The following is a 55,841-nucleotide window of genomic DNA, read 5'->3' as shown; positions in this document are numbered from 1 at the left end:
GTAGTTCTGCGAGGCGGCGATCGCGAGCAGGAAGCCGAGCACGACCGTGGCCGCCACGAGCATGATCCGGTGCCGGGAGCGGAGCGCCTTGGCGCCGTCCTTCGGGCGGGTCCGGGCGGCGACGGCGTACCCCTCATCGATCGGGTGTGCCATCAGGTTGTTGAGCAGCGACATCGACGCGTCGACGCGCCGGGGCTTCTGCACCGGTTGCTGGGGGGCTTGCTGTATCACGGGTCTACCCGGCCGCGTCCTTGATCGGCTTCACCGTCTGGACGAGGTGTCGCAGCTGCGCGAAGTACAGCGCGCCGGCCCAGTAGTACAGACCGGTTCCCCAGATCGCGAACGCCCAGCCGAACACGCGGGCGAGCAGGTTGAGGGTGGAATCGCCGTCGCCGAGCAGGAGCAGCGGGAACGCGTACAGCAGGCAGAACGTGGCGGACTTGCCGAGGAAGTGCACCGGCAGCGCGTTGAAGCCGCGGCGGTGGAGGGCCGGCAGGGTCAGCATCAGCAGCACGTCCCGCAGCGGCAGCGCGATCGCCAGCCACCACGGGATGATGTCGCGCAGCGCCAGGCCGACGACGGTCGCGAAGATGTACAGCCGGTCGGCCACCGGGTCGAGCATCTGGCCCAGCCGGCTGGTCTGGTTCATCCGGCGGGCGATCTGGCCGTCGGCCCAGTCGGTGAACCCGGAGATCGCCAGCACCAGCAGCGCCCAGCCGTCCTCCTTCGGGCCGAGCACCAGCCACAGGAAGAGCGGCACACCCAGCAACCTCAGGAAGCTGAGCGCGTTGGGGATCGTCAAAACCCGGTCGGACACTTCCAAGTCCGGCACGCGACCCCTCCCTCTCTCACCCGGATACCGCTCGTAACTCTACTGGGGCACCCTGACAGGTTTACGTCCGGCCATGCCGGGGCATGCCCCGACTTTCCCCTCATCACCAGAACGCGGCCGACCGGCTGCCGCTATGGCTGGTGCGAACCGGTGACCCGATCGATACCCGAGAGTGATCCTTGGAACGGGAGGGCTGACCATGAAGTTCTTGGTGCTGATCTATGGGAACCCGGAGTCGCGGGCCGTCTGGGACGCGCTGTCCGACGAGCAGAAGAAAGAAGGCATGGCGGGGTACGCCGGCCTGCACGAGGCGCTCGCGGCGAGCGGGGAGCTGATCGCGTCGGAGTCGCTGGACGACCCGGGGCTGACCAAGCAGGTGCTGGTTCGCGACGGCAAGCCGATGACGACCGACGGACCGTTCGCCGAGGTGAAGGAGCAGTTGGCCGGCTTCTACCTGCTGGACTGTGACTCGATGGACCGCGCGGTGGAGATCGTCGCGCAGATCCCGGAGGCTCCGTTCAGTGTCGTGGAGGTCCGTCCGGTCCGTGACCTCGGCGCGTTCATGTGATCGAGGAGCTGCTGCGGGAGCAGGCGCCGCAGGTGCTGGCCGCGCTGGTCCGCCGGTACGGCGACTTCGACGCGTGCGAGGACGCCGTACAAGAGGCTCTGCTCGCCGCGTCGCTGCAGTGGCCGGGTGAGGGTGTTCCGGCGAATCCGCGCAGCTGGCTGATCACGGTCGCGTCGCGGCGGCGGATCGAAGTACTGCGGAGTGAGGCGGCGCGGACGCGGCGGGAAGAGGCGGTCGCCGTCGCGCCGGACGCGGAGCCCTCCTCGTCGGTCGACGACTCGCTGACCCTGCTGATGCTGTGCTGCCACCCGGCGCTGACGTCGCAGTCGCAGGTCGCGCTCACGCTGCGCGCGGTCGGCGGGCTGACCACCGGCGAGATCGCCCGGGCGTTTCTGGTGCCGGAGGCAACGATCGGGCAGCGGATCAGTCGTGCGAAGGCGAAGCTCCAGGGCGCGCGGTTCGCGATGCCGCCGGCGTCGGAGCAGCCCGAGCGGCTGGCCGCCGTACTGCATGTGCTGTATCTGATCTTCAACGAGGGCTACACGGCGTCGTCCGGTCCGTCGCTGCACCGCGTCGAGCTGAGCGCCGAGGCGATCCGGCTGACCCGTCAGTTGCGGGCGCTGCTCGCGGCCGAGGGCGAGGTGGCCGGGCTGCTCGCGTTGATGTTGCTGACGGACGCGCGCCGGCCGGCGCGGACGACGGCGGACGGGGCGCTGGTACCGTTGCCGGAACAGGACCGGACGTTGTGGGATACCCAGGCGATTGCCGAGGGCACCGAGTTGATCACGTCGACGCTGCAGTCGGCGCCGGTCGGGCCATACCAGTTGCAGGCGGCGATCGCCGCGGTCCACGACTCGGCGGCACGCGCCGAGGACACGGACTGGCGCGAGATCCTGATGCTGTACGAACTCCTCGAGTCGACCGCGCCTGGCCCGATGGTGACACTGAACCGGATCGTCGCGGTTGCCATGGTGCACGGCCCGGCCGCCGGCTTGGCGCAGCTTGATGATGTGGATGCCGCTTTGCAGGGACATCATCGGCTGGATGCTGTTCGGGCTCACCTGCTGGAGCTGGCCGGCGATGAGGTTGCCGCGCGACAGGCGTATGAGCTTGCTGCGCGGCTCACGCAGAGTCTTCCCGAGCAGCGCTACCTGCAGGCGCGCGCCGCTAAGCTCTCGGCCGACCCCAGCTGAGCTCGGCCTCGATCTTCAGCTCCAGTACGCCGTCCTTCGCGTACGGGCGGACGGCTTCCTCGACGGCCGCGTCGAAATCGGCGGCTTCCTCGGGAGTCATCAGATCCCGCGCCAGACTCGACGTCGAGTGGAACTGCTCCACGTAGTCGGCGACCTTCTGGTGATAGGTGACGGGCGCCGTCCGCACCGTCCCGTTGAGCTCGAGCAGGTCGCGATCGCGGATCGCCTCGACGACGCTGTACTTCGGGTCGTGGTCCTTCTTCCGCGAGTGCCGCTGGATCGCGCGGACGACTCCGTCCCACCACGGCATCTCGACAGGCCCGTGCTCGATGACGACGAGCTGCGCGTTCGGGGTCAGATGCGGGACGATCCGCGCGAACGTGTCCTCCCACGGCATCCAGTGGATGCTCGCGCCGGCCGTCACCAGTGCGTACGGGCCGTCGAGCTCGGCGCTCTCGATCGCGTTGACCTGCCAGGTGATGTTCGGATGGTCGCCGCCGGAACGCTGCTTGCCGGCTTCGACCATCGGCGCGGAGAAGTCGATCGCGTCGACGTGCTCGACCCGCGGGGCGAGCGGCCGGGCGATCGCGCCCTCTCCGGCGCCGATGTCGAGCACGCGGCGCGGCTCGTCGGTGATCAGGGCCAGGAGCCGATCGAACACCTCGTCCGGGTACGGCGGCCGGTGCTGATAGGCCTCCGCTACCGCTTCCTGCTGGAACGTCGCCGCAAGCTCAGTCATGCGTCGGAGCCTAGTCCGGGCTGACAGGCGGCTCACCGGTTTCTGCTGCCAGCCGACGGGCCACCCGCTCGGGCGAGACAGGCTGTGCACGACCAGCCCGCTCGTAACCTGCCCGTTTCCTTCGAACACACCGCTGAAACATGCGCTTCCTACCTTGAGAGTCCACGTCAGCCGCGCGAGGCGGTGAGGCCCGATGTATGAGTACGTCGACCCGTTCATCGGGACCGGCGCCACCGACCTGCCCACGCCCAAGGGCCTGGCCGCGACCTGGTGGTGGCCCAAGCCGCAAGTCGGCAACACCCACCCGGGTGCCACGCACCCGTTCGGGATGGTGTCAGCCTGCCCGTACTCCGGGGCCTACCCGACCGGGTACGGCCTGTACGACTTCAACACCGAGGGCGTGCCCGACCTGTTGTACGACCGGCCGGTCGCGTCCGGCTTCACCCACTTCCAGCAGTCCGGCACCGGCGCGATCCGCAAGTACTACAACTACTTCCGGGTCACGCCGATGCTCGGCCCGCTCGATGACCTGGGCACGACGTGGGACCTGCTGGACGAGGTGGCCGAGCCCGGCTACTACGCGGCGACGCTGAGCTCGGGAGTGCGTTGCGAAGTCACGGTCGGCCCGAAGTCGGCCGTCCACCGGTACACCTTCCCGGCGCACGACGCCGCCCGGATCGTCATCGACGCCTCGACCGGCGGCCTCGCGATCCCGCACAGCCAGACCGTGCCGCTGAAGGCGCACCTGGCGATGCTGGAGCCGGGGGTCGCTCAGGGCGAGATCCATGTCGAGGGAGTGCCGCTGGCCGTGCACCTGGAGGTCGACGCCCCCGGCTGGCGGCAGTTGCTGTGGTACGACCGGCGCCTGATGCCCGGCGGCACCCGTCTCGACTTCGACTACATCCGGCCGACCACACTGCGGCCGTTCGGGCTGATCTTCATCGGCCCCTCGCGCGCCGAGCAGACCGTCGAGGTGCGCCTGGGGTTCTCCCTGCGGGGCTGTGAGACGGCCCGCGACAACCTGCACAGAGACATCAGCCGCACCCAGGCCACCTTCTCCGGGCGGCGCGACGACACGGCAGCTACCTGGCGCGACCACCTCGGCAAGATTGCGATCAACGCCGAGTCCGATGACCAGGCGACGGTTTTCGGCACCGCGCTCTACCACTCGCTGGTGAAGCCGTGTTTCGCCCCGGACGAGAGCCCGTGGACGACCGAGGGCCCGTACGCGTTCGACATCTGCACGATGTGGGACATCTACCGCACCCAACTGCCGCTGATGACCACGCTGTTCCCCGAGCGCTCGGTCGCGCTGGCCGGTGCACTGCTGTCGATCTGCGAGCAGGAGGGCAACCTGCCGATCGGCTACCGGATGGCCAAGGGCGCCGACCGGTTCTCCCGGCAGGGCAGCGCGCTCGCGCACACCTTCCTGGCCGACCTGTGCCACCTGGATCTGCCTGGTATCGACTGGGACTGGGCCATGGTGCACCTGGAGATGGACCTGCGCCGGACGTACGGCGAGGACTACCTGGTGCACGGCGTGGCACACCCGATCAGCCACACCCTCGACCTGGCGTACGCCTATCACTGCACCGCGGCGATCGCCCACAAGGTGCGTGACCGGCCGCTGGCCCGGCAGATGCGCGACCTCGCCCAAGGCTGGCGCGCGGCGTACGACCCGGGCACCGGACTGCTGCGCGACTCGACGTTCTACGAGGGCGGCCGGTGGAACTACTCCTTCCGGTTGCTGCACGACATGCGCGCCCGGATCGCGCTCGCCGGCGGCGACGAGGCGTTCATCGGACTGCTCGACCGGTTCTTCGGGTACGACGCCTCACCGGTCACCCAGCCGGGGGTGGCGCCGAGCGTGGCCGAGATGGAGGCCGGGTACGACCTGTGCCGGTTCGAGGGGTTGAACAACGAACCGGACTACGAGGCGCCATGGTCCTACCACTACGCCGGACGGCCAGACCGAACTGCTGAGGTGGTGCATGCCGCGATCGCCAACCAGTTCGGCATCGGCCGGGGCGGGCTGCCGGGTAACGACGACTCCGGCGGGCTGTCGGCGTGGTATGTGTGGGCGACGCTCGGTCTGTTCCCTGTGGCTGGGCAGAACCTGTTCCTGGTGAGCGCGCCGGCCGTGGCGGAGTCGACGACCCGGCTGCCGGAGGGCGAGCTGTCTATCACCACAACAGGATTCGAGCCGGTCGAGGCCGGCGGACCGGTCTCCTACGTCCAGTCCATCGCGGTGGACGGCAAGACCCTCGAACGCCCCTGGATCTCCGGCCGCGAGCTGCGGCACATCCGCAACCTGCACATCGAGCTCGGCCCGCAGCCGTCCGGCTGGGGCACTCGGATCAGGCCACCATCCACATCCGATCCGCTGCACGCCACTGGAGGTGAGACATGAGCATCGCCGACGACACGCTCGTCCCGTCCGCACCAACCCGTCGCCTGGTCATTGTCGTCCGCGCCGACCCGGTGATCTGCGGGCACTCCGGTGAGGCACGATGCCTCGCCGAGGTGGCCCTCACCCGCGGGTTCGACGACGTCCGGATCGTGACCTGGCCCCTGGACGCGCTGGAGGCGGCCGGGCTGCCGTTGAAGCCATTCGATCGCGTCCTTCCGTACAGCCCTGGCATCACCGTCGAGCGGCCCGATCCAGTGGGCGATTACCGGGTGCCGGACGGGCGCTACCTGTCCGGGCTCATCGGGCGGCTGGTCGAGCTGTTCAGCGACGGAGTGCCGACAGTGGCGATGTCGCTCTACCTGAGCCCGCACGCGATCGCCGTACACGAGGCAGTCCAGGTGGCGCGCCGGATCGGACCCGCACGCGTCATCACTGTGGCCGAGGCAGTGGGCTCCGATATCACCAACGTGGTGCGCGAGTGCGTGAACACCGGCCGGTTCGGGGCGGCCGCGCACATCCTCTCGGTCTACCTGGCGGCCGACCACTGCGTGGCGGTGTCGTCGTACACCAAGGAGCTGATCGTGGCCTCGGCGGCGACCATCGACGGCATGCACGGCACGACGTTCGCGCAGCAGTGCCGTGAGCGGATCGCCATCTCCTATCCGGCGGTCGACTCCTGGTCCTACCTTTCGCTCACCGATGACGGGATCGCCGAAACTCTTGGCCGGCGCGGACTTTCGCGAGACGGGTACGTGCTGTTCCTCTCCCGGATCGCTTCGGCGAAGGGGGTCGACGACCTGATCGCCGCCTACGCCGGGTCGCGGTCGGCCGAGCGGGTGCAGCTCGTCCTTGCCGGGCGCGGGCCGCAGGAGGACGAGGTGATGGCACAGGTGGCGGCAGCGGGGCTGGGCGATCGGGTGCGGGTGCTGACCGACGTGGACGACGCGGAGAAGCCGGCGCTGATGGCCGGGAGCGCGGCGTTCGTGCTGCCGACGCGTGAGCAGCCGGAGTTCGTGGAGACGTTCGGGATCGCTCTGGTCGAGAAGGCTCTCGCCGGCGGCGGGCCGATCATCACCTGCGCGACAGGCGGCGTACCCGAGGCGGTCGGTGATACGGCCCTGCTCGTGCCGCAACGTGACCCGGCCACACTGCGGCGCGTGCTTGACGAGGTCGTGTGCGACTGGACCCACGAGCAGCGGGCGGACGCCGAGCAGCGCGCGCGGGCGTACGCGTTGCAGTTCGACCGGGCAGCGGTGTTCGACCGCCTCTTCGCGCTCGCCGCGCCTCCAGCCGTCCCCGTCGCTTGAGCTGACCGCTTACTGCCTACCCCAAACAGTCGCGTGCTGCTCGAAGTACTCCGGATCGCTGTGCATCGGGATGACGCAGAACAGATGACCGCCGGGGGCTTTGAGCGTGTGACAGCCCTGCCAGCTGGCGATCTCCACCGCGCCGAGCTCGGTCAGCCGGGCGACCTCGGCGGGGACGTCGTCGGTCTCGATGTCGAGGTGGTACCGCGGCTCGTCGTCGACGGACTGGATTGCGGCGACGTACCCGGGGATCGCGTTGTGCAGGCTGATGAACTGCGGCTCCCCCTCCGGCGACGACGTCCGTACGCCGAGCGCCTCGGACCAGAACGTCGTGGCGGCGTCGACCTCATCCCGCCGTACGTCGATGAGGAACGTGGAGACTCGGCTGCGATGCATGCGGATCAATCTAGTTCCGGACGTGGGTCGTCCGGAACTCGCGTTAATCTGCTCGGCATGGTGATCGATGAGTCGCAGCTGACCGTCGTACCGGCGAACGAGGCGCCCTGGGAAGACCTTCAAACGATCTTCGGTACGACGGACGCCGGGCAGTGCCAATGCCAGCGGTTCAAGATCCGCGGGTGGATCTGGCGGGACTCGACGCTGGACGAGCGGATGACGCGACTACAGGACCAGACCGCCTGCGGTACGCCGGACGCGCCGTCGACGAGCGGGCTGATCGCGTACGTCGACGGCGAGCCGGCCGGCTGGGTCGCTGTCGAGCCGCGCACGGCGTACCCGAAGCTGCGAACATCGCGGGTGCCGTGGACGGACCGCTCCGAGGACAAGGACGACGAGAGCGTCTGGGCGGTCACGTGCATGACGGTCCGCAAAGGCTTCCGTGGCCGCGGCCTCACCTATCACCTGGCCCGCGCGACCATCCCGTACGCCCGCAGCCGCGGCGCCCGCGCGCTGGAGGCCTACCCGATGTTCACCCAACCCGGCAAAACCATCACCTGGGGCGAACTCCACGTCGGCCCCCACCAGGCCTTCGAGGAGGCCGGCTTCAAGCAACTCACCCACCCCACCCTCCGCCGGACCGTGATGCGGATCGACTTCACGTAATCAGTCGTAGGTGGCTTGGGCCTGCCAGGCTGCTTGGTGGAGGGTGAAGAGCCAGGCGCGGGTGTCGGCGGTCTGGAACTGGAAGCGTGCCTGGCGGGACTCGGTGGCGGGGTCCCACCAGCGTTCGGTGCTGAGCCAGGGGCCGGCCCAGGCCGTGATCGGGTGAAGTTTGTTGCTGTCGGCAACTTGAATGCCGGAGCCGCCGGTGGGCAGCAAGGAGAACGCGGCCGGTACGCCGGACAGCTCGCCGCGGGCACTGACCGACACCTGTGCGCCGTCCGCGGCGAACACCTTCGCGGGGATCGGCTCCGGGAAGATCGTGGTCGGCGCCGGCGTCGGCCAGCGCTCGGCCCCGGTGATCGCCCCGGGCCACGGCTGATCCGGCGGCCGCGCGGGCACCGGCGGATCGCCCCAGGGGATCAGCGTCTGCCGGTCGGCGAACCCTCGGCCGCCGCCGATCACCACCGACACGACCGCGCCGTGACCCAGCATGCTCTGCACCCGCGACAACGCCCGGTGGATCCGCTCGTCCGGGCCGCCGCCCCACAGCCCGTCGACATGCGCGCCGACCGGATCCGCCTGCTCCGGGATCAGCCGGATCCGCACGACGGGCGACGTCAGCTCACTGGTCGCCGTCCCGCTCCCCTGCAACTGCCAACGCACGCGGTCCACCACGTCCGCCGCGGTGAACCAGCGTGGATGCAGCCACTCGCGCTCGTGGATCCGCCCGGACTCGGTGCCGACCTCGACCCGCAGCGTCGTACACACCAGGCCGAGCTCGGTCAGCCGGACGATCAGCTCGTCGGCGATCGCACGGACCGCGAACGCGACCTGGTCGACCCGGTCGACGGCCGGCTCGAAGTCGAGAGCCCGGGTCAGCTCCGGCGGGACCTCCCGGCCGGTCACCGGGCGATCGTCGGAGCCGCTCGCCAGCCGATGGGCAAATGCGCCACTGGGACCGAACCGGGTCAGCACCTCCGTCCCGGACAGTTCGGCGAACGCACCCAGCGACCGCAACCCCAGCCGGCGCAGCAGATCCGTGAGCTCCGGCTGCTCGAGCAGATCGACCGACAACGGCGCGAGGAACTCCGGTGATCCGCCAGGCGGCACCACTTGCACCCTGGTCCGCGCGGAGCTCGCCCGCGCCGCCTGCTCGGCGGCGAACGGACCGTCGGCGATCCCGATCCGGCTGCCCGGCACGTCGAACGTCTCCAGCCGGTCGAGCAGCTTCTCCGCCGCCTTCTCCTCGCTGCCGTAGAACCGGGCCGGACCGCGCGCCTTCAACGCGCACATCCCCGGGCGGATCACCTGCACGCCCGGCGTGATCGCCTCCAGGCACGCGATCACCGGATCGAACGCGCGCGCGTCGATCACCGGGTCGTACTTCAGCACGACCAGCTCCGGGCACCGCGACTGCGCGTCCCGAGCCCGCTGCCCGCGCCGCACCCCCTCGGCCCGCGCGGCCGCCGAGGTGGCGAGCACCTTCCCCTTCTCCAGCACGACGATCGGTTCGTCCGGCGAGCGTCCGGTCGCCACCGCGGCCGCCGTCACCGGCCAGTCGGGCACCCAGATCACCATCGTGCGGGTGAGTCCGCGGCCGCCCATCAGCCCACCGCCCCGATCTGATCCGCCCACTCTTCCTGCCAGCCCGGGCCTTCCTGACGAAACAGGTCGGCCTCACGAGCCGGCTCGGCAGGCCGGACAGCACCGTCAGGGCCAGGAAGCCAGAGCTCATGACGACGAGCGCGCACGGCGGCCCGCCGACCGGTCACCGCCACCGTCGCCCGGCGGCCGGTGATCAGTCCCTCGCCGTCGCCGAGACCGGTCCAGGTGTTGCTCTCGATCTCGAACCGGGCCTCGCTGCCGGGCCACGACCCGTACGCGATCAGCATCGCGCCGCGGGTCCGGAGCCGGGCGGCGAGCCGGGACGCCTCCCCCGGGGTCACCTCCCCGGGCGGCCGGACGACCACCACTGTCAGCGCGTCCACCAACGCGGCGACGACGCTGAGCCACTCGCGGCCCGGATCCGGGACCAGCACGAGCCGCTCCAGATCGACGCCGAGCCCACGCGCCGCCTCGGCACCGAACGACGGCACCCCGACGACACCGCACCAGGCGCCCTCCGCGGACGGACCGGCCATCAGCGCCATCACCAGGGCGGCGCTGCCACGCACGGAGTACACCGAGCCGCCGCGCAGGCTCGCCCCCGCCAGCAACTCGCTCACCGCCGGATGCGTGGGCAACTCCCGATCGACTCCGGCCGTGTCCAACGCCTGCTGCACCCGCGCGACCGACGGCACCCGGCCGGTGACAGGAGCCGGTCGGGCACCCTCCTCCTCGTCGTCTTCAGCGGCCTTCCGCGCCTTGACCTGAGCGAGGAGCAGGCGTGCCTGGTCGAGCGCCGTGACCCGGCTCGTCGCTGCCTCGCTCCCCGTCATGAATCCATGTTCGAACACCTGTTCGAACATGTCAATCCGGCCGTCCACAGGCCCGGGATCTGGTGAGAGACCTCCAGCTTGACGCATAGGGTGGAGTCATGCCGAGGACTATTGCAACCAACACCAAGGTCGACCTCGAGGGGCTGCTGGAGTTCGTGCGGCCTCGTCATCACATGCTGCTGATCACGTACCGGGCGGACGGGACGGCGCAGGCGTCACCGGTGTCCGGAGGTGTGGATACCGAGGGCCGCATCGTCATCTCGTCGTACCCGGAGCGCGCCAAGAGCACCAACGTGAAGCGGACCGGCAAGGCCGGCGTGCTCGTGCTGTCGGACGACTGGAACGGCGCCTGGGTGCAGGTGGACGGCAGTGGCGAGGTGATCGAGCTGCCGGACGCGGTGGAGCCGCTGGTCGACTACTACCGCGCGATCTCCGGCGAGCACCCGGACTGGGACGAGTACCGCGAGGCGATGGTGAAGCAGGGCAAGTGCCTGATCCGCATCACCCCGGAGCGCTGGGGTCCGCTCGCCACCGGCGGCTTCCCGGCCCGCCTGGCCGACTGACCAGCTGGCTGACCGGCTGACCGGCTGACTGAGTGATGCCCACGGCGCTCGTCGTCCACGCGCACCCGGACGACGAGGTGTTCGCGACCGGCGTCGCGACCTCCGTGCTGCACGAGCAGGGCTGGCACGTCGTACTGCGTGTTGCCACCGCCGGGATGCACGGAGCCGCGGACCACCTCACCGACTCCTGCGCGCTGCTCGGGATAGACGAGTGGGACTGGCTCGGCGCAGCGGACCAGTGGATCGATGACGGTGGCTACAACGGCCCGCGGACGTTAGCCGCGGCGCCGCCGGCCGACGTGGCCGCGGAGGTTGAGAAGGCAGTCCGCGAGCTCGAACCAGAGCTCATCCTCACAGTGGGGCGTGACGGACTCACCGGGCATCCGGACCACATCGCCATCTCACAAGCAGTCCAGCGAGCACTCCAGCACGTCCAGTGCCGCACCCTGGGTGCCCGCGTTAGAGCCGAGGACGTGCGCGCGGGAGAGCGCCTGATCCAGCAGTTGGCTCCGGGACAACAGATCGGGTCAGGCCACGTCACCGGATGCGACGGACCGCTAGAGGAGCTCAGGGGAGGGTCCGAGCAGCGCAGGCGGCAAGCTCTGGACGAGTACTACGACGGCCTGGGCAGCAAGCCGCTTGAAGAGCTCATCGGCGTCCACCGCTCGAGCAGTGACGGCCTGCTGCTCCGAGCGGTCTTCGACGCGACCGGCTGGCAGCAAGACCGGTTCGAAGAGCTCAGGGCTTGCCAGTAGAACGAGCCGAGCGACGCTCCATCGTCTCGGTGATGCGCTGCATCGCGCCTTCCAGGTGTTCGCGCAGCGCGGCCTCGGCGCCTGCCTCGTCGTGCGCAACACAGGCGTCGAGGATCGCCTGGTGTTCCCGTCGGGTCTGCTCTATGCGGGCCTTGGTCTGCCGCGAGCCGAACCGGTAGCGCTCACTGTTCTGCCAGACCGGCTCGATCGCTCGCGGTAGCCACCGCGAACCGCCGGCCCGGTAGATGGCGAAGTGGAATTCGGTGTGCGCCTGCCGGGACGCGATGTTGTCGCCCAGCTTCGACAACCGGACGTGCTCGGCCAGTGCGTCGCGTGCGGTCGAGGCGTCCGAGTCGGAGAACCGCGTCGCGGCCGCACGCACCGCAAGAGACTCCAGCGCCAACCGGGTTGCGTGGGTGTCGCGCAGGTCCTCCATCGACAGCTCACGGACCCAGGCGCCCTTGTGCGGGACGATCTCGACCAGTCCGAGCGCAGCCATCCGGCGCAGCCCTTCGCGGATCGGCATCTGGCTCATGTCCAGCCGTTTGGCGAGCTCCTCGAGCCGCAGCGCCGTACCACTGGGGAGCTCGCCGGACAGGATGAGCTCGTGCAGCTCGGCGGCGGCTTCCTCGGCGAGCGTACGACGGCCGGTAGGCCCCCCAGGCGTGAGCTCGAGTCGTCGGATCATCAGTAGCGGGCTGCCTCTCTCCTATTCAGCTCTGGAGGTACCGTAGCCGCCGCTCGGGTATCTGCGGGCCTCCGACGGCGGATTGCCCAGTTCAGACCCCAGCAAACACAAGTGGTCTAGGCCGGCCGAAGAGTCAGCGCAATGCGGTCAGGTCCAGCAACACCCGCCCGGCCTGCCGATCCAGCGCGTCACCGGCCCGGTCCGCGGGCACCACGTCGTACTCCGCATGCCAGGACGCCGCTGCGATATCTGCGAGTGCCTGACCGACCGCATCCGGCGCCAGAGCAGTGCGTTGCAGGTTCACCGGCAGCACCCGGAGATCCCGGCCGATCAGCTGGTGCAGATCGATCGTGGTGAACTCACCGGCCTTGTAGCCCAGTACGGCGATCCGCCCGCCCGGAGTGATGTGCCCGAGGACCCCACCGGTCACCGGGCCACCCATGGTGTCGACAGCCGCGTCACACCACTGCAGCTCCCGTCCAACCTGTCCAAGTCCGTCGACGCGAACGATCTGGTCCACCAGTGCGGTCGTGGCATCGACAGACGCCTCCATCGCCACCAGACCGATCACCCGCGCCGCACCGGCCGACCGTGCGATCGCAGCGCACATCCTGCCGACCGCACCGTTCACGCCGGTGACGACAACTGTCTCGCCTTTCTGTACGTCGGCCACCCGTCGCACAGCGGTGTGTGCGGTCAACGCCTGCGTCAGCAACGTGAGTGCCGCTCCCGGCTCCAACGACGACGGCAGCCGATGTACGGCGGCATCCGGCACGACGGCGTACTGACCCCAGACACCCGCTCTCGTCACGCCGACGCCGTCGCCCCGGACGAGCACAGCTGTCCCGGCCCCGACGACATCCGAGCTGACGACCACACCCGTCCCCTCGGAGCCCGGCACGAACGGCACCGACGGCTGCTTGCCGGCCAGCGTCGACCGGTCCTGCGAAGTCACGGCAGCCAGCCGCATCTCCACCAACGTCTCACCCGGACCGGCTGTCAGCTCGACCTCTTCGGCCTTCAGCTGCTCCCCCGGCCCGTGACTGTGCAACACAGTCCCCCGTGTAGTCACGCCTCATCCCCGTTCACGATTTGATATCTGATCACAACCTCGACCAGACAGCACACTCGTCTCACCACGCGGCGACCTCCTTCGCCAGCGGCCGGGTCAGCACCTCGGCCGTCGCGGACCGCGCGGCGGACACCCCGTCGCTGCCCATCGGGAACGGCCAGTCACTCCCGGCCAGGACCCGCTCGGCACCGAACGTCGAAGTCAGCAGTTCCAGTACGGCGTCGTCGTGCACCAGATCGTCGACGTAGAACCGGCGCAGCGCCTCCGCGACCGGCAACGACACCGGCTCGATCCCGGGCCGTTCCGTGTCGATCCCGCGTTGCCACCGGCCGGCAACGGCCGCCGTCACACCACCCCCATGGCACAAGCAGAACCGGATCCCTGGAAACCGCCCCGGCACGTCGGCGAAGACGAGCGAAGCGGCGGCCACTCCGGTCTCGTACGGATTCCCTAACAGGTTCGACAAGTAGAACGAATCAAGCCGCTTGTCGTCACTGCTGCCGGGATGAATCAGGGTGAATGCCTCCAGCGCGTCCAGCACCCGCCAGACCGGATCCAGCCCGGCGTAGCTCGGCGTACCCAGTGCGAACCCGCCGAAGACGCCTTCACCGGCCAGACCGGCAGCCACTGCCGGCGCTGCCGGGTCCAGCAGCGGCAGATGCGCGAGGACACGCAGTTGCGGTGTGGCGAGCTCGCGGAGCCCCTGGTTGACCAGCTCGGACCACTCGACGCCGGCGTCGTACCGGAAGAGCGCGGGCGGCACGGAGACGACGGCGCCGTCCAGCGACTGCTCGGTGATCCACTGCAGCAGTGCGGCCGGGTCGGCGAGCCGACGCAGCGGCAGTCGCTGTCCGTCGACCACCAGCGAACCGCTGTCGACGGACAGCCCGAACTCACCCCGGTGCGCTGCCGACAGCACGGTCGGCGGGATCAGATGCGTGTGGACGTCCCAACCGGCCATGTCAGCGGGCGTCCTCGTCGTTGTCGTAGAAGTCCGGCCGCTCCGGGTAGTGCGGCCCGTCGTACACCTCCAGCAGGACAGAGGTCTCCTCTGCCCGCGTCGGTCCGTGCGTCACACCCTTGGGGTTCCAGTAGAAGCTGCCCTTGGTCAGCGTGGTCCCGGTCGGCAGGTACACGTACCGGCCGGACAGGCAGAACATGAACTGGTTCGAGGCGTGCTTGTGCTCGGACGGAATGCCGGAGCCCTTCTCGAAACGCACCAGTGCGATCGAGGCCTCGGTCTGCGGGTCCCGCCACAGCATCTTGTGGGACAGGCCGTCCAACGACTTCTCGACCCACTCCAGGTCGTCCGTCTGCAGCAGGATCTCCCGCAGCGGTTCGTCGAAACTCATGGAACCTCCTTACCGGTAATGCGGCTGTACAGCTCCTCCGCAACGCCAGTACTCATCGGAGCGACAGCAGCCACATGTCCGTCCGGCCGAAGCAGTACGACGGACTCCGGCGGTACGCCGTACCGCTTGGTGGCAACGCTTCCGGGGTCGAACAGCGCACGGTCCCGCAGACCGGAGTCGTGCGGCGCGTCCCACCGGGACACCGCGTAGTGCTGCAGCGCAGGCGATCCGTTCAGCGGGATCTCCGGGCGCCGGCGGACATCAGTGAAGTACAAGGCGACGAACGAGTCCCGGCACAGGTCGTGGATCGTCACCCGGCCTGTCGGGCTCTGCAGCACCAGGTCGGGCGCCCGGTCACCGGCCCGCACCGCAGGCGGTTCAGCCGCCGTGGCAACCATCGACCAGTCACCGGTGCCGTCCACGTCCAGCCGCACGCTCAGCAGAGTCCGCGTGTACGCCGTTGCCCAGTCGCTCGTTCCCGCTGTGACAGCGCCCTGCTGGAACGACATGTACTTCCGCGCAGCCTCGGCCATCTCGCCCGAGCCCTCGATCGCCACCGGACGCTGCTCCTGCTCGTACCCGTCCAGCAACGACGGATCGGCCCAGCCGCGCAGTACCCAGGCCAGCCGCCACGGCAGGTTCGACGCGTCCAGCGCACCGGTGTTCAGACCGAGCGCCCACATCGGGGTGATCAGGTGGGCCGCATCGCCCATCAGGAACACCCTGCGGTCCTTGGTCCACTGCTCCGCGACCCGGTGGTGCACGTTGTAGACCACCGAGCCCATCAGCTCGATGCGGTCCACCTCGCCGATGAACTGCTTCACCTTCACCAGCAGGTCCTCGTCACCCGGTGCGTCGGCGCCCGGTGCCAGCGGGAAGAGGAAGCGCCAGTTGTCGGGCTGCCGGATCAGCACCATCCACTCGGACTTGTCCGCGAAGTACGCGAGGTACGGGTAGTCCCTGGCGTTGTCGACGTCCAGGTCCACGACGACGTCGATCAACATGTACCGCTCCGGCAGGGTCTCCCCCACCACCTTCACGCCGAGCGCATCGCGGATCCGCGAACGCCCGCCGTCACAGGCCAGCAGGTACGACGCCTCCAGCTCCTGCGGACCGTCCGGTGTCTCCACCTGCAGCACCACGCGGTCGTCACGTACTTCGAACGACGTCATCCGGTGCTGCGTCCGCACCGGCGTGGACAGGGCCGCCGCGAGCAGCGGCTCCATCTTCTGCTGCGGCAGGTTGATGACGAACGGGAACTGCGTGTCGTTCGCCAGCTCGGCCAACTGCACCGAGGCCCGGGGCGTGTTGGTGGCCCGGTCGATGTCACCGATCTCGTCGATCCGCAGCGCAGCGCCGAGGATGCGGTCCACCGCGCCGTACCGGTTCCAGATCTCCAGCGTCCGGCTGAGCGTCGTACCGGCCTTGGTGTCGGAGGAGAGCGTGGCGTCCTCCTCCAGCAGCACGTACGGGATCCCGTAGTGCTCCAGGCCGAGGGCCGCGGTCAGACCGATGGGTCCGGCGCCGACCACGACAACGGGCAGCTGTTCAGTCAACTTGTCACTCCGTGGAACTCATGAAGCTCGTGAGCTTGGCAAAGGCACGTTCCCGGGCCAGCACCGACCCGGTCATCGCGGCCGCGTCGGACAGGAGGAACAGCAACGGCCCGACAACATCGTCGGGGTCGCCGATGCCTATGGTGTCGTGCCAGTGCTCCCGGTCCGCACCGCCGTTCGCAGTACGGAACTGGTCGGTGTCGATCACCCCTGGCGCGACCACGTTCACCCGGACCCGGTCGCCGGCCACCTCGACCGCCAGCGACTTGGCGAACGCCACCAGCGCGGCCTTGCTCGCGGCGTACGCCGATGCGCCTGCGTACCCGGTCGACGCCAGCCCCGACGTGAACACCACCACCGAGCCGGACTGCCGCTCCACCATCTGCGGTACGACGGCCTGACACGCCCACACCACACCGTCGAGGTTCACCTGCAGCGTGCGGGTCCACTCGGCCGCATCCATCTCCAGCACGGTCGACCGGGGCTGCACGGCCGCACCGGCGACCAGACCGTCGATCCGCCCGTGCCGCTCCAGCACACTGGCGACCGCAGCCTGTACGGCGGACCGGTCCGCTACGTCGACCTCGACGTACTCGACACCGTCAGCCGGCGGCGTGACGTCGAAGACGACCGCAGTACCGCCGGCGGCGTTGACTGCCTGTGCCAGCGCCGCACCGATGCCGCGCGCGCCGCCTGTGATCACCACGACCTCACCGGTCGCATCGAAGCTCGCCTTCATGACGTCTCCTTCTGCTTCGACGTCATCGTCTCGGTGATCCGCTGGAACGCGCCGGCCAGGTGACTGCGCAGCGCCAGCTCGGCCGCATCAGGGTCCTGCGCGACGCACGCGTCCAGGATCGCCTGATGTTCTTGCCGGCTCTTCTCGATCAGGAACGCCGTCTGCCGGCTCCCGAACCGGTAGCGCTCACTGTTCTGCCACACCGGCTCAATTGCTCGCGGCAACCACTGTGAACCGCTCGCCCGGTAGATCGCGAAGTGGAAGTCCGCATGGGCGTCGCGGGCGCCCGCGGAGTCCTCCGCCCGCGAGAGACGGAGATGCTCGGCCAGTGCGGCCGCTGCCTTCGTCAGGTCGTCCTCGGTGAACCGCGCCGCAGCCGCCCGTACGGCGAGACTCTCCAGAGCCAGCCTGGTCTCATGCGTGTCGCGCAGATCGGACAATGACAGGTCGCGCACCCACGCGCCGCGGTGCGGGATGATCTCGACCAGCCCGAGCGCCTCCAGCCGACGGAGTCCCTCGCGCACAGGCATCTGACTCATCTCGAGCCGGCTGGCCAGCTCCACGAGCCGCAACGGCGTACCGCTCGGCAGCTCGCCGGACAGGATCAGCTGGTGAAGCTCGGCAGCCGCGTGCTCGGCGAGGGTACGACGACCGCTCTTGCCGCCACCTGGCAGCAGTTCCAGAGGCCCGTTCATGCGCGTGTCACTCTGTTGCGCAGCTCGCCGAGTTTGTCGGAGCGGGTGACGACCACGTCGCCGTCCTTGAGGAACACCTGCGGATCGCGGGCGTTGCCGATGCCGGCCGGCGTACCGGTCAGCAGCAGGTCGCCCGGGCGCAGCGTCATACCGAACGAGAGCTCACTGATCACTGTGGCGACGTCGTACGCCATCTGCCGCGTGGACGCGTCCTGGCGTACCTCGCCGTTCACCATGCACTGCAGGTGGATGTCCTGCGGGTCGCCCACCTCGTCGGCGGTCACGATCCATGGACCCAGCGGCATGGTGTTGTCGATGCTCTTGCCCTTCAGCCACTGGCCGCCGTGCGCACGCTGCAGGTCGCGCTGCGACACGTCGTTGGCCAGCGTGTAGCCCCAGACGTGGTCCAGTGCGTCGGCGACAGCGATGTTCTTGCCGGTCTTGCCGATCACCAGCGCGACCTCGGCCTCGTAGTCCCACTTGGCAGAGATCGCCGGATCCCAGGCGATGTCGTCGTACGGACCGATCACCACGTCCGGGCCCTTGGTGAAGAACGTCGGGTGCTCGGGCCGGTCGACGTCCTGACCCTCGCGCTTGCCCTTGCTCTCCTCGAAGTGGTCCCAGTAGTTCCACCCGGTGCACAGGATGTCCCGCCGGAACCGCCGCAGCGGCGCGCGCAGGATCCCTTCGTCATAAGGAATCTTCTCGACCACCGACGCCTCACCAGAGATCACCTCGGTCAGGTCGGTTGCCGATAGCAACAGGACGGACTCCCCGTCGAGTACGCCGGGCACCTCGCGCCCGGCGTACTCCACCATCACGTACTTCATCTCAGGTCCACTCGACGCCACGCATACAACTCACCCCCGGGGTCATGCGATCACGGCGATCGCGTTGATCTCGATCAGGTAATCGGGATGTGCGAGCTTGCTGACCTCGACCATGGTCGACGCCGGCAGCGGCTCGGTGAAGTACTGCGCGCGGATCTCGTGGATCTTGGCGAAGTCCTCCATGTTGCGCACGTACACATCCACCCGGCAGACATCCGCCAGCGTGCCGCCGGCGGCCTCGACCGCCGCCTTCACGTTCTCGCACACCTGCCTGGTCTGTTCCCGGACGTCCCCGACCCCGGCGATCCCGCCGTCCGGCCGCCGGGCGGTCATCCCGGAAACGAACACCAGCCGCCCGGTCGCTTCGATCGTCGTGGCCTGCGAGAACACCCCATTCGGGCTCCGCAGCGCCTCGGTCGACACCTGGGTCTTTCCCATCAGCTCAACACCCCTCCCGCCGGTACGACGACGCCGGCCGCGCGCGCCGCCTCCAGCAGCCCGTCCAGTCCGGACCGCTCGATCAGCACACCGTGCCGGCGCTGGTACGCCGCACGCTCCGCCTCGATCTCACCCGGCAGATGCAGCCGGTTCACGCCCGGAGCCGTCGCGCTCCCCCGGACCCGCGCGGCCAGCCCGGACGAGCGCAGGCGGAAACTCTCTACGCCGCCCATCAACTCCGGGTCGATCGCCAGGAACAGGTGGGCGCAGTCGTTCGGCCGGTCCGGCTCCCGGTACAGCGGGCGGACCTGGTCGCCCCAGCCGCCACCGCTCAGCACACCCGTGAGTACGTCGATCATCAACGCCAGCCCGAAGCCCTTGTGACCGGCCGCCGGCAACAGCATGCCGAGCACGGCCTCCTCCGGGTCCGTGGTCGGCGTACCCGAGGAATCGGTCGCCCAGGTCTCGGGGATCGACCGCCCGGCCGAGGCCGCCAGCCGGATCTTGCCCAGGGCAACGGCCGACAACGCCATGTCCAGCACGATCTCCACGCCGGCCTTGGTCGGGACCGCGATCGCCAGCGGGTTGTTGCCGACGATCCGCTCGGCGCCGCCCGGAGCAGGCATCAACGGCGTGGTGTTCGACATCGCGATACCGATACACCCGGCCTGACCGGCTTGCATGGCCCAGCGGCTGGCCGCGCCGAAATGGTGCGCGTTGCGGACCGAGACCAGGCCGATGCCGTGCCGGCCGGCACGCTCGATCGCGTGGCCCATCGCCTGCGGGCTGGACAGCTGGCCCATCCCGCCGCGGGCATCCGCGACCATCGCGGCACCGGCGTCGAACAGGATGTCGAGCTCGCGCTCGCGGGTCACACCGCCGGCGTTCAGGCGTTCGACGTACATCGGAACCAGCATCACGCCGTGCGAACTCACACCGCGCAGATCCGCCTCGACCAGCGCAGCCGCAATCTTGTCCGCATCATCCGCCTCGAACCCGACCGCGCTGAACACCGCCGAAACCGTGCCCTGCAGCCACTCCGGCCGAACCAGCACCCGCCGATCCGCGTCAGACGCTTGCGCGGTCATCGCTTCTCCTGGGCCCAGGGGAGCAGCAGGTGCTCGAGTAGCACCAAGCCGTAGAACAGGATGATGCTCATCACGCTGAGGAGCATGATCGCGGCGAAGGCCAGGGTGGTGTCGGCGCTGGCGCCGGACTGCTGGATCACGTAGCCGAGTCCCTTGGTGGCGCCAACGAATTCGCCGATCACCGCGCCGATCACGGCCAGCGAGATCGCGACCTTGAACCCGGTGAAGATCTGCGGCATCGCGTACCGCAGCCGGAGCTTGAAGAACTCCTGTGCGCGCGTCGCGTTCAGCGACCGCATCAGCTCGACCAGCTCGGTCGGCGTCGACTTCATCCCCTGCGCGGTCGAGATGACGATCGGGAAGAAGCACATCAGCAGCACCATCACGACCTTCGGCCACTGACCGAAGCCCATCCACACCACCAGCAGCGGCGCGACCGCGACCTTGGGGATCGAGTTCACCATCAGCAGCAGCGGATAGACCAGCCGCTCGAGGATCACCGAGCGGACGATCAGCAGCGCGATCGGCACCCCGATGACGATCGCGAGCACGAAGCCCTCGAGCGTCTCGAGCAGCGACGTACCGGTCTCCGACAGCAGGACACCCGGCTGGTCGAAGAACTTGACCGCCACGTCCCACGGCGTCGGCAGCAGGTACGGCGCGATCGAGAACACGACCGTGGCGCCCCACCACAGCGCGATCGCTGCCGCCAGCCCGATGATCGGGAGGATGACGGCGGCCGCCGGCGAACTGGTCAGCCAGGAACGCTTGGTCATCGCCGGTCCTCGCTCTCCTTCTCCGAGAGCAGCGCGTGCAGCCGTGCGCTGATCGTGGCGACCTCGGTGACGTACGCGTTCTGGGCGAGGCTGCGCGGCCGCGGGATGTCGATGTCGACGACGTCGCGCATCCGGCCCGGACGCGGCGTCAGGACGACGACCCGGTCCGCGAGTACGACGGCTTCCTCGATCGAGTGCGTGACGAACACGATCGTGGTGGACAGCTCCATCTTGATCCGCTGCAACTCCTCGGACAGCTCGGTCCGGGTGAGCGCGTCGAGCGCGGAGAACGGCTCGTCCATAAGCATCACCTGCGGATCGCGGATCAACGACCGGCACAGCGACACCCGCTGCTGCATACCACCGGAGAGCTCGTGCGGCAGCCGCCGTTCGAACCCTTGCAGACCGACCAGCTCAAGCAACTGATGAGCCCGGTCCCGGTACGCCGCCTTGCTGCGGTCGCTGCCCTTGTCGATCTCGACCGGCAGCATCACGTTCGACAGCACCGACCGCCACGGCAGCAGGGCGGGCCGCTGGAACATGAACGACACGTCCCGGCGCGGTCCGGTGACGGGTTCATCCGCCACCGCGACCGAACCGGAAGTCGGCGGCAACAGTCCCGCGATCAGCCGGAGCAGAGTGGACTTGCCACATCCGGACCGGCCGATCAGCGTGACGAACTCACCGCCGCGGACGTGCAGGTCGATCTTCTCGAGGGCGGTCACCCGGCCCTCGCGTCCGTCGAAGACCTGCCCTACGCCGTCCAGGCGAATCATCAGTGCGCAGACACCCCTAGCTCTTCGGAGCCAAGCTCATCGTGACGACGTCGTCGGGCTTGACCGAACCCACCGGCATCGCCTTCGACTGCTCCAGCAGCGCGATGACCTTCTGCACCCGCTCGAGCGTGACCTCACCGAGCGGGCCGTCGAAGCCGTCCGGCTTGATGTACTTCTGCATGATCGTCAGCTCTTTGGTGGCGACGTCGACATCGGTGGCGGGCACGTACTTCTTCAGGGTCGCGGCCGCGGCGGCCGGGTCGTCGTAGGTGTCCTGCAGACCCTTGAGCAGCGCGCCGGTGAACTTCTTCACCTGGTCCGGGTGGTCCTTGGCCAGGTCCGACCGGGTGATGATCGCGTTGCCGTAGAGGTCCGGCAGCACGTCGCCGTACGGCAGCGTGATGACCTTGCGGCCCTTCTTGTCGGCCTTCGCGATCAGCGGTTCGCCGACCACGAACTGGCCGATGCCCTGGACCTTGCCGGCGGCCAGCAGGCTCGGCAGAGCCGGCGGCGGCGACGGGAGGAACGTGACCGACTTCGGGTCGATGTGCACCGCGTTGGCGTACACGGGGAACATGACGGTGTTGGTCGAGCCCGGCTGGTCGCCGATCGTCTTGTTGACCAGGTCGCTCGGCTTGTTGATCCCGAGGCCCTCGAGCGACATGATCGCGGCCATCGACCGCTGGTGGATCATGCCGACCGTGGTGACCGGCAGCTTCTGCTTGCCGAGGGTGATCACGGTCGCGGTGAAGTCGCCGATGCCGTAGTCGGCCTGACCGCCGGCCACCAGCTTCATCACGTCGACGGTGCCGGTCCCCGGGGTGATCTTGACGTCGAAGCCGGCGTCCTTGAAGTACCCCTTGTCCAGCGCGACGTACGCGTACGCCTCGCGGCCGAAGGTGTTGAACGACGTCAGGTAGTTGACCTTCTGCAGGCCGTTGTCGGCCTGACCGCCTTTGTCGTCACCATTACATGCACTGACCAGGGCGAGCCCCAGGACCGCCATCACCGCGATGACGGAACGCCTCAACCTCATATCGACCTCTCTCGTCCCGATATTTGATCAAACATCAAATATGGAAGGGTGGTCAATCCGCCCGCGGGGTCTTCACGGCGAATTGACGTCCGCCGTGCCGGGTCCTCGCAGAGCATGCTCGCCACCCGTCCTGGAGCCGTTCCCCATACCTGTCCGTAGCCGAACGGGCACCCGCCCCGACCACAGACCGTACCCGTCCGAGCAGCAGATCGCGACGCCCACAGCCGCAGAACCGGGCCCTGCAGCGTCAAATTTGCGTAAACCCTCAACTTCTTGGTGAGGCATCCCACTTCTCCTTGCGGGCGCACGGGTTTCCCCGCACTCACTCCGGCGAGGGAGGTGACACCGGCCCCGGCTTTGACACGATGTGACTGTGAAAGCAGTGGCACACGCGATCGGGAGCCTGTGGCGTCCGTCGACGTACCTGCGCTGGGTGTACCTGCTCCTCGGCTCGGCGCTGGTGCTGGCGTTCATCCTGGTGGACAGCGCGCTCGGCGCGGTGGTCACCGACCTCGGCCTGCCGAAAGTTGCCACCGGCATCATCTGGGTGCTGATGGGACTCGTGCCGCCGGTCGTGCTCGGTCTGCTGCCCGCCGTGCGCGAGGTGGAGGGCATCGCGGTCGAATCGCTGCTCGCGGTGCGCTTCGACGAGCGGCCGCTCGGTCCGGCGCGGACCTGGCCGCAGCGGCGGCGGACCGTCGTCTGGTTCTGCCTGCATCTGGTCGCCGGCGGGGTCATCGGAATTCTCAGCACGATCGTGTTCGGCGTCGGCGCGATCTGGCTGGCCGCGCCGTTCCGGTCGGCCGGATCGCGCGACATCGTGCCCGGCTGGTCGTACGACATCCACGGCAACTGGACCGACCTCTGGATGCCCGCGGCCGCGACCGCCGGTCTCGCCGGACTGTTCCTGCTGTCGGCCGCGGTCGGCGCATTGCTGGCGTATCTCGCGCCGCGCGTCCTCGGACCGACCGCGGCCGAGCGGATCGAGCTGCTCGAGCAACAGACCGCAACGCTTGCCGAGCGCAACCGTCTCGCCCGTGAACTGCACGACAGCGTCGGACACGCACTCAGCCTCGTCACCATCCAGGCCGCGGCGGCGCGTCGGGTCCTTGCCAGCGACCCCGACTTCGCCGAGACCGCACTGGCCGCGATGGAGACGTCCGCCCGGGCAGCTCTCGCGGATCTCGACCACGTGCTCGGCCTGCTCCGCGACGACCGCCGGCCGGGCTTGCGGACCACGCCGCAGGCCACGCTCGGTGGTCTGGACCGTCTCGTCGAGGCCACCCGGGCCGGCGGCATCACGATCGAGGTCGACCGGTCAGGCGATCTGGATCAACTACCGGCCGCGGTCTCCCGTGAGGCGTACAGAATCGTGCAGGAAGGCCTGACCAACGCGATCCGGCATGCCGGTCGTCCGGCCGGCGAGCTCGCCGTCGAGCTGTCGATCCGGCTGGACACGTCCGGGCTGCGGCTCGCGGTCACCAATCCGATGAACGGCAGGTCCGATCAGTCCGGCGGCGGCCGCGGCCTGGCCGGAATCCGTGAAAGAGTCGCCGTACTGCGCGGCACGGTGGACGCCGGTCCGGTCACGGAAACCGACACGGAGGACGATGGGCAGGCCTGGCGCCTCGCGGTCCGGTTGCCGGTCAGCATGACGACGAAGGGATGACATGAAGCTGTCGGTGGTCGTGGTCGACGACGAGCCGCTGATCCGGAGCGGGCTGCGCGCGATCATCAACGCCGAGCCCGACCTCACGGTGGTCGGCGAGGCCGGTGACGGCGCGGAGGTCCTGCCGGTGGTTCGCCGTACCGGCGCGGACGTCGTCCTGATGGATGTCCGGATGCCGGCGGTGGACGGCATCCAGGCGACCCGGTTGCTGCTCGAGAACCTGGACCCGGCGCCGCGCGTACTGGTGGTCACCACCTTCGAGAACGACGACTACGTGTACGACGCTTTGCGGGCCGGCGCGTCCGGGTTCTTGCTGAAGCGGACTCCCCCGGACGACATCATCGCGGCGATCCGGACCGTCGCGCGCAGCGAGTCACTGCTGTTCCCGGAGGCGATCCGCGCGTTGGCACTCGCCCATGCCGGTCCGCAGACTCCGAGCGGCCTGGAGGAGTACCAGCTGACCGAGCGGGAGCAGGAGGTGCTTCGGTTGATGGCGCGCGGCCTGTCGAACGCCGAGATCGCCGAAGAGCTGATCCTCGGTCTGCAGACGGTCAAGACCCACGTCGCCAACGTGCTGTCCAAGCTCAACGCCCGGGACCGCACGCAAGCGGTGATCCGCGCGTACGAGTCAGGTTTCGTGCCGCTGCACTAGCTCACGGGCCCCTAGGTGCTGGCGGGGTCGTCCGCTTCGGCCAGGGTGCACGCGTTGTGCAGGGGGTCGACGGCGTTGGCCTTCATCGCGACGCGCTGCAGGAGCATCCGGAAGCTGGCGCGCTCCGACTCTTCGAGGATGCCCAGCACCTCGTCCTCGGTGCTGCGCAGACGGCGCTCGAGGTCGCACAATGCCTCGATGCCCTCGTCGGTCGGCGCGATCAACCGCGCCCGGCGATCGGCGGGGTCGGGCCGGCGCTGCACGAGGCCCGCCTTCTCCAGGTCGTCGAGCAGATACGTCATCACGGTCCGGTCCACGCCGAGCTGTGCCGCCAAGTCGAGTTGCCGCTTCGGCCCCTCGGCGTTCGTCGTCGCGAGCACCTGGTAGCCGCGCGGCCCGCCGGGAAGACCCTCGAGCGCCGCCGCGGACGCCTTCGCGTATCGCCGGAAGACGACGCCCAGCGCCCAGCCGAGGTCGGCCTCCACCGGCGCGCCGCTGGCGACCGACGGCTCGACCCCGCGCGTACCGCGGGTCGCTACCTCAGGCGAAGTACTGGACATGTCCCCATCGTACGTGGTGTACGCCACCCGGAATACGATCTGACTTGAATATGTTCTGCTCCACAGATTATCTTCGAAGCAGCTCAACATGAGCACGCCCCCTCAACTCGATGGAGACAGAACCTATGAGCACCCTGCTACGCGTCGACGCCAGCATCCGGCTGGACGGTTCGGTGTCCCGCGCGCTGGCGGACAGCGCCGAGGCCGCCTGGAAGGCGGAGCACCCGGACGGTGTCGTGGTCCGGCGGGACCTCGGACAGCACCCGCTGCCCGCGACCGTGTGGCCGACGCTGGCCGCCGCCCAGGTGGGCCAGGAGCCGGTCGCCGACGCCGACCGGATGCCGCTCGCCGAGGCGCAGGCCATCGCCGCCGAGCTGGCGGCCGAGGCTCGCAACGCCGACGCGATCCTGCTCGCCGTGCCGCTCTACAACTACGGCATCGCACAGAACGCGAAGACCTGGATCGACCTGCTGCTGATGGACCGGGACCTTGCCTTCGGCTCCCGCCCGCTCGCCGGCCGGCCCGCGATCTTCGCCCTGGCCCGTGGCGGCGGCTACGCCCCGGGTACGCCGAAGCACGGCTGGGACCACGCCACGCCGTACCTCGAGCGGGTGTTCGCCGACCTGCTCGGCATGAACGTCCGCACTGCCGCCGCCGAGCTCACCCTGGCCCCGGTCACCCCGGGTATGGAGGAGCTGATCGACGCCTCCAAGGTCTCGGAGTCCGAGGCCCACGTCGACGCCGAGAACCACGGCACCGTCGTCGCCCGCGAACTGATCGGCCACGCGGCCTGATCAGCTGCTGATGCGGTCAGTGATGCCGAGCTCGAGCCGGCATCACGATGACCGATAGCGTGGCTGCCAGATCGACAGCGTGACCGACAGAGTCACGATCGCGGGCTCCGGGAGTACTGCGATCCGTTGCAGGAGCTCGCGGTAGTTCACGTGCCGCGCGCTCGGCGTCATCAGCACCAACTGCTCGACGGCCGTCCGGTCGAGCCGCATCGATTCCTCGATCGCCTCGCTGCCGATCCGGACGAACTCCCCCGACAGCGACTCCTGCAGCCGTCGGTCCTTCTCCTCGTCCACACTGACCAGTCCGAGGACGTCAACCAGCTCGGCGAGATGCTGCTGGTTCGGTGTGACCACGAGCAGACGGCCGGTAGGTGCAAGGACCCGGGCCATCTCGGCCGCGTTGCGCGGTGCGAACACGTTCAGCATCAGTTGCGCCGACCTGTCGAGCAGCGGCAGTTCCTGCCACGCGTCGCACACGACGGAGGCGATCCGCGGATCTACCTTCGCCACGCGGCGGGCGGCGAACTTCGACACATCCAGGGCGATTCCGCGTCGTTGCGGAGCCAGGCCCAGGACGCCTGCCAGGTAGTAGCCGGTGCCGGCGCCGACCTCCACGACCAGGTCGTCGGGCCCGAGTTCGGTGGCGATGATCAGCGCGTCCCGGATCGCCGCGTAGTGGCCGGTGCCGAGGAAGACCGTACGGGCGCCGACCATCTCCGCCGAGTCGCCCTCGATGCCGTTAGATGCCGCAGGCAACAGATTCAGGTAGCCCTGTTTGGCGAGGTCGTACGCGTGCCCGCGCGGGCACCGCGCCGTACGACCGACCAGCGTCAGCCCGTCGGCACAGACCGGGCAGCGCAGGGCGGCGACGAGATCGGCTCTCACCCTGCCTAGGTTATGTCGCGGCTCGTAATGCGAGCCCAGGCGGCGGTGTAGAACACGGCGACGTACCCGGCCTGGAGGAGCAGGTTGCGGCCGATCTCGTGCCAGTACGGCGGGTCGCGGAGCACGTCGGCGAACGACTGCCAGCGATACATCAGCAACCACGGGTGGATCGCGTGCAGTTGCGGGATCGCGGTCATGATGCCGAGCACGATGAACGTGCCGAACGTGGCCGCCATCGCCGCCAGCGGGGTTGATGTCAGCGACGAGACGAAAAGACCGATCGCGGCCAGCCCGAGCAGCGACAGCGAGATCACCAACGCGATCACGAGTGCCCGGAGCAGCCCCTCGCCGAGGGAGACGGTCGAGCCGGAGAGCAGGAGTACGTCGCCGACCGGGAACAGGATGAAGCCGACGATCAGCCCCGAGACCCAGATCGTCATCGTCGCGACCAGGCAGAAGACCGTGAGCGCGACCATCTTCGCCGCGAGCAGCCGGGACCGGCCGGCCGGTGCGGTCAGCAGGTTGCGCAGCGTGCCGAGGCTGGCCTCGCCGGCCAGCGACTCCCCCGAGATGACGGTGACCGCGGTCGGCAGGAAGAACGGCAGCGACAGGCCGAGGCTGGCCACGATCAGGAACAGGCCGTTGCCGGCGACCTGGCCGATGAATCCCTCGGCACCCCCGCTGTTGCCGGAGAGCTTGATCGCGATCCCGATCAGCAGCGGGACGGCGGCCAGCACCCCGAGACCCACCTGCGTCCGGGCGCGGCCGAACACCAGCCTGAGCTCGGAGATGAACAACGCCACGGTGTGCCGCCCGGCACTCGGCCTGGTGGCTGTGACCCTTGTGACCTCCGTGACCTCTGTGGCCTCCGCGGGTGCTTCACTCGGCGACATCGAAGCCCTCCCCGGTCAGCGCGACGAAGGTGTCCTCCAGGCTCGGGCGTTCCAGCCCGAAGCCGTGGATGCGTACGTCGGCCGCGACCAGCGCAGCCGCGAACTTCTCGATCGGCAGCTCGCCGGGATCGCCCTCGACGGTCTCCTCGGTGGTCTTCAGCTCGGTCACGCCCAGACCTTGCAGCGTTTCGGCCGCCGCGCCGAGGTCCGGCGTACGGACGACCAGGCGGGGGCGGAGCTCGGCGCGGAGATCCGCCACCGTGGACTGCCTGAGCAGCTTGCCGCGGTTCATGATCGCGGCGTGCGTGCAGACCTGCCCGACCTCGGCGAGCAGGTGGGTCGACGTGAAGACCGTCGTGCCGTCACCGGCCAGGTCGCGGATGAGGTGGCGCACCTCGCGGGTGCCCTGCGGGTCGAGACCGTTGGTCGGCTCGTCCAGCACGAGCAGCTCGCGCCGTTGCATGAGAGCGACCGCGATCGCGAGCCGCTGGCGCATACCCAGCGAGTACGCGCGGACCTTCTTGCCGGCCGCGTTGGAGAGACCGACGCGCTCCAGCGCCTCGCCGGCACGGGCCTTGCGGGTCTTCGGATCGGCGGTGCGGTCGGCGGCGTCGAAGCGCAGCAGGTTCGCCTGGCCGGTCCAGAACGGGTAGAACGCCGGTCCTTCGACCAGCGCGCCGACCCTTGGGAGGACTCGCAGGTGTGCCTTCGGCATCGGTTCGCCGAGCAGTTCGACCTCACCGGACGTCGGTGCGATCAGGCCGAGCAGCATCCGGATCGTCGTCGTCTTCCCCGACCCGTTCGGGCCGAGGAAGCCGTACACGCTGCCGGCCGGCACCTCGAGGTCGACCGCGTCCACCGCCACCTGCCCGCCGTGGAACCGTTTGGTCAGCCCGCGGGTGACGACCGGCGCGCTCACAGTCAGCGAGGTGCCTTCGCTGCGGCGGCCTGCAGGGTGTCCAGGGTGACCAGGCCGACGAAGACCCGGCCGTCGTCGGTGATCAGTGCGCTCACCATCTTGGTGGTCAGCACCTTGCCCCTACCCCACGAGCCCTGCACGGTTGGAGCCTTCGCCAGCAGTTGGGCGAGCGGACCGGCCGCCGGGTTCGACGCCAGGCCGGCGGCGTTGGCTCCGCGGATCATCGCGACGCTGTCCCAGCCGGTGCCGATAACGGTCGGCTTGTCCGGCCGCTCCGCACCGGGCTTGCCCGGCTTGACCGGCTTGCCCCGGTTCGGCGGCGCGCTCTCCGGGTGCTCGCGGGCGGCCGGCACCTTCTGGTCGGTGACCTTCACGCCCTTCGGCGGGGTGAAGGTGAAGGAGCTCGCCGCCGGTACGTCGAAGGACACCGAGGTGAAGCCCAGCTCGACCGCCGGGTCGTTGCCGGTCCGCGGCATCACGGTCACGTCCAGCGGGACCCAGGTCTTGGAGTCGATCGCGAGGGTGACCGAACCGACGGTGGTCTTGTCGGTCTTCGGCACCAGGCGCAGCTTGTAGGCGTCGCGGCCGGCGACCTTCTCGGTGCCGCTGACCTGGACCTTGGTGGTCGGGTCGATCGCGTCGAGGAACTGCTTGGCGACCGCCTGCGGGTCGTAGGCCTTCGGCAACGCCTTTTCGGGCTTGGCCGTCTTGTGCGCCGGCAGGGTCAGCTTCGTGGCCTCACGCTTGGACGAGTCGTACGCCCACGCCGACGTGCCGTCGGTGGTCCAGAGCTGCTCGGCCTGATTGTCGATCAGCGAGACCCGGGCCTTGTCCGGGCTGGCGAACGCGACCCGCGCGGTGTGCTGCCCGCTCAGCAGGTCGGTGAGCTCCCGGCTGCCGGGCGCCATGCCGGGGATCGCGGGCAGGCCGAGGTCCGCCTCCGAGCGGACGGTGCCGCTCAGGCCGTCCACCTTCGCGGTCTGCACCTTGGCCAGCAGATCCTGCGCGGTGATGCTCGGCAGCTTCGGCGACGCATCCGCGACCACTGGCCCGAGTGTCCCCACACCTGCCACCACTGCGACCGTCGCCACCGGAACCAACCACCGTCGACTGCGCTGCGCTACACCCATGTGTACAGCCTCGCACCGCACGGGGACGGAACCAAGTGCCCTCAGGGTAGGTTCACCCGAAAGAGTGAGTCCGGCGTACGACCGTGGTCGTACGCCGGACTCAGCCAGGGCTCGCCAAACACTCAGCCAAGACTCAGCGTGACTGCAGGGCGTCGAGCGCCACGGTCATCGCGGCCGCGACGCGGAAGTCGAGGCGCTGGTCCTGGACGGTGATCCGGTAGCGGTCCCGGACCGTCATCCTGCGCTCCACCGACAGCACAGGCCGGCCGGAGCCGGCCTCGGTGAAGTCGAAATGGAAGATGAACGGCAGCGGGAGATCGCCCACGAACGGGACGAAGTCCCAGACCCGCCGGAGGATCGCGATGGTCGGGTTCCGCTCGGTGCCGTGCGCGTCGACGCCGGGCCCACTGAGCTGCCAGCTCGACCGGAGCAGGCTCTTGCCGAACTCCTTCTTGAACCAGCCGATGGTCTGCCCGTTCGCGTCGAACACGTCGTACCCGGAACCCAGGTCGATCGTCTTGCGCGCCTTGAACGAGAACACCGGCTGGGTCTTGGTGTCGTCGGTGTAGAACGTGACCTGTTCCTTGAACGCCATCCGCTTCTGCTGCGCGAACGCGAGCAGCGCCCCGTCACTCCCGTCCGGATTGGTGGCGATCAACTCGTACTTGTTCGCCATCAGTGTCCCGCGTTGTTTCATCGAGAACGCGGGCACGTACATGGGCGAGTCAGCTGTCATGCGGAGGAGTGTGTCAGACCGCAGGCCGACGCACCGACCTTCAGACCGCGAGCCAATGCCTCGGCACGCTCCGAGGATTCTTCGAGCTGTACGACGAGGTGGCCGACGCGCTGGAGTGCCAGGTCGCGAGCGATCTCGACACCGAACTCGACGGCCTCGGCCGGCGTCCGCGCGGGCCTCCACAACACGCCGAAGTCGGCCTGCGGTCTCTCCGGACCGAGGTCAACGACCAGTGCATCTGCCTCATGCAGATCTGCGGTGTCACCGCCGACGATCACCCGTACGCGCTGACCGGTCGCCGGTACTGCGTTCTGCCCGGCGTAGATCGCATCGTCGACGATCGACGCGTCGCGGCGGCCCCATTCCTCGTGGTGGATCGCCCACTCGAGCGGCCGGCGCTTGGCCCATCCCGAGCGCACCAGCTCCGGCGCGGCGGCGAACTCCTCGACGTACCCGACACAGAGATAACCGACAAGCTCGATGTGCGCGGGCAGATCGAGGACGTTGGCGACGTCGGCCGGTTCGAAGAACGAGACCCAGCCCACGCCGAGTCCTTCGGCGCGGGCGGCCAGCCAGAGGTTCTGGATCGCGATCGCGGCGGAGAACCAGGTCGTCCGCGGATCCGCGTGCCGCCCGAGGACGTGCCGTCCGCCCCGACCGGGGTCGCAGGTCACCGCGATGTTCACCGGCGTGTCGAGGATGGCCTCGATCTTCAGCCCGTCGAACCTCGCTCGCCGGTCCTCCGGCAGAGAGGCGGCGAACGCGTCGCGCTGAGCGGTGGCGAGATCGTGCACCTTCCGCCGGGTCGCGAGGTCGCGGATCACCAGGAAGTCCCATGGCTGGCTCAGTCCGACACTCGGCGCTCGGTGCGCCGATTCCAGCACTCTGGTGAGCAGCTCGCCGTCGATCGGGAGGTTCAGGAAACCTCGTCGTACGTCGCGGCGCTCGGCGATCACGCGGTTCACGACGTCGCGGTCCGCCGGTTGGTAGCCGGGTGCGGGGAGGCGGCCGACGGCTGCGGTCGCGTTGGCGGAGCGGCGTTTGGGGACGACGAGCTCGGCGCCGGCGGCGAGTACGGCTGCCTCCGCGACGCTCGGCGTACCTGCCACGTGCTCGACGTACCGGCTCGGGTTGGGCGCCGGCTGCTCGGCCAGCTCGCTGGGCGGGATCGCTCGGAGCTCGGCCTTCAGGTCGTCGGCCAGACGGTGCAGCTGGGCTTCTTTGTCGGTGACCGTGACGATCAGTTGCACCGCGCCGGGACCGGCTTCCTCCAGGGCACTGTCCACCAGGGCGCGGAGTTCGGCGTACGGCGTGTTTGCGCGGAGGCCGACTCCTACGACGAGGTTCATCGCCGGTATGCCCGGGCTGCGGCGACCAGGCGCGCTGGTACGTCGGGAGTGGCGGTCCAGTGGAGGTGCAGGTACGACGCGTGCACGTGCGGGAGCGTGATGCCTTCGACACCGCCCGGGAGATGCCAGGCGGGGTGTACGTCGGCGTCGAGGTCGACCGTGGTGCGGTGGAACTCGTGACCGCGCACACGCCGCCCTTCGTCGAAGAAGTCGGTGCTGGTCGCGGCGACCGCGGTCCGATAGCCGAGGGTGAGACGGGTGGTCATCCGTCCGGTGCCGGGCAGTACGCCCGTCATCGGGTGGCCGTCGAGCTCGCGGCAGAGGTAGAGGAGGCCGGCGCACTCGGCGATGACGGGGAGGCCGGCGGCTACTTCCGTGGCGACCTGTTCGCGGAGTTTGGTGTTGGCGGACAGCGCCTCCGCATGCAGCTCCGGGAAGCCTCCGCCGAGGTACAGGGCAGAAGTTGCCTCCGGCAACGTGTCGGTGAGCGGGTCGAAGGTCGCGACGTCGGCGCCCGCGGCCGTGAGCAGCTCAGTGGTCTCCGTGTAGCGGAAGGAAAAGACCGGACCACCCGCGACAGCAATCACCGGCCGCTGCCGCAGAACGGTCGTGGGTGGGACGGACCCGGCAGGCCTGTCCACGGTGGCCGGCGCCACCGTGGTGGGCGGGACGGACCCGGCAGGCCCGTCCGCGGTGGCCGGCGCTGCCGGGGTTGCCGAGGTGGCTGGGGTGAATGCTGTGGTGGGGTTCCAGGGGTTGGTGGCGTGGTGAGGCGCGGCTCGGGCTGCCGTCACGAAAGCTTGGAGGTCGACGCCCTGACGGACCAGTTCGGCGGCGGCGAGCACTGCTTGTTCGGCTTGTTCGCGTTGTTCTGCGGCGGGGACGAGGCCCAGGTGGCGGCTGGGGACGGTCAGGCGCGAGTCGCGGCGGAGCACGCCGAGGACGGGTATGCCGGTCGGAGCGATTCCGGCGCGTACCTCGGTCTCGTGCCGGTCGGAGCCGACCTTGTTCAGGATGACCCCGACGATCCGTACTTCGGTGTCGAAGGCAACGAAGCCTTGGACGACGGCGCCGACGCTGCGGCCGGCGGCGGACGCGTCCACCACGAGTACGACCGGTGCCTTCAGCAACTTCGCCACATGGGCCGTCGACGAGAACCCTTCCGTACCCAGCGCACCGTCGTACAGGCCCATCACGCCCTCGACCACGGCAATGTCCGCGCCCTCGGACCCATGCGCGAACAGCGGCTCGACGCGCTCCTCCCCCGACAGCATCGGGTCGAGGTTGCGCCCCGGCCGTCCGGTCGCGACCGCGTGGAACCCGGGGTCGATGTAGTCGGGACCGACCTTGAACCCGGCAACGACATGCCCGGCCCGCCGCAACGCCGCCATCAGCCCGACCGCGACCGTCGTCTTTCCCGCACCGGAAGACGGAGCCGCGACCACCACGCGCGGGATCAGGCTTACCACTCGATGCCCTTCTGGCCCTTCTGGCCGGCGTCCATCGGGTGCTTCAGCTTGGTCATCTCGGCGGCGAGGTCAGCGGCGTCGAGGAGTTTGGGATGGGCGTCTCGGCCGGTGATCACGACGTACTGGTGACCGGGCCGGTTGACGAGCGTGTCGACGACCTCGTCCACGTCGACCCAGCCCCACTTCATCGGGTACGTGAACTCGTCCAGGACATACAGGTCATGCGTCTCGGCGGCCAGCCGGCGCTGGATCTCGCGCCAGCCTTCGAGCGCGTCGGCGGCGTGGTCCTCCTCGGTGCCGGCCTTGCGCGACCAGCTCCAGCCCTCGCCCATCTTGTGCCACTCGACCGGCCCGCCCTGACCAGTTGCCTCATGCAACTGACCGAGCGCCTTGAACGCGCCTTCCTCTCCGACCTTCCACTTGGCGCTCTTGACGAACTGGAACACGCCGATGTTCCAGCCCTGGTTCCACGCCCGCAACGCCATCCCGAACGCGGCGGTCGACTTCCCCTTCATCTCACCGGTGTGCACCATCAGCAGCGGACGGTTGCGGCGCTGGCGCGTGGTCAGGCCGTCCTCCGGTACGGCGACCGGCTGCCCCTTCGGCATCTCAGGCCACCTTCCGCTCGGTCACCGTCCGGACAAGGTTGCCAGCAGCAACATCTCCGAGGTCGAGGTACTCCGCGCCGAGGTCGGCCGCGAGCTCCGCCGCCAGACCGAGCCGTACGCCGCGGTGCGGCTCGCAGTCCACGACCACGGTGGCGATCCCGCGCTCGGCCAACCAGCCGGCCGACTGTCGCGCGCGGGCGAACGCGTTGTCGCCGTGGGTCGCGCGGCCGTCCGTCACGAGCACGAGGAGCGGCCGGCGGCGTGGGTCCCGGATCGCGGCGATGCGCAGTACCTCAGCCGCTTGCAGTAGCCCTTCGGCGAGCGGCGTCCGTCCACCGGTCGGAAGGGATTCAAGTCGTCGTACGGCGGTCTCCACGCTGCCCGTCGGCGGGAGCGCGACCGTCGCGGCGGCGCCGGCGAACGTGACGAGGCCGACGGTGTCACGCCGCTGGTACGCGTCGAGCAGGAGCGAGACGATCGCGGTCTTCACCTCGCCCATCCGCTTCTTCGTCCCCATCGATCCGGACGCGTCGACGCAGAACAGCACGAGGTTCCCTTCGCGCCCTTCGCGTACGGCGAGGCGCACGTCGGACGGCCGGACCGCCAGCCCCGGCCCGCTCCGCCCGCGAACCTGCTGATGCGGCGCCGCGGACCGAAGCGTCGCGAGCAGATGAGGCCGCCCCGACTCCCGCCCGATCCGAGCCCGCTCGCCCACCACCCGGCCCATCTCGGTAATCGCCCGAGACCGCCGCCCCGCAACCCCAGCCCCCGCCCCCTGCACACTCAGCAACCGAGCCTTGTACGGCGCCGAACTCCCCACAACATCGCCAACCGGCGCCGCCCCGTCAGAGTCGGCATCCGCCGACGCATTCGCCTGGTCCCGCTCCTCCGAGTCGCGCGACTCGGCGCCGGCCCGCTCGCCCGCCGGCCCAGCGTCATCCGCACCGCCTGCGGCGTCCGCATCGCTGGGCCCGGCCGACCCACCCGACCCGCCCGGTCCGCCAGGACCGGGCGGGTCGTCGTCGGGGTCGGCCGGCGGGGTGCTGTTGTTGATTGCGTCTTCGAGTTGTTGGTCGTCGAGGCCTGGGGCGTCGAAGGGGTTGCGGCGCCGGCGGTGTGGGAGTGCGAGTTTGGCTGCGGCTCGCACGTCCTCCACCTCGACGACGGTGCGGCCGGACCAGGCCGCGTGGGCGACCGCCGTACGCGCGGTGACCAGGTCTGCGCGCATCCCGTCGACGTCGAACGACGCGCAGATCTCCGCGATCTGCCGGAGCGCCGCGTCGGTCAGGATCACCTCGATCAGCAGGTCGCGCGCCTTCACGATCCGCTCGGCAAGCTCCCGCTGCCGCCCGTCGTACCGCGCGATGAAGCCGGCGGGATCCGCCTCATAGCCCAGTCGTGCCCGCATCACCTCGACTCGCACAGCAGGATCCCGGCTGGCAACCACATCCACCGTCAGACCGAACCGGTCGAGCAGTTGCGGCCGCAGTTCGCCCTCTTCCGGGTTCATCGTCCCGACGAGCACAAACCGCGCCGGGTGCGTCATCGACACCCCGTCTCGCTCGACCGTCGCACGCCCCATCGCGGCAGCATCCAGCAACACGTCGACCAGATGGTCATGCAGCAGGTTGACCTCATCGACGTACAACAACCCCCGGTGCGCGGCAGCCAGCAGACCAGGCTCGTACGCCGTGACGCCCTCCGCGAGGGCCTTTTCCAGGTGCAGCGAGCCGAGCACGCGATCCTCGGTCGCCCCCACCGGCAACTCCACCAACCGAGCCGGGCGCACGGTTCCCTCAGCCGCATGCGGCCCATCTGGACAATCCGCATCCGGCCGGTCGGGGTCACACGAGAAACGACACCCAGGTACGACGTCCACCGGCGGCAGGATCTCGGTCAGCGCGCGGACGGCGGTCGACTTCGCCGTACCCTTCTCGCCGCGGATCAGGACGCCGCCGATCGCCGGTGAGATCGCAGCCAGGATCAGCGCGAGTTGGAGGTCCTCCATGCCGACCACCGCGGTGAACGGGAATCCGGTGGAAGCTGAAGCAGGCCGCATCGGCGGTGGGTCCCTTCGTCGAGCGGGTGTCCACGCCCGCCACGCCTGGTACGCCGGCCCGCATCGCGGCCCGGCGGACGACTGCGGATGTCCTGGCTCCCGGGCACCTTCACCCGGTCACAGTGGCGGGACCGCCCCGGACTCCCAGCACGCTGGTCACCGGTGTTCCTCCACAACCGTCGGCCCGATCATGGCACACCCGCCCCGTCCCGCCAGCGACCAGGCTCACACCCCGCCGCCGGGGACCACGTCCGGGTGGCGTTCCCGCAACCACACTGCAAGCTGACCTCGAACACCCGGAACAGCTCTCATGCCGTCCCCTTAGGACAACCGGCCAGATGCCTCGGGAACCAACGAAGTTACTGTCGAACGCTTGTTCCTACCATCAACGCGTCGGAGGGTGTTCACTGAGTACACATGGGGGGTTGGCGGCCCGATCACCGATTCGCCGGGCGCACTGCGGAACAACAGTTCCTCGGCGAGGTACTGCGGGATGCCGCAGGCGGCGGTCCGCGGGCGGTCGTCGTTCACGGCGAGGCCGGGATCGGAAAGACCCGGCTGGTTCGCGAGGTCTGCCGGGATCCAGGTCTGACAGTGCTCTGGGGCTCGTGCATCCACTTCGGTGGGGCTTCGGTTCCGTTCGCACCGATCACTGGAATATTGAAGGACTGGCTGGCTCGGGCCGAACCTCGGGAGCGGGCCGAGATCCTCGAAGGAAGGGACGCTCTGCCCCTATTCGGAGGAGACGGCAGCGTCGACAGCACACGGGTGCCGGTGCTGGCCGACATGGTGCTGAATCGGATCGCGGTACGCCGGCCTGTGGTGGTCGTGGTCGACGACCTGCAGTGGGCCGACATCGCATCACTCGACGTGCTGTCCTACCTGCTGACCGGCTTCCGGGACCAGCGGCTCGCCCTGCTCGCGACCTGTCGCACCGAGGAACGCCCCGAAGGGCACCCCTTGCACTCCTGGCTGGCCGACATGCGACGGATGCCGCGCTTCGGCGAGATCCGGCTCGAGCGCCTCGGAGCAGATGCGGTCAGCAGCCAACTCGAAGACCTGCTCGGCACAACCCCTGATGTCGACCTTGTGACCCAGGTTCTGGCCAGGTCGGACGGCAATCCGTACCTGATCGAGTTGATGGCCCAGGGATTGTCAGGCTCCGAGCGAGTGCTCCCGGAGTCCGTTCCAGCGGCACTTCGCGACGCTTTGTTAGCCGCATGGCATCGCCTGTCCGAGCCGGCCCGACTGGTCACCCGGCTCCTCGCTGTGAGCGGCCGCCCCACCGAGTCCGCGGTGCTGACCGCGATCGGAGGCAGCCGCGGTATCGATGCCGGCCGAGTGGCCTCGAGCCTCGTCGAGGCGCGTGTCGGCGGTGTGGTCCGTGCCGAGGGCGCTGGGATCTGGTGGTTCCGCCATCCGCTTCTGGCCGAGGTGCTGTACGACGGCCTGTCGCCGAGCGAGGCGGTCGGGCTCCACACCGACTACGTCCGGGTCCTCGAATCGTTGCCGGTCGCTGCGCCTGCGGCGGATCTGGCGGCGCACCACGAAGCGGCGGGTCAGCTCGACGCGACGTACCGCTGGTCGCTCCGGGCGGCCGACGAGGCGGCGCGGATGCGAGCACCCGTCGCAGAGGCCATCCAACTCCGCCGCGCGAGTGCACTCTGGACGGAGGTACCGCCAGACCTCCGCGGGTCCCGAGACGACCGGATCGCGTTGCTGCGGCGGACGGCAACGGTCTGCCTGCGGGCCGCCGACGCGGAGCGCGCCGTGTCGCTCCTGACTGACGCGTACAGCCTCGTGGACCGGAGCCGAGAACCTTTACTGGCGAGCGAGTTGCTGGTCGAGAGATCCAACGCCGACTTCCAGTCCACAACGCCGGAGCTCGCGGACCTGGGGAAGCTTCGGGAGGCGATCGCCCTGACCGAGAACTTCCCGGACTGCGCTGAGCGCGCCGTAGCCTTCGCAGAACTCGCGGAGACCGAAACGATCTACGGCATGCCGAACGCTGTGGACGACGCGACCGAGGCCGTCCGGGTCGCACGCAGATCGGGCTCGCCGCAGGCCCTGGCCAGAGCGCTCTGCGCACGCGCAGCAGCGCTGGACTTCCGTGCGCCCTTGGAATCGCTCTCAGACGCGGATCTGTCAGTGCAGCTCGCGAGGTCGTGCGGAGACGTCGACACCGTGACCAACGCTGCCCTGTGGCGCTTCATCGCCTTGCGGGCGCTCGGCCGGCGCACCGAGGCCGCGGATGTCACCCGCGCGGCGTACGACGAGGCGACCGCGGCGGGGGCCGGCATCTGGGCGCATTTCCTCGCTTACCTGGCCGCTCACGAATTGATCGAGCTCGGTCGTTGGGACGAATGTGCGGCGCTCCTCCGTCCGGCACTGGCCGCGCGTTCCCTGGGTATCCCCGGAGCCGGCGTGCGCCTGGCCGCGTGTCTACTGGCCGTGCGGACCGGCCGGATCGGGGAGGCCAGGCAACACTTCGACCGGGTGCTCGAGCTGGTGTCGGAGGACTTCAACGCACACCGCCAGACGATGACCGCGATAGGTATCGAGCTCCTGCTTGCCGAGGGCAGGGCCGCGGAGGCGGTGACCTGGTCACGCCCGCGGCTGTACGTCCTGGAGTATCCCGAGCCGGATGACGACGAGGTGCTTCCGGTCTTCGCTCGCGCCGTGGCCGAGGTGGCCCGCGACAACGGCGCACACGGTCCCGCGGCCTCGCGGGACATCGACAGCGTGCTCGGCGAATGGCCGCACGAGCCCTTCGCCGAAGCCTTGGGCGGCGAGCACGTCCGGGCGATGGATCAAGCGCTGATCGCCGCCGAAGTGGCCCGTTGCCGAGACGCCCCTGAGCAGCCCGAGCGGTGGCAGCACGTTGTGGAAACCAGCCGTGCGGCGGGAAACCGGTGGCACCAGGCGATGGCCGAGTGGCGGCGCGCCGAGGCCGGTCTGTTGAAGGGCAGACTGCCCTCGGCCGCGAGCGCCCTGCTGCGTCAGGCCCATCAGCACGCCGTCGACCTCGGAGCCGAACCGCTACGGCGCGAGGTGGAGTCGCTGGCGCGCCTGTCGCGGATCGATCTCCGCAGGCCGGAGCCGATCGAACCCGCGACCCACGACCCACGACTGGCAGGGCTCACCGATCGCGAGCGCGAGGTGCTGGCGTTCCTGGTAGCCGGCCGGTCCAACGGTGAGATCGCGAAGGAACTGTTCATCAGCGACAAGACGGTCAGCGTGCACGTCTCCAACATTCTCCGTAAGACCGGTACGACGAGCCGGGTGGCAGCCGCAGCCCTCGCAGAGCGACGGCCGCCACCCGATCAGTGAGCGTGAATCGTTTGGCGCCGCCGGTAGGCCCACAGCACCGCGATCGTGATGCCAGCTCCGCCGATCGCGCCGGCACCGGTCTGCAGAGCCTCGGCGCCCGTGTCGTCAACCTCGACCATCGGACCGGGGTCGTGGACGACCACGACCGGCTCGCGGTAGCTCGCCTCGGGATCGATCTCACGCGCCGAGGCCTCGGTCGTCGCCCCCAGAACGATCCCACCGGCCAAGACCGGGATGGCGACGAGGGTGTGGATGTACTTCATGACTCCTCCTCACGGCGTCGATCGCCGTTTCCATCCACGGTCGCCCGGCGTCGACTCCCCCGGCATCAGGCGTCCCCCCTCAGATCTGCGGCACACCCCCTCAGGCGTGAGCTCACTCAGCCTGAGCCGAGGCGCTTCGCAAGGGCGGTGGCGGCCGTGTCGTCCTTGACCTCGCGGATGCCGACGATCGGGGTCACGGTGACGAAGCCGGCGGCGAGGAGGGCCTCGTCGGAGTCGGGGACAGGGTTCGCGCGCGGGGGTTCGAGTTCGATCATCGGCTCGCCGGTCGGAGCGGTCGCGCCGACGATCCGCGAGCGCTTGATCGGGGCCAGCGAGGCGTGCCGTACGCCGGACAGCCGGTCCAGCGGGCGGTCGGGGACGTTGATCGTCAGCACCGTCCCGGCGGGCTCGTCGGCGATCCAGCCGAGGGCCTCGCCGGCGATCGTCGCCGCAGTCGACCAGTGTCCCGGGTCCTCCGAGTCGATGCTTACGGCAACCGCCGACGTACCTTGCCCGGCCGCCGTCAGCGCCGCGGCCACCGTCCCGGAGTGGAAGATCGGTACGCCGATGTTGTGCCCGCGATTGATCCCGGACAGCACCAGGTCCGGGGCCTGCCCGAACGCTCCGACGTTCGCCAGCGTGACCGCGAGTGCCGGCGTCCCCTCGATCCCGGTGAACGTGACGCCGTTCTCGACGTCCGACTCGGTCCGGATCGGCCGCCCGACCATTCCGGCCCGCGCGGAGCCGACACCGCTCTCGTCGAGTAACGGCGCGACCACGAGCACGTCGTAACCGAGCTCGGCGATCGCCGGCGCGAGCGCGCGGATCCCCGGTGCGAGATAGCCGTCGTCGTTGGTGATCAGGACTCGGAGCTGCTCAGCGGGCATACCTCCACCCAATCAGCCGCGGTCCTCGATGTCACCCTCCGTCTCAAGGACGGCGTTCCGTAGAGTCTCCAGCGCCTCGGCCGACGGCTCGGCCCACAGCCCGCGCTGAGCCGCCTCCAGCAAGCGTTCCGCGATGCCGTGCCGCGCCCACGGGTTGGACTTACGGAAGAACTCCGCCATCTCCGGGTTCTTGACGTACTCCGTGGTCAGCGTCTCGTACATCCAGTCGTCGACCACGCCCGCGGTCGCGTCGTACCCGAAGAGGTAGTCGACCGTCGCTGCCATCTCGAACGCGCCCTTGTACCCGTGCCGCCGCATCGCGGACATCCACCGCGGGTTGACCACCCGGGCCCGGAAGACCCGCTTCGCTTCCTCCTCGAGCGTCCGCGTCTTCACCTGTGCGGGGACGGCGGAGTCGCCGACGTATGCCTTCGGGTTGGAGCCGGTGAGGTGACGGACCATCGCGATCATGCCGCCGTGGTACTGGAAGTAGTCGTCGGAGTCCATGATGTCGTGCTCGCGGGTGTCCGCGTTCTTCGCCGCGACCTGGATCCGGGCGTACGCGCGTTCCATCGAACCGCGGGCCTCCGCGCCGTCGAGGTCCTTGCCGTACGCGTATCCACCCCAGACGGCGTACACCTCGGCCAGCTCGGCGTCGGTCCGCCAGTTGCGCGCGTCGACGAGCGGCAGCAGGCCGGCGCCGTACGAACCAGGTTTGGATCCGAAGACCCGGGCCGTCGACTGCCGAACGTCGTTGCCCGCGGCAACGTCTGCGTCGACGTGGGCCTTGAGGAAGTTGTCCTCGGCGGACTCGTCCAAAGCGGCGACAGTACGCACGGCTTCGTCGAGCAGCGCGACCACGTGCGGGAACGCGTCCCGGAAGAAGCCGGAGATCCGGATCGTGACATCGATCCGCGGCCGGCCGAGCTCCTCCAGCCCGACCACCTCGAAACTCGTCACCCGCCGCGACGCCTCGTCCCACACCGGCCGGCAGCCAAGCAGCCACAACACCTCGGCAAGGTCGTCACCCTGCGTGCGCATCGCCGACGTACCCCAGATCGTCAACCCGACCGACCGCGGGTACTCCCCCGTCTCTGTCTGGTGGCGGCCGAGGAGCGAGTCCGCGAGCGCGACGCCGACGTCCCAGGCGTTCCGGCTCGGGATCGCCTTCGGATCGACGGCGTAGAAGTTCCGCCCGGTCGGGAGCACGTTCACGAGGCCACGGGTCGGCGACCCCGACGGGCCTGCCTCGATGAAGCGCCCGTCGAGTGCCCGCAGTACGTTCGCCACCTCATCACCTGTGCGTGCCAGGCGCGGCACCACCTCCTCGGCGGCGAACTTCAACGACTGCACTACGTCTGCAGAGTCCCGGCCCAGCACCTCGGCCACCACGACCGGGACCTTCGTCGCGTCCCAGCTCATGGTCTCCATCCCGACCACGAGCTTGCGTGCGACCGCCTCGAGCAGATCGACGCCGTCGGCGCCGCTCACCGCCGGCAGGTCGGCCAGCGTCGGCAGATCGGCGAGGTCGGCCGCCGCGCCCGGGTTGGCGAGCAGCTCGGCCTCGTCCACGCCGAACGTGTTCCCCAGCGCGGTCCGCAGCCCCGGGATCGAGTACGAACCACCCCACAGCTGCCGCGCCCGCAGTACCGCGAGCACCAGGTTCACCCGCGCCTCACCCAGCGGCGCCCCGCCGAGGATGTGCAGCCCGTCCCGGATCTGCACGTCCTTGATCTCGCACAGATACCCGTCGAGATGCAGCACGAACTCGTCGAAGTCCTCGTCCTCAGGCTTCTCCGACGTGTGCAGATCATGGTGCAGCTGCGCCGCCTGGATCAACGTCCAGATCTGGGCGCGCAACGTCGGCACCTTCTCCGGATCCAGCGCGGACACCGTCGCGTACTCGTCCAGCAAGTACTCCAGCTTCGCCATGTCGCCGTACGTCTCGGCGCGCGCCATCGGCGGCACCAGGTGGTCGACGACCGTCGCGTGCGCCCGCCGCTTAGCCTGCGTGCCCTCACCGGGGTCGTTGACGATGAACGGGTACACCATCGGCAGATTCCCGAGCACCGCGTCCGGCGCGCAGTCGGTGGCCATCCCGATCCCCTTGCCCGGCAGCCATTCCAGCGTCCCGTGCTTCCCGAGATGTACGACGGCCTGCGCGCCGAAGCCGCCCTCGTCGCGGGACGCCTCCAGCCAGCGGTACGCCGCCAGGTAATGGTGTGACGGGGCCATGTCCGGATCGTGGTAGATCGCGACCGGGTTCTCGCCGAAGCCCCGCGGCGGCTGGATCATCAGCACGACGTTTCCGAACTGCAATGCGGCCAGCGCGATCGCGGGCTCGTCGCCCGAGGTGTCGACGTACAACTCGCCGGGCGCCTCACCCCATGCCTCGATCATTGCCGTGCGCAACGATTCTGGCACTCGGTCGAACCAGGTGGAGTAGGTGGACAGCGGGATCTTGGCGACGGCGTTCGCCAGCTGCTCGTCGGTCAGCCAGTCGACGTCGTGTCCACCGGCCGCGATCAAGCGGTGGATCAGCCCGTCCGCGCCGTCCGCGCCCTGCAGCTCACTGAGATCGAGTCCGCCGAGGTCATACCCGGCTGCTTCCAGCTGACCGAGCAGCACAACCGCCGACGCCGGCGTATCCAGACCGACCGCGTTCCCGATCCGCGCATGCTTCGTCGGGTACGACGACAGCACCAGCGCGATCCGCTTCTCCGCCGCGGGCACGTGCCGCAGCCGGGCGTGCGCGACCGCGATCCCGGCCAGCCGCGCGCATCGCTCAAGGTCCGGCGCGTAGCGCGCCAGCCCGTCGGCGTCGTACGACTTGAACGAGAACGGGATCGTGATCAGCCGCCCGTCGAACTCCGGGATCGCCACCTGCGTGGCCGCGTCCAGCGGACTGACCGCGGCGTCGCTCTCGACCCACTGCTCGCGGGTCGACGTCAGCGCGAGCCCCTGGATCAACGGAATGTCGAGCGACGCCAGCGCGCCGGCATCCCAGGCGTCGTCCGCACCACCGGCACTCGCATTCGCCGCCACCGCCCCGCCGGCTGCGAGCAACGTCGTGACAAGTACGTCGCACTTCCTGAGCAGGTCGTACAGCCCGACGTTCTCGGCCGGATCGAGCCCGCGCAGCGTCCCGCAGTACACCGGGAGTGGTTGCGCACCAGCCGCGACGACCGCATCGGCGAGCGCGTCGACGAAGGCTGTGTTGCCGGAGATCTCGTGCGCGCGGTAGTACACGATCCCGACCACGGGTCGCTCGTCCTCGACGTACGTACCCCGCAGGCCGTACGCCGGGAGCGCGCGCGGCGGCTCGAACTCGTCACCCGTCAGCAGCAGCGTGTCCCGCAGGAATCCGGCCAGGTTGCGGAGGTTGTCCGCGCCACCCTCGCGCAGGTACGCGAGCGCCTCGGTCACCGCACCGGCCGGCACGGTCGACAACGACATCAGCTCGGCGTCGGGCGCGGCCTCACCGCTGACCACGACAGCGGGCCTGCCGGACGCGAGGACCGCGTCGAGACCCTCTTCCCACGCCCGGCGGCCACCGAGGAGCCGGACGACGACGATCTCGGCGGCGTCCAGCAGCGGTCCGAGCTCGGCGAACTCGAGGCGGGCAGGGTTCGCGACCTTCCAGCCGGCGTCGGCCTCGGCGGCCGCGAGCAGGTCGGTGTCGGCGGTGGAGAGCAAAAGCAACACGGAGGAGTGCCTTCCCCGGGCTATCCACGCCCCGAACGGAGGTACGACGGCGGCAGTTCCTGACTCCCCATTACGGGTCACAGTGGCGGGACCGCCCCGGACTCACACCGGGTTCCTGCTGATGCCGTCGATGACGAGCGTGACTCTAGCAAGACCAGCGTTTGATGCTTGACCAGGCCAGGAGGCGGTGTTAGCACGGAAGGAAAGGGCTTGGACCCGCTGGCGCCCTCCTGCAGCGCACCCGTTGCTTCAGCGCAAGTCGCTCGACTTCGACTGAAGGAGCTACCAGTGCGCATCACACTCCCGGCTTTCTCGGCTGTCGCGGCCGCCGGACTCGCCGCCTCTGTCATCGCGGTTCCACCGGCCACGGCGACCCAGCCCGCCGATCCCGCTGTCGTCACCACCTGGAACGCGATCGCGGCCCGGACCATCCTGACCGAGAACGCCACCCCGGTGCCCGTCTCCACGCTCTACTTCGGCTTCGTCTCGATCGCCGTGTACGACGCTGTGGTGACGATCGAGGGTCGTTACCAGCCGTACCTGCGGCAGCCCCGGCCTCGCGGCAGAGCGTCGGCCGAGGCCGCAGCGGCGACGGCGGCGTACCGCGTGCTGAGCTACTACTTCCCCACCTCGGCCCAGAACCTGGCGGCGGACTACGCCACGTCGCTGGGCGACATCCCCGACAGCAGAGCCAAGAATCGCGGGCAGGCCGTTGGCGAGACCGCAGCGTCGTCGCTGATCGCAGCCCGGGCGCATGACGGGCGTGGTGCGAACATCACCCTCGACGTCGTACCGGCACCGGGCGTGTGGCGCCCGACCCCGGACGCGTTCGCGCCGATGCTCGCTCCCTGGCTGGGATTCGTCCGGCCACTCGCGCTGAGAACTCCCGCCCAGTTCCGGCTCCACGGCCCGGACCCGATCACCTCGAAGGCCTACGCCCGCGACTTCGCCGAGGTGAAGACAATGGGCGCCAAGGACGGGTCCTCCCGAACGGCAGCCCAGACCGAGACCGCCCTGTTCTGGAACGGGCCGGCGTCAGGGCAGTACAACGCGGCACTTCGCGAGCGCCTGTCGCGGAGGGGGATGGACATCGTCCGGACCGCACGAGCATTCGCCCTGCTCGACACCAGTGAGGCCGACGCGTTGATCGCCTGCTGGCGGGCGAAGTACGACTATGCGTTCTGGCGGCCGATCACCGCGATCCGGTTGGCGGACACCGACGGCAACCGCGCGACCACGGCTGACCCCGCCTGGACACCGTTGGTCGCCACGCCGCCGTACCCCGAGTACACCAGCGGGCATGCCTGCCTCACCGGGGCCTCGACGGAGATCTTCAGCCGTCTGTTCGGCGCCCGTTCGATCGACCTGAACGTCTCGTCGCCGGTCACCTCGACGACCCGGCACTATGCGACGGCCAGAGCGCTGGACAGCGAGACGAAGAGCGCCCGCATCTGGCTCGGGCTGCATTTCCGGCGCGCGATGAACGACGGCAACCAGCTCGGGCACCGGGTCGCGACGTGGACCGCGAGCCACGAGTTCCTGCCGCGGTCGTGATTCAGCGGTGCATGGCGTAGTGCGCGGCGAGGAGGTCGGTCCCCCAGTCGTTGCGGAAGTCTCGCCAGACCGAGTGGATGTGGTTGGCGTTGTCCTGGGTGTTGTCGTACTCGGCCAGGAAACTCGGGCCGGCGATCGAGTAGTAGTGCCGGTGGCCGATACCTGGCTCGGTCTCACCCGCCCACGCGAACGTCAGGCGCTCGATGCCGTGCTCGGTGATGTCCTGCCAGGTCTGCAGGCCGATCGGCCCGGCGGCGCGTCCGACGTACTGGCCGATGAGGAGGCTGAGGAGCTGACGCTGGTCCTCGTTCATGTCGCCGTACGACAGGCCGCGGTGCAGCAGCGACGCGTCGGCGACCGGGTCGTGGCGGGTCAGGATGTCGTCCGGCGCCTCGTCGGAAACCAGGGCTATGGACAGCTGGCCCGGCTCGAGCGCGTGGAGGAGCTGGAAGCCCAGGTCCTGCTCGGCGGCCAGAAAACGCCGCCCGGCCTTCGGACCGCTGAGGACCTCGGCCGGGTTGGAGCCGATGAACTGCGGCGTGAACGCGATCGCGCCGTCGACGAGCGTGACGTGCAGCGCGAGGTGGTGCCCGTTCAGCCGCCAGGCCCACGGTTCGGTCCCGTTCGGGTCGCCGAGCACGCGGAGGAAATACCGATCGGCGACGGTCGAGCCCTGCCACTCCCCCGACGGCGGCAGGTCCGGCAGCCCGCGGACGACGACCTCCGCGTCGAGGACCGCCCACACATCGGCCGCACCCCGGTCGCTGCATCCGGTCGCGACCAGCCGCTCGACCAGCTTCTGCTGGGTCGGCGTGAGCTCGGTCAGCGCGAGTCCGGGCACCGGGCCCGGCAGGTAGGTCCATTGCTTGTGGTCCGGTGTGTCGAACGGAGCACGGATCTTGTCCACCTGGGCCGGCGTGAGGCTCGCCAGCAGTTCGAGGACCGTGTCCCGCGTCTGCGCTACAACCATGCCGATCGCTCCCGTTCCGTCGGTTCGTAAGGCGTCCACTGCTCGAACGGCCGGTCCAGCTTGTACCGGAAGTCCGGCTGCCGCAGCAGGACGCGTGTCTCGGCGTTGCCCGGGTTGCGCAGCGTCTCCACGAACCGTACCGACCAATGGAACCAGCGCATGCAGAACAACCGCATCGTGAGCCCGTGTGACACCAGCAGCACGTTCCGTGGCGCGTCCGGCGACTCGAAGTCGCGGTGCATGGTCTCCAGGAACGTCGACACCCGGTCGTAGACGTCCGCACCGGACTCGCCTTCGGTGAACCGGTAGAAGAAGTGCCCGAACGAGTCCCGGAGGCTTTCCTGATGCTCGATGTCCGCGGTGTCCTGCAGGTTGGCCCAGTCCTGCTCGCGCAGCCGCGGCTCCTCCCGCGGGGGCTCGATCAGGTCGTCCAGCCCGAGCGAGTCGAGCGTCTCCAAGGCCCGCCGATACGGTGAGACGTACACGCGAACCGGCTCGTTCTCGAACAGCTCCCGCAGGTCCTTGCCCGCCTTCGCCGCCTGCTCGTGCCCGTGCGGGGTCAGCGGTACGGCGTGATCGGGGATCCGCTCGTAGATCGTCTTGTCCAGATTCGCCTCGGACTCCCCGTGCCGCATCAGCACGATCCGCAGCGGCCGATGACTCAACCCCATCGCTTTCCCTTCACGGCGATCAACGCAGCGACTCCGGCGGCCGCCAGCCCGACCCGGCGGGCCAGCGCGGCCGTCCTCCGGACATCGGCGACTGCCGGCGCGGGCCCGTCGCCCAGCGTGCCACGGTCTTCCTGGTAGCTGCCGTAGTCGTTCGTCCCACCGAGCGTGAGCCCGAGCGCGCCGGCGAAGGATGCTTCGACGGGTCCGGCGTTCGGACTCGGATGTTTGGCTGCGTCGCGCTTCCAGACCTCTGTCGCCTCGCGCGGGCGCCCGGCCGCGAGCCCGGTGAGCACTGCGCACACTCGTGCCGGCACCAGGTTCAGTACGTCGTCCAGGCGCGCCGAGGCCCACCCGAAGCTCTGGTACTTCGGTGACCTGTAGCCGACCATCGCGTCCAAGGTGTTCGCCGCTCGGTAGCCGAGTAGCCCGGGGATGCCGAGGACTCCGCCCCAGAGGAGTGGTGCGACGCAGGCGTCCGAGGTGTTCTCCGCGATCGACTCCACCGTCGCGCGGGCCAGCTCGTCCGCTTCCAGGTCGGTGGCGTCGCGGGCGCACAGGTGGCTCAGGCGGTCGCGAGCGGCCGGGATGTCCTTGTCCTCGAGGAGGGTGGCCATCGTCTCGGCTTCGCGCTCGAGGCTGCGGGCGCCTAGTACGGTCCAGGTCGCGGCGGCGGTTGCGGCTGTCTGGAGGATCGGATGCTTGCGGGTCAGTCGCTCGACCGCGAGACCCAGGACTGTCGTGGTGCCGACGAGGACGGCGGTGTGCGCGACTCCGACCCGCTTCGAGTCGGCGTACATGCGGCGCTCCAGCAGGGCAGCTGTCTGACCAAAGCCGGCGACCGGGTGGAAACGACGGGGGTCGCCGAGCAACCGATCGGCCGCGAACCCGAGAAGAATCCCCAACGCCCGCGACGCCCCCGATGTCGCTCCGGCCGCACGCGGCCTGCTCGCGCTGAGCGCGCTGCTCGTACCGGTTGCCCACGGGCTGCTCGCACTGACCGCGCCCGCGCTACTTGCGCCGGATGCGCCCAGGCTGCTGCCGCCGGATGCCCGGCGGCTGCTCGCGCCGGATACGACTGGGCCGCTCGCGCCGGTTGCCCGCGGGCTCGTGGGGGCCGTTGCCCGGAGGGGGCGGGCTTCCTTTCCTCCCCCGGCCCGAGCGGAGCGAGGGGCGGGGGTGGTCGAGCGCACCTCAGCAGTCTGCCAGGTGTTGGCTTGTGATTGGGTGACGGTATGGGAATCGCGGAGCTGCTCCAGGGGGTCGACGGGAGCGGGGAGTTCGGGGTGTGGCTCGGCCGGCTGGACGGCGTACCGGTGTTCGAACACGAGGCGGAGCGGGCGCACTACTCGGCCAGCACGATGAAGCTGCCGGTGGCGATGGCGATGATGCGCAAGGTCGAGGCCGGTGAGCTGGCGCTCGACCAGCCGGTCACCGTGCACAACGACTTCGCGTCGGCGGGCAGTGGTCGCTTCGCGGTCGACCCGGACGAGGACGAGGCGCCTGCGACCTGGGAGAAGCTGGGCACCGAGGTGCCACTTGGATGGCTCGCGACCGAGATGATCACCCGTTCGAGCAACCTGGCGACCGACCTCGTGCTCGAACAGGTCGGAATCCCCGCGGCCCACGCCGTACTGAACGAAGCGACACTGCCCAGCTCGCCCTCACCCGCGTCGAAGATCCAGCGCGGCATCGACGACGGTCCGGCCCAGCGCGCCGGCATCAGCAACCTGATGAGCCCGGCCGGCCTAGCCGGCGTACTCGTTGCGGTCGGCAACCAGAAAGGTGCCTCCGGCGACTACCTGCGCGACCTGCTCGCGGGCAACCAGTGGAACGGCGAGATCCCCGCGCTGCTGCCGGCCGGGACCCGGGTCGAGCACAAGAACGGCTGGGACACTCGGATCCGGCACGACGGTGGGATCGTACGGCCGGACGACGCGGATCCGTTCGTGCTGGTCGTGTGTACGACGTCCGACCTGCCGGACGGCGAGGCCCAGAAGCTCATCGCCTCGATCGCACTTGAAGCGTGGAACCACCGGTACGACCTGGAGGGCGTGCGGTGAAGATCACGACCCATCGGGTGTCGGCGCCGCTGCACACCCCGTTCATCACCGCTTTGCGTACGGCGACGCACGTCGAGTCGTTGCTGGTCGAGGTCAGTGACGGCGAGCTGAGCGGCTGGGGCGAGGCGCCGCAGGTGTGGAAGGTGACCGGCGACTCGCTCGCCGGGTCGCAGGCGTGTATCGAGGGTCCGATCACGACCGCACTCGACGGGCTCGGTCCGGACGACCTGACCGAGGCACTACGCCGGGTGCAGGGCGCGGCGGTCGGCAACTTCGCCGCCAAGGACGCGGTTGATGTCGCGCTGCACGACCTCGCGGCGCGGCGGCACGGTCAGACGCTGCACGGATTCCTCGGGTCGACGGTTGACGTCGTACGGACCGATGTGACGTTGTCGGTCGGTGATGCCTCGGCGTTGGCGACCGCGGGGCGGGATCGGGTGGCGGACGGGTTCGACGTACTCAAGATCAAGGTCGGCACCGACGCGGTCGGGGATATCGAGCGGGTCCAGCGAGTCCGCGAGGCGATCGGGCCGGAGCCGCGGTTGCGGCTGGACGCCAACCAGGGTTGGACGCGGCGCGAGGCGGTCACGGTGATCCGGGCGCTCGAGGACGCCGGGTGCGCGATCGAGCTGGTCGAGCAGCCGGTCGCCGCGGCCGATCTCGACGGCATGGCGTGGGTGACGGACCGGGTCAGTACGCCGATCCTCGCCGACGAGTCGGTGTTCGGCGTACGCGATCTGGTGGCGGTGATCAAGCAGGGCGCCGCCGACCTGGTGAACGTGAAGCTCGCGAAGTGCTGCGGGCTGGCGCCGGCACGGACGCTGCTCGAGCTCGCCCGCGAGCACGGGCTGGGCGCGATCGTCGGCTGCATGATGGAGAGCCACGTCGGCGTCGGCGCGGCGGCCGCGCTGGTGTCGGCGTACCCGACGACGACCGTCAACGACCTGGACGCCGCGTGGTGGCTGCGCGAGGCGCCGGTGATCGGCGGGATCCGGTACGACGGCTCGCTGATCCACCTGCCTTCAGCTCCTGGACTCGGCGTGACAGGCTTGACCACATGAAGTTAGCCGCTACCAAGGTCCCGGTCAGTACGGTCTGGACCGCGCCGGACGCGCCGCGTGACATCGACGCACCGGCGATCGCCGCACAACCCGACGTGGCCGGCTGGGCCAAGTCGATGGACACCGAGACCCGGCTGGGACTGCACGGCCGGACCCTGACCCAGCTGCTGTTCGCCGAACCCGTGCTGGTGCGCACGGAACGCGACGGCTGGTCCGAGATCCTCGCACCGTGGCAGCCGTCCTCCCAGGACGAGCTGGGATACCCGGGCTGGGTCCCGTCGAGTCACCTCGGTGAACTGCCGCAGAGCGCGACCGACCCGGTGGCGATCGACGTACCGACCGCGTCGCTGCTGGCCGAGCCTGATGGTCGCCCGCTGGCGGAGCTGTCGTTCGCGACCGTGCTGTCGTCGGTGGAGCACGCCGACGGATACACCCGGGTGGCAACGCCCGACGGTGGGTCCGGCTGGATCGCGGACGACGCACTGCGGTCCGTGCTGGAGCCCTCGGGACCTGAGGACCGCCTGCGACTGGGTGAGCTGTTCCTCGGCCTCGAGTACCTGTGGGGCGGTACGTCGGCGCATGGGCTCGACTGCTCCGGACTGATCCACACAGTCAGCCGTGTCCTCGGCATGCGGACGCCCCGTGACGCCCACGACCAGGCAGACACCCTGCCCAACATCCCCGTCGACGAAGCCCAGCCCGGCGACCTGTACTTCTTCGGCCGCCCCGGCAAGCAGATACACCACGTCGGCTTCGTTTCCCCCGCCGGCATGCTCCACGCCTCCGAAACCGGCAAACGCCTCGAGGACGCCCCCCTCACCGACGAACGCCGCGCAACCCTGGTCACCGCCGCCCGCTTCTAACACTCAAACCACCCCCGCCCCGAGTGAAGGGCGGGGGCGGTTTGTGGTTAGGACTCTTTGGGGTGTAGTTCTGGGGCTGGGTCCTCGGCAGGCTCTTCGGCCTGGAGTGTGCGGGACTTGCGGAGGCTCAGGATTGTGGTGATGCCGAGGGTCACGATGATGAAGCCGAGCGAGAACCAGATCGGGATCTCGGGCGCCCAGTCGATGTGGTGACCGCCGTTGATGAACGGCAACTCGTTCACGTGCATTGCGTGCAGGACCAGCTTCACTCCGATGAACGCGAGCACCACCGACAGACCCAGCGACAGGTAGACGAGCCGCTTCAGCAGGTCGCCGAGCAGGAAGTACAGCTGGCGCAGACCCATCAGCGCGAAGACGTTGGCGGTGAAGACCAGGAACGGCTCCTGGGTCAGGCCGTAGATCGCCGGGATGGAGTCGAGCGCGAACAGCAGGTCGGTGGTGCCGAGGGCAATGATCACGATCGCCATCGGGGTGACGAGCCGCTTGCCGTTCTTCTTCAGCGTGAGCTTGACGCCGTTGTACTCATCGGTGGCGTTCAGCCGCTTCTTCGCGAACCGGATGACCGCGTTCTCCTTGAAGTCGTCATCGTCGTTCTCACCCTGCTTGGCCAGGTGGATCGCGGTGTAGACCAGGAACGCGCCGAAGATGTAGAAGACCCAGGAGAACTGGTTGATCGCGGCCGCACCGACTGCGATGAAGACGCCGCGGAACACCAGCGCCAGGATGATGCCGACCAGCAGCGCGGTCTGCTGGTACTTCCTGGGCACCGCGAACCTGCTCATGATGATCAAGAAGATGAACAGGTTGTCGACGCTCAGGCTGTACTCGGTGAGCCAGCCGGCGAAGAACTCCCCGGCATACCGCCCGCCGGAGAAGAACCAGACGCCGAGGCCGAAGACCACCGCGAGGCCGATGTAGAACGCGATCGCGGTCGCCGACTCGCGCGTGCTCGGCTCGTGCGGGCGACGGCCGATGACGAAGACGTCGAACGCGAGCAGCGCGAGCAGCACGCCGACGGTGATGTACCAAACGTAGTCAGCAACGTGCACAGAATCCTCCGGAGCTCAGATGAAATATCGACTCCGAAGGTCTCTTCCGCTGCACTCAGCCAGTGAGTCCAGCCGGGGGCACCGGGCGCGGGGCGAAAGCCCTTGACCGTGATGACGATGCCGCCGCGAAGGAATACTCCCCTTCTCCACCATCATTGTGACGGGTGAACGTCTCAGTCGCCAAATCCCCGGGACCGTGTCGGCCCGTCGAAATGATCACAGCCGGTTCGGGGAATAGTTGCCGCGAGTGATCAGTCGCCGACTGCGGGACGCTTGCTCTTCGGCAGCTTCGCGACGATCGTCTCGTACGACGTGTCGATCAGCTCGAGGATCTCGTCGTCGGGCACCGCTCCCCCGAGCCGTACGGTGTTCCATCCGGAGCGCCCGATGTAGGCCATCTTGCTGACGTCGTCCGGGTAGGTCACGACCAACTCGTCGGCCTCCTCCCGGTTGGCGCCGCACTTCAGGCCGACCCCGCTGCCACCGCCCAGGAACGCGAAGATCTTGTCGCCCACCTTCGCGACCACGTCGCCGTCCCACGGCTCGTCCTGCCACGCGCCGGGCTTCCCCAGGCAGTACTCGAGGAGCTCGTCGCCGCTCATCCGCGCCACCGCAAGCCTCCGTCAGCTGTGAGAGACAACTTCGACATTGTTGCCGTCGGGGTCGCGCATGAACACGGCGTAGTACCCGGGGTGGTACTCCGGCCACTCCTTCGGCTCGTGCAGCACCTCCGCACCCAGCTTCTTCGCCGCCCGATGCACGGTGTCGACGAGCGACCGGTTCGCCGCCGTGAACGCCAGATGAATCTCCCGCTGGGCTCCACCCGTGGTCTGCTTCCCGAGCCAGAACTTCGGTACGCCGTCCGCGCCCGACATCCCGAGCACGTCACCGAAGTCCATGCTCACCGTGATCCCGAGCGGCCCCAGCACGGTCTCGTAGAACTCGCGAGCGGCGCCGAGGTCGTCACACTGCACCGACACATGATCGAGCATGCGTCTCCTCCCCTGATGTCCCCTGATGTGTCCTGCTGCCCCAGCACCGCACAGTACCGCCGTCGTACGCTGCTCGGCATGGCTCCTGTTGTGGTCGCTGCGGTCCAGGCGGGATCGACGCTCTTCGACACACCCGCGACACTCGTCAAGGCAGAGCACTACATCCGGGAGGCGGCCGCGGGCGGTGCTCGGCTGATCGTGTTGCCGGAGGCCTTCCTCGGCGGGTACCCGAAGGGGTTCGACTTCGGGATCACCGTGGGGTCGCGGTCGCCGGAGGGGCGGGAGCTGTTCCGCCGGTATCGCGAGGCCGCCGTACGACTCGACGGACCTGAGACCGCCCGGCTTGCCGAGCTGGCGGCGGAGCTTGGCGTCCACGTCGTCGTCGGCGTGATCGAGCGCGATGGCGGGACGCTGTATTGCACGGCCGTATTCATCGACCCTCGCCGCGGATTGGTGGCGCATCACCGGAAGCTGATGCCGACCGCGGCCGAGCGGTACCTGTGGGGGCAGGGCGACGGTTCGACGATGCCTGCCGTCGAGACAGACCTCGGCGTCCTCGGCGCGGCGATCTGCTGGGAGAACTACATGCCGCTCTTCCGGCAGTCCATGTACGCGAAGGGTGTGCAGATCTGGTGCGCGCCCACAGTTGACGACCGCGACCAGTGGCAGGCAACCATGCGTCACATCGCGCTCGAGGGCCGGTGCTTCGTCATCAGCGCGAACCAGTATCTGACCGATGGCGACACCATCCTCATCAACGGCGGCAGCACGATCATCTCCCCGCTGGGCGATATCCTCGCCGGCCCGCTCCGCGCCCAGGAAGGTGTCCTGCTCGCGGAGCTGGACCTGGCCGAGCTGGATCGCGAGTACTTCGATTTCGACTCGGTCGGCCACTACGCGCGGCCGGACATCTTCACCCTGACGGTGGACGAGACGCCGCGCCACACCGTCGTACGCCGGAGCTGAGAGAGCCGGCGTACGACGGTCCGGGGCTACTTGGCGCCGGCGTTGGTCATCTGGCGGAGCTCCTTCTTGAGCTCGGAGATCTCGTCGCGGTAGCGGGCGGCGACCTCGAACTGGAGCTCGGCGGCGGCGTTGTGCATCTGGTCGGTGAGCTGCTGGATCAGATCGGCAAGGTCGGACGACGGCAGGCCGCCGGCCAGTTCCTTCGCCTTCTCGCCGGCCTTCGCCTTGCCGCCACCGGGGACCGGAGCCTTGCCGCGGGACTGCGTGCGGCCGGAGCCCAGCAGTTCGGCGGTGTCGGCGTCCTCGCGGGCGAGCATGTCGGTGATGTCGGCGATCTTCTTCCGCAGCGGCTGCGGGTCGACGCCGTGCGCCTCGTTGTAGGCGATCTGCTTCGCACGCCGCCGGTTGGTCTCGTCGATCGCCTGCTCCATCGACGGGGTGATCTTGTCGGCGTACATGAACACCTGACCGGACACGTTTCGCGCCGCACGGCCGATGGTCTGGATCAGCGAGCGGCCCGACCGCAGGAACCCTTCCTTGTCCGCATCGAGGATCGCCACCAGCGACACCTCGGGCAGGTCGAGGCCCTCACGCAGCAGGTTGATGCCGACGAGGACGTCGTACTCACCCATCCGGAGCTCGCGCAGCAGCTCGACCCGGCGGAGCGTGTCGACCTCGCTGTGCAGGTACCTCGTCCGGATGCCCATCTCGAGCAGGTAGTCGGTGAGATCCTCGGACATCTTCTTGGTCAGCGTGGTGACCAGGACCCGCTCGTTCCGCTCGACGCGGAGCCGGATCTCGTGGATCAGGTCG

The 55,841-nt window shown here is 69.2% G+C and carries 55 protein-coding genes and 2 riboswitches (2 of these 57 running past the window's edge); of the genes, 16 read left to right on the top strand and 39 right to left on the bottom strand.

Translation table 11 applies throughout. The features are described 5' to 3' along the window. Positions 1-204: the 5' portion of a DUF881 domain-containing protein gene (locus EV653_RS06190; RefSeq protein WP_238159595.1), read on the bottom strand. The gene continues 618 nt to the left of window position 1, outside the view; 204 of the gene's 822 nt are visible here — the first part of the coding sequence; its start codon is at positions 202-204; its stop codon lies beyond the left edge, outside the window. A 31-nt stretch (positions 205-235) separates the two neighbouring features. Further along, positions 236-832, bottom strand: a complete 597-nt coding sequence (locus EV653_RS06185) for a CDP-alcohol phosphatidyltransferase family protein (protein ID WP_134098789.1) — start codon at positions 830-832, stop codon at positions 236-238. A gap of 199 nt (positions 833-1,031) precedes the next feature. Between EV653_RS06185 and EV653_RS06180 the strand changes: the two genes are divergently transcribed. Together EV653_RS06180 and EV653_RS06175 are read left to right on the top strand one after the other, a co-directional pair. Next, positions 1,032-1,400 (top strand): YciI family protein, encoded by a 369-nt coding sequence (locus EV653_RS06180; RefSeq protein ID WP_134098787.1) that lies wholly within the window; start codon positions 1,032-1,034, stop codon positions 1,398-1,400. After that, positions 1,397-2,593: an RNA polymerase sigma factor gene (locus tag EV653_RS06175; protein WP_134098785.1), complete on the top strand. Its 1,197-nt coding sequence runs from the start codon at positions 1,397-1,399 to the stop codon at positions 2,591-2,593. Before EV653_RS06180 ends, EV653_RS06175 begins: the two co-directional genes overlap by 4 nt. Here EV653_RS06175 and EV653_RS06170 read toward each other — a convergent pair. Then, positions 2,568-3,332: a class I SAM-dependent methyltransferase gene (locus EV653_RS06170; protein WP_166679298.1), complete on the bottom strand. Its 765-nt coding sequence runs from the start codon at positions 3,330-3,332 to the stop codon at positions 2,568-2,570. The two genes, EV653_RS06175 and EV653_RS06170, sit on opposite strands and share 26 nt — an antisense overlap. Before the next feature lie 193 nt (positions 3,333-3,525). Between EV653_RS06170 and EV653_RS06165 the strand changes: the two genes are divergently transcribed. Together EV653_RS06165 and EV653_RS06160 are read left to right on the top strand one after the other, a co-directional pair. Continuing rightward, positions 3,526-5,742: a glycoside hydrolase domain-containing protein gene (locus EV653_RS06165; protein ID WP_134098781.1), complete on the top strand. Its 2,217-nt coding sequence runs from the start codon at positions 3,526-3,528 to the stop codon at positions 5,740-5,742. Then, positions 5,739-7,049: a glycosyltransferase gene (locus EV653_RS06160; RefSeq protein ID WP_134098779.1), complete on the top strand. Its 1,311-nt coding sequence runs from the start codon at positions 5,739-5,741 to the stop codon at positions 7,047-7,049. Before EV653_RS06165 ends, EV653_RS06160 begins: the two co-directional genes overlap by 4 nt. Positions 7,050-7,058: 9 nt before the next feature. Here EV653_RS06160 and EV653_RS06155 read toward each other — a convergent pair whose 3' ends face one another. Next, positions 7,059-7,445, bottom strand: coding sequence for a VOC family protein (locus tag EV653_RS06155; protein ID WP_134098777.1), 387 nt, complete (start codon positions 7,443-7,445; stop codon positions 7,059-7,061). 57 nt (positions 7,446-7,502) lie between these two features. Here EV653_RS06155 and EV653_RS06150 point away from each other — a divergent pair, with 57 nt between their 5' ends. Beyond that, positions 7,503-8,111 (top strand): GNAT family N-acetyltransferase, encoded by a 609-nt coding sequence (locus tag EV653_RS06150; protein WP_134098775.1) that lies wholly within the window; start codon positions 7,503-7,505, stop codon positions 8,109-8,111. On the opposite strand, the gene EV653_RS06145 is transcribed toward EV653_RS06150, so the two are convergent. Beyond that, on the bottom strand, positions 8,112-9,716 hold the full coding sequence (locus tag EV653_RS06145) for a DNA polymerase Y family protein (protein WP_134098773.1): 1,605 nt from the start codon (positions 9,714-9,716) through the stop codon (positions 8,112-8,114). After that, positions 9,716-10,549: a hypothetical protein gene (locus EV653_RS06140; protein ID WP_238159594.1), complete on the bottom strand. Its 834-nt coding sequence runs from the start codon at positions 10,547-10,549 to the stop codon at positions 9,716-9,718. Before EV653_RS06140 ends, EV653_RS06145 begins: the two co-directional genes overlap by 1 nt. Positions 10,550-10,647: 98 nt before the next feature. Here EV653_RS06140 and EV653_RS06135 point away from each other — a divergent pair, with 98 nt between their 5' ends. Together EV653_RS06135 and EV653_RS06130 are read left to right on the top strand one after the other, a co-directional pair. Continuing rightward, positions 10,648-11,112, top strand: a complete 465-nt coding sequence (locus EV653_RS06135) for a PPOX class F420-dependent oxidoreductase (protein WP_134098771.1) — start codon at positions 10,648-10,650, stop codon at positions 11,110-11,112. Positions 11,113-11,147: 35 nt separating this feature from the next. Continuing rightward, a complete protein-coding gene (locus EV653_RS06130) occupies positions 11,148-11,867 on the top strand; it encodes a PIG-L family deacetylase (RefSeq protein ID WP_134098769.1) in 720 nt (239 codons plus the stop codon). On the opposite strand, the gene EV653_RS06125 is transcribed toward EV653_RS06130, so the two are convergent. The 13 genes from EV653_RS06125 to EV653_RS06065 form a co-directional block, all read right to left on the bottom strand. Further along, positions 11,851-12,555, bottom strand: a complete 705-nt coding sequence (locus EV653_RS06125; RefSeq protein ID WP_134098767.1) for a GntR family transcriptional regulator — start codon at positions 12,553-12,555, stop codon at positions 11,851-11,853. The genes EV653_RS06130 and EV653_RS06125 overlap by 17 nt on opposite strands. Before the next feature lie 133 nt (positions 12,556-12,688). After that, the gene (locus tag EV653_RS06120) at positions 12,689-13,627 is read right to left on the bottom strand and encodes a quinone oxidoreductase family protein (protein WP_134098765.1); all 939 of its coding nucleotides are present in this window, start codon (positions 13,625-13,627) and stop codon (positions 12,689-12,691) included. 61 nt (positions 13,628-13,688) lie between these two features. Then, positions 13,689-14,588: an amidohydrolase family protein gene (locus EV653_RS06115; RefSeq protein WP_134098763.1), complete on the bottom strand. Its 900-nt coding sequence runs from the start codon at positions 14,586-14,588 to the stop codon at positions 13,689-13,691. A 1-nt stretch (position 14,589) separates the two neighbouring features. Further along, positions 14,590-14,979, bottom strand: coding sequence for a cupin domain-containing protein (locus EV653_RS06110; RefSeq protein ID WP_134098761.1), 390 nt, complete (start codon positions 14,977-14,979; stop codon positions 14,590-14,592). Continuing rightward, complete coding sequence (locus EV653_RS06105; RefSeq protein WP_134098759.1) at positions 14,976-16,535, bottom strand: FAD-dependent monooxygenase; 1,560 nt, start codon at positions 16,533-16,535, stop codon at positions 14,976-14,978. Before EV653_RS06105 ends, EV653_RS06110 begins: the two co-directional genes overlap by 4 nt. 4 nt (positions 16,536-16,539) lie before the next feature. Continuing rightward, the gene (locus EV653_RS06100) at positions 16,540-17,274 is read right to left on the bottom strand and encodes an SDR family NAD(P)-dependent oxidoreductase (RefSeq protein ID WP_134098757.1); all 735 of its coding nucleotides are present in this window, start codon (positions 17,272-17,274) and stop codon (positions 16,540-16,542) included. Next, complete coding sequence (locus EV653_RS06095) at positions 17,271-17,969, bottom strand: GntR family transcriptional regulator (RefSeq protein WP_134098756.1); 699 nt, start codon at positions 17,967-17,969, stop codon at positions 17,271-17,273. Before EV653_RS06095 ends, EV653_RS06100 begins: the two co-directional genes overlap by 4 nt. Next, positions 17,966-18,799 (bottom strand): fumarylacetoacetate hydrolase family protein, encoded by an 834-nt coding sequence (locus EV653_RS06090; RefSeq protein WP_134098755.1) that lies wholly within the window; start codon positions 18,797-18,799, stop codon positions 17,966-17,968. The genes EV653_RS06095 and EV653_RS06090 overlap by 4 nt, the downstream gene beginning before the upstream one ends. A 42-nt stretch (positions 18,800-18,841) precedes the next feature. Then, the gene (locus tag EV653_RS06085; protein WP_134098754.1) at positions 18,842-19,237 is read right to left on the bottom strand and encodes a RidA family protein; all 396 of its coding nucleotides are present in this window, start codon (positions 19,235-19,237) and stop codon (positions 18,842-18,844) included. Next, entirely contained in the window at positions 19,237-20,325 is a 1,089-nt protein-coding gene (locus tag EV653_RS06080) for an Ldh family oxidoreductase (RefSeq protein WP_134098752.1), read from the bottom strand. The genes EV653_RS06085 and EV653_RS06080 overlap by 1 nt, the downstream gene beginning before the upstream one ends. Next, complete coding sequence (locus EV653_RS06075) at positions 20,322-21,101, bottom strand: ABC transporter permease (RefSeq protein ID WP_134098750.1); 780 nt, start codon at positions 21,099-21,101, stop codon at positions 20,322-20,324. The genes EV653_RS06080 and EV653_RS06075 overlap by 4 nt, the downstream gene beginning before the upstream one ends. Beyond that, a complete protein-coding gene (locus EV653_RS06070) occupies positions 21,098-21,877 on the bottom strand; it encodes an ABC transporter ATP-binding protein (protein ID WP_134098747.1) in 780 nt (259 codons plus the stop codon). The genes EV653_RS06075 and EV653_RS06070 overlap by 4 nt, the downstream gene beginning before the upstream one ends. Before the next feature lie 16 nt (positions 21,878-21,893). Next, entirely contained in the window at positions 21,894-22,913 is a 1,020-nt protein-coding gene (locus EV653_RS06065) for an ABC transporter substrate-binding protein (protein ID WP_134098745.1), read from the bottom strand. A gap of 373 nt (positions 22,914-23,286) precedes the next feature. Here EV653_RS06065 and EV653_RS06060 point away from each other — a divergent pair, with 373 nt between their 5' ends. Then, the gene (locus EV653_RS06060) at positions 23,287-24,582 is read left to right on the top strand and encodes a sensor histidine kinase (protein WP_238159593.1); all 1,296 of its coding nucleotides are present in this window, start codon (positions 23,287-23,289) and stop codon (positions 24,580-24,582) included. Between the two features lies 1 nt (position 24,583). Further along, positions 24,584-25,234 (top strand): response regulator transcription factor, encoded by a 651-nt coding sequence (locus EV653_RS06055; protein WP_134098743.1) that lies wholly within the window; start codon positions 24,584-24,586, stop codon positions 25,232-25,234. A gap of 11 nt (positions 25,235-25,245) precedes the next feature. Here EV653_RS06055 and EV653_RS06050 read toward each other — a convergent pair whose 3' ends face one another. Further along, positions 25,246-25,794 carry a MarR family winged helix-turn-helix transcriptional regulator gene (locus EV653_RS06050; RefSeq protein ID WP_134098741.1) on the bottom strand — a complete coding sequence of 183 codons (549 nt, stop codon included), beginning with the start codon at positions 25,792-25,794 and terminating at the stop codon, positions 25,246-25,248. A 125-nt stretch (positions 25,795-25,919) separates the two neighbouring features. Here EV653_RS06050 and EV653_RS06045 point away from each other — a divergent pair, with 125 nt between their 5' ends. Then, positions 25,920-26,588 (top strand): FMN-dependent NADH-azoreductase, encoded by a 669-nt coding sequence (locus tag EV653_RS06045; protein ID WP_134098739.1) that lies wholly within the window; start codon positions 25,920-25,922, stop codon positions 26,586-26,588. Between the two features lie 42 nt (positions 26,589-26,630). Here the strand turns inward: EV653_RS06045 and EV653_RS06040 are convergent, their stop codons facing one another. From EV653_RS06040 to EV653_RS06000, 9 genes are all read right to left on the bottom strand, one after another. Further along, entirely contained in the window at positions 26,631-27,473 is an 843-nt protein-coding gene (locus EV653_RS06040) for a putative RNA methyltransferase (protein ID WP_134098737.1), read from the bottom strand. A gap of 5 nt (positions 27,474-27,478) precedes the next feature. After that, positions 27,479-28,366 carry an ABC transporter permease gene (locus EV653_RS06035; RefSeq protein ID WP_134098735.1) on the bottom strand — a complete coding sequence of 296 codons (888 nt, stop codon included), beginning with the start codon at positions 28,364-28,366 and terminating at the stop codon, positions 27,479-27,481. Further along, the gene (locus tag EV653_RS06030) at positions 28,353-29,285 is read right to left on the bottom strand and encodes an ABC transporter ATP-binding protein (protein WP_238159592.1); all 933 of its coding nucleotides are present in this window, start codon (positions 29,283-29,285) and stop codon (positions 28,353-28,355) included. Before EV653_RS06030 ends, EV653_RS06035 begins: the two co-directional genes overlap by 14 nt. Before the next feature lie 2 nt (positions 29,286-29,287). After that, a complete protein-coding gene (locus tag EV653_RS06025; protein ID WP_238159591.1) occupies positions 29,288-30,415 on the bottom strand; it encodes a LolA family protein in 1,128 nt (375 codons plus the stop codon). A 133-nt stretch (positions 30,416-30,548) separates the two neighbouring features. Next, the gene (locus tag EV653_RS06020; RefSeq protein ID WP_238159590.1) at positions 30,549-31,151 is read right to left on the bottom strand and encodes a hypothetical protein; all 603 of its coding nucleotides are present in this window, start codon (positions 31,149-31,151) and stop codon (positions 30,549-30,551) included. Beyond that, positions 31,148-32,500 carry a 5,6-dimethylbenzimidazole synthase gene (bluB, locus tag EV653_RS06015; RefSeq protein WP_134098733.1) on the bottom strand — a complete coding sequence of 451 codons (1,353 nt, stop codon included), beginning with the start codon at positions 32,498-32,500 and terminating at the stop codon, positions 31,148-31,150. The genes EV653_RS06020 and bluB overlap by 4 nt, the downstream gene beginning before the upstream one ends. Then, the gene (locus EV653_RS06010; protein WP_134098731.1) at positions 32,497-33,969 is read right to left on the bottom strand and encodes a cobyrinate a,c-diamide synthase; all 1,473 of its coding nucleotides are present in this window, start codon (positions 33,967-33,969) and stop codon (positions 32,497-32,499) included. Before EV653_RS06010 ends, bluB begins: the two co-directional genes overlap by 4 nt. Next, positions 33,963-34,577 (bottom strand): cob(I)yrinic acid a,c-diamide adenosyltransferase, encoded by a 615-nt coding sequence (cobO, locus tag EV653_RS06005; protein ID WP_134098729.1) that lies wholly within the window; start codon positions 34,575-34,577, stop codon positions 33,963-33,965. Before cobO ends, EV653_RS06010 begins: the two co-directional genes overlap by 7 nt. Position 34,578: 1 nt before the next feature. Beyond that, positions 34,579-36,636: a putative cobaltochelatase gene (locus EV653_RS06000; RefSeq protein ID WP_134098727.1), complete on the bottom strand. Its 2,058-nt coding sequence runs from the start codon at positions 36,634-36,636 to the stop codon at positions 34,579-34,581. A 65-nt stretch (positions 36,637-36,701) separates the two neighbouring features. Further along, positions 36,702-36,829: riboswitch (cobalamin riboswitch) on the bottom strand. Between the two features lie 224 nt (positions 36,830-37,053). On the opposite strand from EV653_RS06000, the gene EV653_RS42580 reads away from it, so the two are divergent. Further along, a complete protein-coding gene (locus EV653_RS42580; protein WP_134098725.1) occupies positions 37,054-39,966 on the top strand; it encodes a helix-turn-helix transcriptional regulator in 2,913 nt (970 codons plus the stop codon). Here the strand turns inward: EV653_RS42580 and EV653_RS05990 are convergent. The 3 genes from EV653_RS05990 to cobN form a co-directional block, all read right to left on the bottom strand. Beyond that, a complete protein-coding gene (locus EV653_RS05990; RefSeq protein ID WP_134098723.1) occupies positions 39,960-40,229 on the bottom strand; it encodes a hypothetical protein in 270 nt (89 codons plus the stop codon). The genes EV653_RS42580 and EV653_RS05990 overlap by 7 nt on opposite strands. Before the next feature lie 116 nt (positions 40,230-40,345). Continuing rightward, entirely contained in the window at positions 40,346-41,116 is a 771-nt protein-coding gene (surE, locus tag EV653_RS05985; protein ID WP_134098721.1) for a 5'/3'-nucleotidase SurE, read from the bottom strand. Positions 41,117-41,128: 12 nt separating this feature from the next. Beyond that, positions 41,129-44,821, bottom strand: a complete 3,693-nt coding sequence (cobN, locus tag EV653_RS05980) for a cobaltochelatase subunit CobN (protein ID WP_238159589.1) — start codon at positions 44,819-44,821, stop codon at positions 41,129-41,131. A 34-nt stretch (positions 44,822-44,855) separates the two neighbouring features. Continuing rightward, positions 44,856-44,995: riboswitch (cobalamin riboswitch) on the bottom strand. Positions 44,996-45,109: 114 nt separating this feature from the next. Between cobN and EV653_RS05975 the strand changes: the two genes are divergently transcribed. Further along, positions 45,110-46,375 (top strand): vanadium-dependent haloperoxidase, encoded by a 1,266-nt coding sequence (locus tag EV653_RS05975; RefSeq protein ID WP_134098719.1) that lies wholly within the window; start codon positions 45,110-45,112, stop codon positions 46,373-46,375. Between the two features lies 1 nt (position 46,376). On the opposite strand, the gene EV653_RS05970 is transcribed toward EV653_RS05975, so the two are convergent. Genes EV653_RS05970 through EV653_RS05960 form a run of 3 tightly spaced genes read right to left on the bottom strand, consistent with a single transcriptional unit; the run spans position 46,377 to position 49,206 of the window. Then, positions 46,377-47,345, bottom strand: a complete 969-nt coding sequence (locus EV653_RS05970; RefSeq protein WP_134098717.1) for a DUF3500 domain-containing protein — start codon at positions 47,343-47,345, stop codon at positions 46,377-46,379. Further along, positions 47,336-48,016 carry a phosphoglycerate mutase family protein gene (locus tag EV653_RS05965; protein ID WP_134098715.1) on the bottom strand — a complete coding sequence of 227 codons (681 nt, stop codon included), beginning with the start codon at positions 48,014-48,016 and terminating at the stop codon, positions 47,336-47,338. Before EV653_RS05965 ends, EV653_RS05970 begins: the two co-directional genes overlap by 10 nt. After that, the gene (locus EV653_RS05960; protein ID WP_255510636.1) at positions 48,007-49,206 is read right to left on the bottom strand and encodes a cobalamin biosynthesis protein; all 1,200 of its coding nucleotides are present in this window, start codon (positions 49,204-49,206) and stop codon (positions 48,007-48,009) included. Before EV653_RS05960 ends, EV653_RS05965 begins: the two co-directional genes overlap by 10 nt. 42 nt (positions 49,207-49,248) lie before the next feature. Between EV653_RS05960 and EV653_RS05955 the strand changes: the two genes are divergently transcribed. Genes EV653_RS05955 through EV653_RS05945 form a run of 3 tightly spaced genes read left to right on the top strand, consistent with a single transcriptional unit; the run spans position 49,249 to position 52,000 of the window. Further along, positions 49,249-50,076, top strand: coding sequence for a serine hydrolase (locus EV653_RS05955; protein WP_134098710.1), 828 nt, complete (start codon positions 49,249-49,251; stop codon positions 50,074-50,076). Beyond that, positions 50,073-51,137 (top strand): mandelate racemase/muconate lactonizing enzyme family protein, encoded by a 1,065-nt coding sequence (locus tag EV653_RS05950; protein ID WP_134098709.1) that lies wholly within the window; start codon positions 50,073-50,075, stop codon positions 51,135-51,137. Before EV653_RS05955 ends, EV653_RS05950 begins: the two co-directional genes overlap by 4 nt. Next, the gene (locus tag EV653_RS05945) at positions 51,134-52,000 is read left to right on the top strand and encodes a C40 family peptidase (RefSeq protein ID WP_134098707.1); all 867 of its coding nucleotides are present in this window, start codon (positions 51,134-51,136) and stop codon (positions 51,998-52,000) included. The genes EV653_RS05950 and EV653_RS05945 overlap by 4 nt, the downstream gene beginning before the upstream one ends. 47 nt (positions 52,001-52,047) lie before the next feature. On the opposite strand, the gene EV653_RS05940 is transcribed toward EV653_RS05945, so the two are convergent. The 3 genes from EV653_RS05940 to EV653_RS05930 form a co-directional block, all read right to left on the bottom strand. Next, a complete protein-coding gene (locus tag EV653_RS05940; RefSeq protein WP_134098705.1) occupies positions 52,048-53,070 on the bottom strand; it encodes a TerC family protein in 1,023 nt (340 codons plus the stop codon). A gap of 251 nt (positions 53,071-53,321) precedes the next feature. Further along, positions 53,322-53,672 (bottom strand): MmcQ/YjbR family DNA-binding protein, encoded by a 351-nt coding sequence (locus EV653_RS05935; protein WP_134098703.1) that lies wholly within the window; start codon positions 53,670-53,672, stop codon positions 53,322-53,324. Between the two features lie 21 nt (positions 53,673-53,693). Further along, on the bottom strand, positions 53,694-54,062 hold the full coding sequence (locus EV653_RS05930; protein ID WP_134098701.1) for a VOC family protein: 369 nt from the start codon (positions 54,060-54,062) through the stop codon (positions 53,694-53,696). A 78-nt stretch (positions 54,063-54,140) separates the two neighbouring features. Here EV653_RS05930 and EV653_RS05925 point away from each other — a divergent pair, with 78 nt between their 5' ends. Further along, on the top strand, positions 54,141-55,028 hold the full coding sequence (locus EV653_RS05925) for a carbon-nitrogen hydrolase family protein (protein WP_134098699.1): 888 nt from the start codon (positions 54,141-54,143) through the stop codon (positions 55,026-55,028). Between the two features lie 26 nt (positions 55,029-55,054). Here the strand turns inward: EV653_RS05925 and uvrB are convergent, their stop codons facing one another. Then, positions 55,055-55,841, bottom strand: the 3' portion of a protein-coding gene (gene uvrB / locus EV653_RS05920; RefSeq protein ID WP_134098698.1) for an excinuclease ABC subunit UvrB. The gene runs 1,319 nt beyond the window's last position; the window shows 787 of its 2,106 coding nt (coding positions 1,320-2,106); its start codon lies beyond the right edge, outside the window — the gene reads right to left on this strand; its stop codon occupies positions 55,055-55,057.

The organism is Kribbella pratensis (genome assembly GCF_004365355.1).
In the GTDB taxonomy this organism is placed as follows: domain Bacteria; phylum Actinomycetota; class Actinomycetes; order Propionibacteriales; family Kribbellaceae; genus Kribbella.
This window is presented reverse-complemented; position numbering and strand designations above follow the sequence as displayed.

What these genes read in the sequence shown, in the direction of transcription:
- EV653_RS06170 (WP_166679298.1), bottom strand. Translation starts at nt 3,332, where the DNA reads ATGACTGAGCTTGCGGCGACGTTCCAGCAGGAAGCGGTAGCGGAGGCC.
- EV653_RS06035 (WP_134098735.1), bottom strand. Translation starts at nt 28,366, where the DNA reads ATGTCGCCGAGTGAAGCACCCGCGGAGGCCACAGAGGTCACGGAGGTC.
- EV653_RS06110 (WP_134098761.1), bottom strand. Translation starts at nt 14,979, where the DNA reads ATGAGTTTCGACGAACCGCTGCGGGAGATCCTGCTGCAGACGGACGAC.
- EV653_RS06070 (WP_134098747.1), bottom strand. Translation starts at nt 21,877, where the DNA reads ATGATTCGCCTGGACGGCGTAGGGCAGGTCTTCGACGGACGCGAGGGC.
- EV653_RS06130 (WP_134098769.1), top strand. Translation starts at nt 11,148, where the DNA reads ATGCCCACGGCGCTCGTCGTCCACGCGCACCCGGACGACGAGGTGTTC.
- EV653_RS06160 (WP_134098779.1), top strand. Translation starts at nt 5,739, where the DNA reads ATGAGCATCGCCGACGACACGCTCGTCCCGTCCGCACCAACCCGTCGC.
- EV653_RS06065 (WP_134098745.1), bottom strand. Translation starts at nt 22,913, where the DNA reads ATGAGGTTGAGGCGTTCCGTCATCGCGGTGATGGCGGTCCTGGGGCTC.
- EV653_RS06145 (WP_134098773.1), bottom strand. Translation starts at nt 9,716, where the DNA reads ATGGGCGGCCGCGGACTCACCCGCACGATGGTGATCTGGGTGCCCGAC.
- EV653_RS05970 (WP_134098717.1), bottom strand. Translation starts at nt 47,345, where the DNA reads ATGGTTGTAGCGCAGACGCGGGACACGGTCCTCGAACTGCTGGCGAGC.
- EV653_RS05925 (WP_134098699.1), top strand. Translation starts at nt 54,141, where the DNA reads ATGGCTCCTGTTGTGGTCGCTGCGGTCCAGGCGGGATCGACGCTCTTC.
- EV653_RS05955 (WP_134098710.1), top strand. Translation starts at nt 49,249, where the DNA reads ATGGGAATCGCGGAGCTGCTCCAGGGGGTCGACGGGAGCGGGGAGTTC.
- EV653_RS06165 (WP_134098781.1), top strand. Translation starts at nt 3,526, where the DNA reads ATGTATGAGTACGTCGACCCGTTCATCGGGACCGGCGCCACCGACCTG.
- EV653_RS06090 (WP_134098755.1), bottom strand. Translation starts at nt 18,799, where the DNA reads ATGAAGTACGTGATGGTGGAGTACGCCGGGCGCGAGGTGCCCGGCGTA.
- EV653_RS06115 (WP_134098763.1), bottom strand. Translation starts at nt 14,588, where the DNA reads ATGGCCGGTTGGGACGTCCACACGCATCTGATCCCGCCGACCGTGCTG.
- EV653_RS06020 (WP_238159590.1), bottom strand. Translation starts at nt 31,151, where the DNA reads ATGACAGCTGACTCGCCCATGTACGTGCCCGCGTTCTCGATGAAACAA.
- EV653_RS06095 (WP_134098756.1), bottom strand. Translation starts at nt 17,969, where the DNA reads ATGAACGGGCCTCTGGAACTGCTGCCAGGTGGCGGCAAGAGCGGTCGT.
- EV653_RS06155 (WP_134098777.1), bottom strand. Translation starts at nt 7,445, where the DNA reads ATGCATCGCAGCCGAGTCTCCACGTTCCTCATCGACGTACGGCGGGAT.
- EV653_RS05935 (WP_134098703.1), bottom strand. Translation starts at nt 53,672, where the DNA reads ATGAGCGGCGACGAGCTCCTCGAGTACTGCCTGGGGAAGCCCGGCGCG.
- EV653_RS05990 (WP_134098723.1), bottom strand. Translation starts at nt 40,229, where the DNA reads ATGAAGTACATCCACACCCTCGTCGCCATCCCGGTCTTGGCCGGTGGG.
- EV653_RS06045 (WP_134098739.1), top strand. Translation starts at nt 25,920, where the DNA reads ATGAGCACCCTGCTACGCGTCGACGCCAGCATCCGGCTGGACGGTTCG.
- EV653_RS05945 (WP_134098707.1), top strand. Translation starts at nt 51,134, where the DNA reads ATGAAGTTAGCCGCTACCAAGGTCCCGGTCAGTACGGTCTGGACCGCG.
- EV653_RS06025 (WP_238159591.1), bottom strand. Translation starts at nt 30,415, where the DNA reads ATGGGTGTAGCGCAGCGCAGTCGACGGTGGTTGGTTCCGGTGGCGACG.
- EV653_RS06055 (WP_134098743.1), top strand. Translation starts at nt 24,584, where the DNA reads ATGAAGCTGTCGGTGGTCGTGGTCGACGACGAGCCGCTGATCCGGAGC.
- surE (WP_134098721.1), bottom strand. Translation starts at nt 41,116, where the DNA reads ATGCCCGCTGAGCAGCTCCGAGTCCTGATCACCAACGACGACGGCTAT.
- bluB (WP_134098733.1), bottom strand. Translation starts at nt 32,500, where the DNA reads ATGAACCTCGTCGTAGGAGTCGGCCTCCGCGCAAACACGCCGTACGCC.
- EV653_RS06125 (WP_134098767.1), bottom strand. Translation starts at nt 12,555, where the DNA reads ATGATCCGACGACTCGAGCTCACGCCTGGGGGGCCTACCGGCCGTCGT.
- EV653_RS06085 (WP_134098754.1), bottom strand. Translation starts at nt 19,237, where the DNA reads ATGGGAAAGACCCAGGTGTCGACCGAGGCGCTGCGGAGCCCGAATGGG.
- EV653_RS05930 (WP_134098701.1), bottom strand. Translation starts at nt 54,062, where the DNA reads ATGCTCGATCATGTGTCGGTGCAGTGTGACGACCTCGGCGCCGCTCGC.
- EV653_RS06080 (WP_134098752.1), bottom strand. Translation starts at nt 20,325, where the DNA reads ATGACCGCGCAAGCGTCTGACGCGGATCGGCGGGTGCTGGTTCGGCCG.
- EV653_RS06050 (WP_134098741.1), bottom strand. Translation starts at nt 25,794, where the DNA reads ATGTCCAGTACTTCGCCTGAGGTAGCGACCCGCGGTACGCGCGGGGTC.
- EV653_RS06180 (WP_134098787.1), top strand. Translation starts at nt 1,032, where the DNA reads ATGAAGTTCTTGGTGCTGATCTATGGGAACCCGGAGTCGCGGGCCGTC.
- EV653_RS06135 (WP_134098771.1), top strand. Translation starts at nt 10,648, where the DNA reads ATGCCGAGGACTATTGCAACCAACACCAAGGTCGACCTCGAGGGGCTG.
- EV653_RS06100 (WP_134098757.1), bottom strand. Translation starts at nt 17,274, where the DNA reads ATGAAGGCGAGCTTCGATGCGACCGGTGAGGTCGTGGTGATCACAGGC.
- EV653_RS06140 (WP_238159594.1), bottom strand. Translation starts at nt 10,549, where the DNA reads ATGACGGGGAGCGAGGCAGCGACGAGCCGGGTCACGGCGCTCGACCAG.
- EV653_RS42580 (WP_134098725.1), top strand. Translation starts at nt 37,054, where the DNA reads ATGGGGGGTTGGCGGCCCGATCACCGATTCGCCGGGCGCACTGCGGAA.
- EV653_RS06075 (WP_134098750.1), bottom strand. Translation starts at nt 21,101, where the DNA reads ATGACCAAGCGTTCCTGGCTGACCAGTTCGCCGGCGGCCGCCGTCATC.
- EV653_RS06150 (WP_134098775.1), top strand. Translation starts at nt 7,503, where the DNA reads ATGGTGATCGATGAGTCGCAGCTGACCGTCGTACCGGCGAACGAGGCG.
- cobO (WP_134098729.1), bottom strand. Translation starts at nt 34,577, where the DNA reads ATGCCGAAGGGGCAGCCGGTCGCCGTACCGGAGGACGGCCTGACCACG.
- EV653_RS06000 (WP_134098727.1), bottom strand. Translation starts at nt 36,636, where the DNA reads ATGCGGCCTGCTTCAGCTTCCACCGGATTCCCGTTCACCGCGGTGGTC.
- EV653_RS05965 (WP_134098715.1), bottom strand. Translation starts at nt 48,016, where the DNA reads ATGGGGTTGAGTCATCGGCCGCTGCGGATCGTGCTGATGCGGCACGGG.